The following is a 57,671-nucleotide window of genomic DNA, read 5'->3' on the forward strand; positions in this document are numbered from 1 at the left end:
CTGTTACCCCATACAACTCCATAATTTGTGATGAGCGCATATAAACAGCTTGCTCCGGCAGCAATTGAAGAAGCGAAGCATCATCGGCTTGTTCATCTCCATTAATAACAATCACATGAGCATCATCATGTGAAGTTTGAGGCTGCACATCAGACAAAATACTTTTACAAGTCATACAAGTAGAATTCACAAATAACAGCATCACAGCTCGCCCATTTTGCAAATACTCCTTCAAGATCACCTTTTCACCTACATGCGAATAACTGCGAAATAACGGAGCCGGGTCACCAATATCCGCTTCCTTCAATTCAATTCCATCAAGGGACTTTATTTTATTCATAAATCTCCCGATAAAACGTGCAAGCAAAAAAACGACAGCCAGCTGGGCAATGACAATTAATAACACAATGATTAATAAAATATCTGTCATTTCATTTTATCTCCTTCTATTATTGATCCATCTGCAATCTGGAATGAGTCGATCCACTTTCGCTTCAATAGTACAATTTCTTGGCTGACCGCTATGATCAAACAGACAGCCGCTGCAATGAGAAAACAAATCATTTTCAACCGCAATGAAATCATTTCAACACTAGGATGTACATAAAATAACCCAGCCACAAGAGTAAGCATCAGCAGATTACGAATCACAATCCCCCAATGCAGGCGATCGTTTTCCAGTAATCCTCCACAACCGCACGAAATATCACGATGCCCCCTCATTAAATTGAACGTAACCGCTCCAGTATAAATACATAACAGGGCTGTAAGGCCAATTGCAGGCAGGACAGACATGTTCCATATAAACAAATGAACCGTACAAACCAATTCAATCAACAAAAATAAATAAAACATAGGTGCCGCAAAAGAAGGCGGCAACAACCGATAAGCATTGATCTGCTGGACATGTGCCTTCTGTTTCCTTGCTTTATCGAGCCATGCACCCGCAAAAATGATCCCTAGTAAATAGACGCCTATGAAATAAAAGACACTCACCTTACACCATCTCCTTTTGTTGAAATAGTTGAGATTGTGCCTCGTAAAGCCTTCTGTACTCTCCGTGCAACGCCATCAGTTCATCATGGTTGCCCTCTTCTATGAAAGCACCATCTTTCATGACGATGATACGGTCTGCTAAGCGGGCCGCTCCCATACGATGTGTAATAAACAAAACCCCTTGATCCTGCGTATGATCGAATAACTTTCGAATGAGCGAGATCTCCGACAATGGATCGAGAGCAGAGGTCGGTTCATCTAAAATAATAAAATCACTTTCTCTAAAGAAGGTTCTCGCCATCGCAAGCTTTTGCCATTGTCCGCCAGACAATTCATGTCCCTCTTCAAAAAAGCGACCTAGCTGCGCATCATATGTGTCTTCCATTTGATTAATTCTTTTCTCTATACCTGCTTGGCGGGCGGCTGAAATCAACCGCTCTTCCTCTTCTATATCATCAATACGGCCAAACCCTATGTTTTCTCTCACAGTGAATTCGTACTTCATAAAATCTTGAAAAAGAACAGCCATTCTCGCATGATAGGTCTTTTTATGGATGGTGGAAATATCCTCTCCATTGACTTTGTGCATATTCTGTTGATCTGGATCGTATAAGCCGGTTAAACATTTGATTAAAGTGGTTTTACCGGATCCATTATCTCCTACTAATGCAATTCGCTCACCTTTATTCATATGAAAATGAATATGCTCAATCGCTGGTTTTTTCATATTCGGATAAGTAAAAGAGAGATTGTCTAATGTAATGGACTGGATATGCTCAATTCCCTCAAGCGACGCTGCCTCTTCCGTCTGTTCATGCATTTCCTCTTCTCTCTTTTGAAAAGCTCTCATTTCATCAACATATAGGCTTGTTTCATATAAACTAGAACATTCCCTTGTTAAATCTTGAAACCCACTTTGAATGTTTTGTACAGCTTGTAGCACTGCAACAAACGTACCCGCTGCTAATTTTTTTTGAAAAATAAGAAAGACAATCAATAAACCACAGCACACATAGGCCAATGTCATGAGCAACCCGCCTGCCATCTCCCAGCGCACTTGGCGTTTCAGCAAATTATATTTTTCATCTGCACTTTTAATGTAGTGACCTCTCCACTTTTGAAGAAGATAATTCCCTATTCCATATAAACGAACTTCCTTTAAAGAATCTCGCTGTGCGACGAGATCAGACACATACATTTCTCTTCGATCATTAGCCGTTAACAAACGATTTAATCGATAACGTGCGCCTCCAAAGAAAAGTTCAATCCATAATACAGGCAAGGTAAACAAGAACAATATGACCGCTAAGCCCCAATGAATACCGATCATATAGATAAGAAGTGATACAACAGTAATCAACGCGCTCATCATTGTAAAAATACTTCTCACCATACTGAGAACATGCTGATGACTGTTCATCACACGTTGACTTTCATTGTAAAAGGACGGGTGCTCAAACGTAATAAACGGTAGTCTTATCGCTTTTTGAAGCAATTCACCTTTCAAATGCAGACCAATCAGATTTGTCGCTTTCTGTTGACTAAGCTGAAGAATGAATTGAAGCCCATATCCTAAAATCACAATGACCATTTGCAGTCCAAATAACCACAAAACCTTTTGAATGTCACCTGAAGACGTCATAAATAAAATAATTTCATTAATCAAAGTTTGAATAATCCAGACACTAGCCAAAGGCATAAAACCAACGATCATTTGAATGAACAAAGTTAAAAGAAGATAAGAACGACTTTTTTTCCAAGTATAGGAGATTGCATATAAACAATGGTTCACTGTACTCATGAGATGCTCCACCTTACACCATTTAGTATAATTGACATATTTTTGATATTTATAATATGATAGCTTTGCTTAACTTCACTTTGAGAGGACGATATACGATGAATTCAATTTTTCTTTTACAGCTCGCTCTTATGATTTGCAGCCTTCTATTAACGGCTGGAATTATCATCTATTTAAAACAACAGATGCAGCTTATCATCTTACCTATAGAACACGTGGGGCAGAAACTTGCGCATCCACTTCTCGAACAGCCATCACCCATTCACATGAATGATCTGCTGCAAACAAATCGTACACAACAATTACTGATCTTCACTGACACAGCATGTCCGCACTGCATTCCATCACTCGAACAATTCCTAGAAACAAAAAAGCAGCGTAAACTAAACGTTTCATTGAGTATTTTGTTGAAAAACGGGCAAAAAAAGGACCAAGAATTATATCGTGATAACGAAACAAACTTGCGAATTATTCCGGTAGACGAACAATTGATAAACGCATTCCAAATTCAGGAGTTTCCGTTCTACATCATGGTAGAAGACAATGATACCATCTCATATGCAGCACCTTTTCCAGACGGTCTTTATTCAAGACTAGCTGCAAACTAAAGATAAATGAGGCATGTGAAGAGCATCAAACACATGCCTCATTTTTTATTATTGTGAATTTGGCTGAACATCCTTCCCTTTTTCCTCTGCAGCGATATCATTAGCTTCGCTTGAAGCGGATGTTTGTTCCTCAGCTTGTTCAAACTCACTGCGAGCTTCATTTGAAATGTCAACTTGATCACCGTGCTGATTCACAGTAACAGAAGAAGCCCCCTCTTTTTGAACCTCTTTCTCTAGTTCCTTTAATTTAGAAACATGAAGCTCTAAATCTTTTCCTTGCTGAACTAAAGTCAGTTGTTGAAATAACGCCTTTCTCTCTTCTGGAGAATGGTCGCCTTGAACAATTTGCGCTGCTTGGGTCAAAAAAGAATTTGATGTATGGCCAGCTTGACGCTTATTTGACGTCTGCATAGCATTTGTTACTAATGAAATTGGAGTTATGCTCATGCGTTCACACCCTAATAAATAAGATACTTAAATTTAGCAGCCACATTTAACGCGTTCTTGGCTAGTACAAATCTCACCTGTGTCACGATCCACATAGTAACGGAAAGTTCCAACGCCTTGAAGGAAACAAGTTGGTGCTGATTGGCAAGAGGTTACCAATCTTTGCAAAATACATCTAGCAGCTGCAGGTTGAACATTGGTCATTTTGTTTAAAATTCGATCTAACATATGAATTCCACCTTCCAATTTTTATGGTAATACAATACAATAATAACCAATTAATAGACAACTAACAACATATTTTGATAAATTTTCTAATTATTTCAAACTACTTTTCTTATTTATGACAAAATTTATCGATTAGAATTGTAGTAATTGCTACTTTTTTCTTATTCAAAAATAATTTATTTATCCATAAAAAGTAAATGAAAGATAGAAAAAAGGTCAATTCACTCTTCCTAAAGTACTACTTGCTCAAGTATGATATAGAGTGAATACATAAAGGAGTGAACACAATTGCAACAAACTGAGAAAATCATTCAATCTCTTCATTCAATAACAAAGTGGGGAAAGGTTGGGAGCATCTTTCTTTATATTTCAGGTGGTCTATCCATCCTCAGTGGGTTTTGGCTTGTTCTTCCTGCTGCCATTGGCGTTTTTCTGATTATGATGGGAATTCATGTCCAAAAATCCGTGAAAGCTGCTGAACAATTGATTCAAGCGCCTCATACTTCTTACGAAGAATTATTGGAACAATATGCTAAGATGATGAAAATGCAAACACTGTTTGCGATTTCAAGTATTGCCGCAGTTATTCTCTCATTCATCGCTATCGTTTTAATGTTTATACTAGGCGGGCTAGCCTTTCTCCAAGAGCTTCCTACCGATGTCCAACAGTACGAAGATTATTACGAAGAAGAACTTGGTGACTTTTATTAATGAAAAGGGGTATCAATGAAATACGATACCCCTTTTTTATTTGAGTTGGCATAGACTTGATACTAAACTTGACAATCAGCCTTTATCATTTTAAAATACAAATCGTAATCATTACGAAATAAAGGAGGATTATAGCAATTATGCGCGTGAAAATCACCTTAGCCTGTACTGAAACAGGTGACAGAAACTATATCACTACAAAAAATAAACGAACGAACCCAGACCGATTGGAGTTAAAAAAATATTCTCCACGATTAAAGAAATACACCCTTCATCGGGAAACAAAATAATTTTAAAATTTAAATCGTAATCATTACTATATAAGTGAGGCGGCATACAAAATGAGCATGTTCAAGAGGACTAAAACAAATGGATAAAAGAATACCTGTCACAGTTTTAAGCGGTTTTTTAGGAGCTGGAAAAACCACGATATTAAATCATGTTCTACAGAATCGTAAAGGGCTAAAAGTAGCTGTTATTGTCAATGACATGAGCGAAATAAATATTGATGCAGAATTAGTTAAGCAAGGCGGAGAACTCTCTCGATCAGATGAGAAACTGGTTGAACTATCTAATGGTTGTATTTGTTGCACATTGAGAGAAGATTTATTAATTGAAGTAGAACGCCTTTGTAAGGCTGGGAATATCGATTATATTGTCATTGAATCTACAGGTATTAGTGAACCAATTCCTGTCGCTCAAACTTTCTCTTACATTGATGAAGAAATGGGCATAGATTTGACACGTTTTTGCAGATTAGACACGATGGTAACGGTGGTAGATGCAAACCGTTTCTGGACAGATTTCCAGTCAGGAGAAAGTTTATTGGATCGTAAAGAAGCAGTTTCAGATGATGATGAACGAGAGATCTCCGATTTACTTATTGATCAAATTGAATTTTGTGATGTGCTCATTATCAATAAATGTGATCTTGTATCGGCATCAGAACTAGATCGGCTTGAGCACGTGCTAACCAAACTTCAACCAGAAGCAGCCATTATTAGAACCTCTAAAGGTAACGTACAGCCTAGTGATATTTTGAATACTGGTTTATTCGATTTTGAAAAATCTAGTGCTTCTGCGGGCTGGATCAAAGAAATCAATGCTGGACACTCTCAGCATACGCCTGAAACAGAAGAATACCAAATCTCATCTTTTGTTTATGAAAGAAGGCTTCCTTTTCATACTGGCAGACTGAATGCATGGTTAGATCAAATGCCAGAGCAGATTGTTCGAGCGAAAGGATTTACATGGCTAGCGACACATCATGATTTAACCATTTTAATTTCACAAGCCGGAAAATCTGTTGCAATTGAACCAATCGCATACTGGATTGCTGCCTTGCCTGAGCAAGAACGATCACGGATCTTAAATCAGGAACCAGACATTCTAGATGAGTGGGATGCAGAGTTTGGTGATCGACATACAAAACTTGTCTTTATCGGTGTAGATTTACCTAAAGCAGATATTATTCGTACACTAGATCAATGCTTACTCACACCTGAAGAATTTGATCAAGATTGGACAACGTTTGAAGACCCCTTTCAATGGAACATACACACTTAAACCAGGAGGGTTTTAAATGGCAAAGAAATCAAAAATAGCAAAAGAAAAAAAGCGGCAGCAGCTCGTTTTGAAATATGCACAATTAAGGAAAGAGCTAAAAGAAAAAGGTGACTATGAAGCTTTGCAAAAACTACCTAGAGACTCTTCACCCACTCGCTTAAAAAACCGCTGTGAATTAACTGGCCGTCCTAGAGGTTACTTGAGAAAATTTAAAATGTCTCGAATTGCTTTTCGTGAGCTTGCCTATAAAGGACAGATTCCAGGAGTGAAAAAATCGAGTTGGTAAAGATTGATTTGATCTTAGCATAGTTCCTGTCAATGTAAAGCAGGACAAAATGAATAAAAGTCTCTTTTTCATCCTTATTCCGTCAATTTTTGAGGTATAAAATAGCATTTTAAAAAACAGCAGAATCTCTGCTGTTTTTTTATGGGACCGAGCCTTATAGGAAAAATTGTCCTGATGTTAAAAGAAGATTTTCAACAGTGATTATAGCATTTTCTCTTCTTTTCAAAAATCGATGATCATGATACTTTGTTGTCATTACCCGCCGATGTAGGACATCTCAACTTTTTTCTGATCTTCCTTTTGCTCTCTCTCAGCTGAATATTGATCCTGTCTGTTTGACCAAAGTTCCTTCAATATGTTCACTAGATATTCATCATTTTCTGAATTACGGATGAATCGTCTCAGATCAAAGCCCGATGATGCAAAAAGACAGGTGAATAATTCGCCACGTGCAGATAGTCTAGCTCTATTACACGATCCACAAAAAGCATCTGAAACGGAAGAAATAATGCCAATCTCTCCTGACCCATCCTCATAAAAATAACGCTTGGCTACTTCACCTTGATATCGAGGGGGTTCTGGTTTGATAGGGTATTTTGAATGAATTAGCTCCATAATCTCTTTTTTCGTATATACATGCTTGAGATTCCATTTGTTCGTATTGCCAACATCCATGAATTCAATAAATCGTAGAATGTGTCCTTCTTTTTTAAAATAGGCTGCCATTGGTAAGATATCTTGATCATTCACACCTTTTTGGACAACCATATTGATCTTAATAGCAAGTCCGGCTTTTTTTGCAGCCTCTATCCCATCAAATACTTTTTGGATAGAAATTTGTCTTCCATTCATCTGTTTAAAACGATCTGGATTTAAAGAATCTAAACTAATGGTGACTCTATTCAGACCTGCTTTCTTTAGCTTATCTGCGTACAAAGGTAACAGCGTTCCATTGGTTGTCATCGCGATGTCTTCAATACCTGGAATTTTTGCGAGTTTTTCTATCAAAACGGGCAAATCTTTACGCATTAAAGGTTCACCGCCCGTAATACGTAATTTCACCACACCTAATTCCTTTGCAAAAAGCGCAGCAAGTTGTTCAATTTCCTCGAAGCTAAGCAGCTCTTCTTTATCTAAAAAAGGATAATCTGGTCCAAAGATTTCAGCAGGCATACAGTACGTACATCTAAAATTACAGCGATCTGTTACGGATATTCTTAAATCGCGCAATGGTCGATGTCTTTTATCCAAAATACTGACCATACTTAGCCTCCTATTCTGTAATACGCTGATGATGAGTATAGATATTAAAAGATTCTCCTCTTACGAACCCAACTGTTGTTATATTTAATTCTTCTGCCATTTTAAGTGCTAACTCAGTAGGAGCTGATTTTGATATGACGATTGATACTCCTAATTTTGCTGCCTTCAACAGAACTTCAGATGATATCCGGCCGCTAAATACAAGGATTTTATCTCTCAGTGGGATTTTATGAAGTAAACAATATCCATAGATTTTATCCAACGCATTATGCCGTCCTATATCCGTCCTAGTGATGAATAGCTTTTCTGTATCACACAGTCCAGCATTATGGACACCACCAGTATGTTGAAATAACTGACTTTCCTCCTGTAAACATTTCATTAAATGAATACAAGTTTCAGCAGAAATACTGATTCGGTCAATGGCTGTTTTTGCCGTCTTCACATCTTGGAGAAAATAAAAATGTCTTCCTTTCCCACAGCAAGATCCGATCACTCGTTTTGTAAAATCTGAGGATTGGAACTGAGTTGTGTGATGTAAGTCAACATATGCAAAACCCATACTTTCATCTATTGTAAACCTTTTAATCTCTTTTTCAAATCGAATGACTCCTTCTGAAGCTAAAAAACCGATCACCAATTCTTTCAAATGATCCGGTGAACAAACGAGTGTGACAAACTCTTCACCATTCACCAGCACGGTTAAAGGGAATTCTTCTACAACTTCATCTGTTTTACATGTCATTTGACCTTTGCGATATTGGTGTATGCGTCGTTTCGTTTTAACAGAAGGGTTCATGATCTGATCTTCCTTTCAACACAAATTTAGTTATATGAACCAGACGAATTGTGATATTATTTTAAAAAGTCATAAAAATGTAACATATTTCTATCTTATCAAACTTTTTGTTTGCTTTATATGGAGGGAACACAATGAATAAAACAAAAAATCGTTGGCTGATCGCTACAAGTGCTGTGGGGATTCATTTATCTATCGGATCTGTTTATGCGTGGAGTGTTTTTACGAATCCTTTACATCAAACCTTTCAATGGTCATTAACAGAAATAAGCCTGACATTTAGCATCGCTATTTTATTTTTAGGTTTATCAGCAGCCTTCATGGGGCATTTCGTTGAAAAGTATGGGCCGAGGGCATCAGGGCTCTTCTCAGCTATTTTCTTCGGCATTGGGATGACTGGATCAGGGTTTGCTGTCCATATGTCTTCATTACCTCTCCTCTATTTATTTTATGGTGTACTCGCTGGAATCGGATTAGGTGTAGGCTATATTGCTCCAGTATCCACATTAGTCAAATGGTTTCCAGATCGAAGAGGACTCGCAACGGGTTTAGCCATTATGGGCTTTGGGTTTGCTTCTCTGATTTGCAGTCCCATTATTCAATTTCTCATTGAAAAAGTTGATATTGCAAATACCTTCTATATTCTCGGAATCTCTTATTTTATCATCATGGTCGTTTCATCTCTTTATTTATCACCACCAACACCTGATGATGTCAAACAATTTAACGTGCTAAAAACAAACCAAAGGAAAATTCCTCAAGATTTATCACAGCTCACAGCAAATGAAGCCATTAAAACACGGCGGTTTTATTATTTGTGGGTCATGCTCTTTATTAATATCACATGCGGAATTGCCATTATTTCTGTAGCATCACCGCTTGCTCAAGAAAGTGTTGGTTTCACGGCCGGTGCAGCAGCTACTCTTGTTGGAATTTTAGGTGCTTTTAATGGGCTAGGACGGATCGGATGGGCATCCTTCTCTGATTATATCGGAAGGCCAAATACGTATACGATTTTCTTTACTATACAGCTCATTGCTTTTCCCTTACTTCCCTACTTAAAAGAACCGCTCATCTTTTCAATCGTGATGGCGATCATTTATACGTGCTACGGAGGAGGGTTTGCTTCAATTCCAGCCTATATCGGAGATTTATTTGGTACGAAGCAGCTAGGTGCCATACACGGTTATATTCTCACCGCTTGGGCCGCTGCTGGTTTAGCAGGACCTTTATTTTCCTCCTTTATTCGTGACATTACAGGCAATTACACACAAAGTCTCATGGTCTTCTCTGGCCTATTTTTCATTGCGTTTATCATATCTCTTCTCATTCGGAAGGATATTAAACAACTTCGTGAATCAAATCTTACTGCTCCTTCTTCTGTCACGGTCCGCTCTTAATATGAATTTGACAGAATGACAATCTACAGGTAATTTTTAGATATGAAAACGCTTTACAAAGTAATAGGAGGGTGACGATATCATGGGAAAAACAAAACACAAGGGGCCTATTAAACTCAACAAAAAACCCTCACCAAAGCTATGGGCCTCTTTTGCTCCTATGGGGCTTGGAAAAGTAAAACCGAAACACATTCGAGACACGATGAAAGTGGCATGGGAGAACAAAGATAATCTCCCCTATGCGTACCGTATATTGACTCAGGGCGTTTGTGACGGCTGTGCTCTTGGTGTATCAGGTTTATACGATCAAACACTAGCAGGGCCCCATATATGCACTACAAGACTGAATGTGCTACGGCTTAACACAATGCCAGCAATTGATCCAAAATGGTTCGAAGATATTGAGCGGCTCAGACAAATGGATAGCACGTCTCTTCGAAAACTTGGGCGTATTCCTTATCCCCTGATTCGAAAAAAAGGTGAGAATGCCTTTACACGCATTTCTTGGGATAGTGCATTAGGTCAAATCGCCGCTAAAATCAAATCGATTGATAAACGTCAGCTTGCTTTCTATTTAACGGCTAGAGGGATTACAAATGAAGTGTACTATACTGCGGCGAAAGCTGCGCGATTTATTGGAACAAATCATATCGATAATGCTTCTCGTATTTGCCATTCACCAAGCAAAACCGCTCTTAAACGCTCCCTTGGTATAGGTGCATCCAGCTGTAATTACAGTGATTGGATTGGAACAGATGTATTGATATTTTGGGGCTCTGTTGCAGCAAATAACCAGCCGGTTTCGACTAAATATATGTACGCCGCTAAAAAGAAAGGAACCAAAATCATTGTCATCAATCCATATAAAGAGCCTGCAATGGAAAAATATTGGGTCCCTTCTATCCCAGAAAGTGCTTTATTCGGCACAAAAATAGCGGATGATTTTTATCAAGTCAATATAGGCGGCGATATTGCGTTTATGAATGGTGTCATCAAACATTGGTTTGATATGGAGGAGCAAGCGCCCCATTCCGCTCTTGACCATGAATTTATCCAAGCGCATACAACCGGCATAAAAGATGTAAAGCAGCATGTCACTCAGTTAAAATGGTCGGATCTCGAAGCATCGTCAGGATTATCTAAAGAAAGAATGAAGGAATTCGCTGTACTGCTTGCCAATGCCAATTCAGGGGTGTTTATTTGGAGTATGGGTCTCACTCAGCATCGCTTTGCCACTGATAATATATCACAAGTCGCAAACCTTGCCATGTTACGCGGATTTATTGGCAGAAAACATTGTGGCGTTATGCCGATTCGTGGCCATAGCGGTGTCCAAGGTTCAGGCGAAATGGGTGCTGATCCATTCGTATTGCCCGGCAGTGATTTTGATGAAGAGAATATTAAAAGAATCGAGAAGATATGGGGATTTGATATTCCAAAATGGCATGGTGACACGATTGGGCAATCATTTGAAAAAATGGCTCTTCCAAAAGAACACCCGCAAAAGCTGAAGATGCTGTTTACTAGCGGTGGAAACTTTTTAGAAACAATGCCAAATCCTGAAGCGATTGAAAAAGCACTATCCGAGCTTGAACTCCGTGTCCATCAAGATATTATTTTGAACACCTCTACACTGGTAGAAGCAGAAGAGACTGTGATTGTTCTGCCTGCAATGACAAGATATGAACAGCCAGGCGGCGGTACATCAACCAGTACGGAACGCATGGTGTATTTCAGTCCGGAAATTGAAGGACCTCGCATTGAAGAAGCTAGAGCTGAATGGGACATTTATATTGACCTAGCAAAAAGAGTTCGCCCAGAAGACGCGAAGCTGATTCATTTTGACAATGCTGAAGACATTCGTCGCGAGATTGCCATCGCAAATCGGAACTATGATGGGATCCAGCATTTGCGTCATAAAGGGGATGTCTTTCAATGGGGTGGCGCATGGCTTTGCGAAGATGGGGTGTGTCCAACACCGGATGGAAAAGGACACCTGCTCCCAGCACAGCTGCCTCAATACCGAAAAACTGAGGGGCATTTCAATATCACGACAAGACGAGGCAAGCAATTCAACTCTATGATTTACAGTGAAAAGGATGCCTTTAATGGTGGAAAGCGGCATTCTATCTTGATGAATGAAGAAGATGCGAAAGAGCTTTACGTCCAAGAAGGCGATCCCGTTGTCCTTTTTAATCAATATGGATCCTACCAAGGAGTTGCTCAATTCGGAGAACTGAAACGTGGAAATATCGCAGTTTATTGGCCTGAAGGAAACGTGTTAATACCAAAAGGAGTTTACGAAAGCTATTCCCAGATTCCAGAATACAATACCACCGCAATATTAGAAAAAGCCGAAACCTTTCATGCAAGAAAAGATCAGCACTACGTGGAGAAACGGATTGATGAATTGGAAACGACTTTAAATTGATCCTTAATGAAAAAACAGCTGGGGGTTTCTCCCCAGCTGTCTATTCACATCCTATTGACCAAAAGAGTTCGCTTCTTTTTGAAGAATATGATTCAATTCTTCTGCATTTGCTGCTGGTTGATATTGTCCACCACCAGCTTCGGCAACAGATTTTAGACTTTTTGCTTCTTTTTCATTTACATCGAAGCCAATGATATTGACGATTGTGTCAATACCTTCTTCATGTAATTGCTTCGCTGCTTGTGATGGGCTTCCGCCACATGTTTCCTCACCATCGCTGACAACATATACAATATTTTTTCCTTTAGCTTGGTGATCTTCAAAATCTTGTTTCGTATCAGTTAATGCTTTGGCAAGTGGTGTCCAGCCTGTTGGACCATACACATTTAGCGCTTGTTGAAAGGTTGCTTGCTCATATGTTCCAAATCCATAAACTGCTTCGGAACTTGCACAAGAAACGGCTTTTCCTGCATTTTTATTCGTTCCTTCATGACCAAAAACACGAAGCAAGACTTGTGTATCTTCTGATAAAATACTTGCGAAACTTTGGATCGAGCGTTTTGCGATATCGATTTTCTTTTCGCCTTCAACCGATTGTGCCATGCTTCCGCTTAAATCAAGTAAAATCACCACATGAGCAGGCTCCTTTTTCGTTACAGCATGAGCTGGTGAAGAAAGAAGCAGAACAAGACTCGCTAAAATGGTTAATATAATATTTCTTTTCATTAAAAAATCTCCCTTTTTTTCATTTGTACAGAAAAAGAGAAACGAAAGCATCAATCAATCGTTTCCCTTTTCTTCAGCAAGTTATTCGTGTAGTTTTAATGATTCTGCTGTAAGGATAGAACCCATTTCTTTCCCAGTGCTTGCTTGGTAGTAATGACCTTTACCAGCTTTAGCTACTTGCTTCAATTGACCTTCATAGCCATCGTTAAAGTCTAATCCAATCACATTGACTACAGTAGATCCTTTTGAGTTATGAAGCTCTTTCGCTACTTTCACTGGATCTCCACCGCAAGTTTCTTCACCATCAGTAATTAAGTACACAATGTGTTTTGTTCCCTTATGAAGCTGCTTATCCGCTTGCTTTGCACTTTCAAGAGCACGTGCAATCGGTGTCCAGCCATTTGGTCCAAGACCGTTTAGAGAGTTTTCGAAACTATCCTTTTCATAAGGCTGAACGCCATAAACCCCTCTAATGACTTCACATGATTGAGCTTTACCTGAGTTTTTGTTGTTTCCTTCAGACCCAAACAAGCTCATACGGATTTTAGCATCTTTCGGAAGAGACTGAGCAAATTTAAATACCTCTTGTTTTGCTAAATCGAATTTGCGCTCTCCATCCACTTTTCTTGCCATACTTCCACTTGCATCAAGTAAGATGGTCACTCTTACATCTTTCTTATGTTTTTTGGCTGATGCTGCTTCTGCAAATACTGGTGAAGAGATTGACATTGATAATGTCAATACAGCTAAGGTTACGAGTGTAAATACTTTTTTCAACATGCTTTTCCTTCCTCCTTATGTATTTGATTGAAACATCTTAATCGTAAAATATTCTGTCTTGGAATGGTATAGGACTCGATCCCTTTTTCTCTTTTATCAAAATCACTAAAATTCTGTCAGATGTCTAGATATTTTCACCTAAAGACTCTTTTGTCACCCTCGTTTTCTCATTCTTTCGAGGGGCTTTGTATCGGCCATCGGTTCTTGTCGGGATGTAAATGTTTAAGATTTCCTTAGGTGCGTCTTAAGTCGCAATTTGTCACATTCTGTTCAAACCTCTTCACACATAAAAAAAAGATGCCCCCATTTTGAGGCACCTTTGCTTTTATTTCTTAGCCATATATGTGTTCAGAAAGCGATCAGCTGATTCAATTTTTATCCCTTGATAATAATGTTTCACGATCGCCTCTACTTTTTTACCTGACTGTGCCATATAATGTGCACCATACTGACTCATGCCCACACCATGGCCATACCCTTTTGTCGTAATTACGATTTGCTGACCCTTTCGTTCCCATGTAAAGTCCGCAGAGTGCAATCCTAGTGATTCGCGAATGTCTCTACCCGACAATGTTTTTCCGTTAATGACGGCTTTGGCTACTTGATTGCCTGGTGTACGTTCTACAATTTCTCCCACCTGCTGTTGGCCAAGGGTCACACCCAGTTTTTGCTGAAATTCGCTCACTGTGATGGTTTTCTTGTTTTGGAATTTGGGTGATTTTTCGTCCCATTTACTTGAAACGCTTTTCAAATAAGGGATTTCATTTTTCCAATAAGCTTCTGCATTTTCGGTTTTCCCATTACTTGTTGAAAAGAAGGAAGCATCAATTGGTTTTTCGTCATACGTCAGTACTTTCCCTTGTGTACTGGCGACAGCTTCTGTGACCTTTTTTAATTTCCAATTGTACGCTTTTCCCCAAATTTTCTTCAGTTCCTGTTTATTTTTGTACACTTGGAACATTTGAGTGTCATCTACAAGAGAACCTTGTGGAGATTTGACGGTTTTATCAATGATCATTTGTCTGACGATATACGTTCTAGCGGCGAGTGCCTGTGCCTTGAGCGCCTCAATTTCAAAATCGGCTGGCATTTCAGAAGCGACGACACCGATCACATACTCTTCTAAGGGGATGTTTTCTACCTGCTGATGCGCTGAACGGTAGACGGGAATGGAGACGGGTGATTGTTTCAATTTGACTGAACCTTTCACTTCTTTTTTAACTGATGGTTCTGCTGCTACGTGTTGGCTGGCCGCTGGTTTTCCTTGGAACGTCGGCAACACGAGTAAGGTTGGAATCATTAAAATGATGATGCAAATTCCTGCGATTGTCCATATCATTGGTTTCATTTGGCTGCCCCCATTTGTCATTGAATCTCTTTTATCCTATGGGCAAGGACAAGCTAATATGACAGCTTCTTTCATTCATTGGACAAGTCTTTTGGTGATACGCTCGCGCTCTTCATCATTTGATTGACTGTTCGTCTTTATGAATAAAATTTAAAATGATTGGATACACTAATGATAAGCTTTTGAAAATGCAACCAGTCTATGATTCTAAAAAAAATCAGCATGCCCAAATGGACACACTGATTTCTTTTATCATTACGCGTTCAGATCTGATACAACTTGTTCTTGTGTCACATCTGCTGATTCATCATTTACTCTTTCAATGTCTGCACCGATTGCTGCTAGTTTTTGGTGGAAGTTCACATATCCACGATCAATATGCTTCAATTCAGTGACACGTGTATGACCTTCTGCCACTAATCCAGCAAGTACAAGTGCTGCTCCTGCTCTTAAATCAGTCGCTGCCACTTCAGCACCTTGAAGTTGAACAGGTCCATTGATAATCACAGAGCGACCCTCAATTTTAATATCGCCATTCATGCGGCGGAATTCTTCAGCATGCATAAAACGATTTTCAAACACAGTTTCTGTGATCATGCTTGTTCCGTTCGCACGAAGCAATAGCGCCATCATCTGAGATTGCATATCCGTTGGGAACCCAGGATGCGGCATTGTTTTTAGATCGATTGGCTTGAGCTCAGATGGTCCAATGACTCTTAAACCTTCTTCTTCTTCAATGATCTGAATACCCATTTCTTCCATTTTTGCCACAAGTGAAGTCATGTGCTCAGGCACAGCGCCTTTTACAAGAACATTTCCTTCAGTAATGGCTGCTGCCACCATAAACGTACCAGCTTCAATTCGGTCAGGGATGATGTTGTGTTTTGCACCGTGAAGTGTTTCTACACCTTCGATTTTGATTGTACCAGTTCCAGCCCCGCGAACCTTACCGCCCATGGCATTAATGTAGTTTGCCAAGTCAACAATTTCAGGTTCTTTTGCTACGTTTTCTAAAATCGTCGTTCCTTCAGCCAATGCTGCTGCCATGATGATGTTTTCAGTTGCCCCTACACTTGGGAAATCCAAATAGATTTTTGCACCTTTTAAACGGCCATTTACTTCAGCCTCGATGAAACCATTACCTACTTGAATTTTAGCTCCCATTGCTTCAAAGCCTTTTAAATGCTGATCAATTGGTCTTGAACCAATCGCACAACCACCAGGTAATGCAACTCTTGCATGACCTGTTCTAGCTAAAAGTGGTCCCATGACGAGCACAGATGCTCTCATTTTACGGACGTACTCAAACGGAGCCTCAGTTTCTAGTGCATGAGATGCATCTACTGATACTTCGTTATTTTCAAAATGTACTTCTGCTCCTAAATGACGTAACACTTCATTGATTGTATATACATCGGAGAGCGTAGGTACATCACAAATTACGCTTTTTTCTGTACTTGCTAACAAAGATGCAGCGATAACTGGTAAAACGGCATTTTTTGCGCCTTCTACTTTAACTGTGCCGTTTAACTTTTGACCGCCGCGGACGATGATTTTTTCCAAGGTCTTCCCCTCCGCGTCCCAAATTCTCTATATTAATATTCAGTCGTTACGATTGGTGTGCCAACCGTAATCGTATGATTTTCGTTCATTTCCGAACTTCTGATGGCAATTTGAACATTCATTTTATCATTTGAAGTCATAATGAACTGTTCCCACTTCTCTGTGTAAGCGGAAAGCGACACAAAATTAGACTCAACGAGATACTCAACTGGTTTTGCTTGAAATTCATTTGCTATCATTTCAGCTTTTTTTTGCAAAACAACATCCATCATACCATTTACATGACCATCGAGACAAGTAAAAATCACAAATTTTTCTTGTAATATGCTTTTTGCATGACGTACGAACTGATCATATGTATGCTCCCAGGTATTCAGTGGGCGAGCACCTTTTTGCTCATATAATAAATACGACTTTTGGTTTGATTTTGTGTCGGTCTTCACGAGTAAAATTTTCGATAATGTATCATTTTTTTCATCTTTGTAAATTCCTGTGACTTTGGTGACATGTTTCTCTTTTTTTTCGGTCCACTCATACTGTCGTAGTTCGTCTTTCAAACGTTTCACTTTTTTTGAAAATTGTTCGGATGAAATGTCTATATTTGTTTTGGCATGAAGCGTCCATCCACTTACTTCGATTTGCTGGTTTTTCATACCTTCTGCTATTTGGGCGAGCGTGGATGTTTCTTCCGCCCGAACACCTTGAATCATCAGAACAAAAAAAAGAATAAATGCAAATAATGGCCAACCTTTTAAATACTTTCTCACTTGTCATTCCCCCTTGCTACAAGTGTTGCCGCAAGGAGATCAATGCATACGTGGAAAAGTCATCAAAGGCCATATTTTTGACACTTCTTTTTACGTTCCCGCAGAAGGCAGTGACCAAACCTTTTATGTTAAAACATATAAGGGATTTGTCTGGAGAAATTTAAATAATCAAGGAAGAAATTGCTGACTGCCGATGCAATAGCAATCGTGAGCAGCATCATGAGCAATCTAGCTTGAATAATTTTTCCTTTTTTAATCAGTGGATCAATATTCACCGCAAGCAATGCCCACCACGTAATGGCGATAAAAAATAGGTGGATCACAATACTGACAATTGCTTGTTGTCCTACGTCTTCCATACACTTGAATCCTCCTTTTATTGATTTCTGTAAAGGAAAACTCCCTTTCATTATATCCTCCAAAATCGGAAAGATGAATCATTTGGAAAAAAGAGCTACATTTAGAGTGAATCCCCTCTTATTCTGATGCGAAGGAGATGATATACTGCGGTGGAAGGAGCTGATCATATTTGAAAGATTCTTTTCCTGACTTTGTTGATTTGTACGGAGAACTGGTTCCCTCATTTGAACATGAATGGGAAGCCATTGCTTTCTACTTTGATTATAGACAGACACAGCTAGAAGAATTAGCACAATTGTGTCATTTTCATAACATTTCTTTGGATTACTCAGAGGAAAGCCTTTATCAGTTAGAGTCATTATACTTCGATGCCTTCCGTCAGCAGCTTTTTGCTGAGTGGAAAATGCCTATTGATGCATTGGAAGCGATGTTGAGTGTGTACATGGGAGAGGTTGTCATCAAGCATCATTCAGATGCTGATTGGGTCGTGCGGCCTTATATGGACTCTTCGCATCAATATACCCTTGGCTTACGCAGAAACAATAAAACATGGCATTGCAGTACGCAATTTTGCGAGCAGTTATATCTAGAAAAGCAAGCATCTCATCCGTATGTGTCGATGTATCAATCTCTCATGTCATCCTAAAAAAAATCCTTCTTATCACAGTGATAAGAAGGATTTTCTGTTTTATTTCCCTGCTACATTTAAACGGTTTAATGCCCGTTTTAATGCGAGTTCCGCCCTGCGTACATCACTTTCATTCGGGTGGTTCAAATGCTCTTCAGCACGCTGTTTCGCTGATTTTGCACGATCGACATCAACTTTGTCTGATGTTTCAGCAGCCTGAGCAAGAATGGTTACTTTTTCGGGGCGAACTTCAACAAATCCACCGCTTACTGCAACCAATTCAGTTGATCCACTATGTTTTAAGCGAACTGCACCGATTTTTAGCGGAGCAACCATTGGAACGTGGCCAGCTAAAATCCCAAGCTCACCGCTTTCTGCTCTTACACTGACCATTTCCACATCCGCTTCATACACTGGGCCGTCGGGAGTAACGATATTGACTTGAACGGTCTTCATGCTTTTACCCTCCTAAGGACCAGATTAGGCCTCTACACCCATCTCTTTGGCTTTTTCAACCACTTCTTCAATGCGGCCGACTAAGCGGAATGCATCTTCTGGAAGGTGATCGTATTTACCAGATAAGATTTCCTTGAAGCCTTTAACAGTTTCTTGCAATGGCACATAAGAACCTTTTTGACCAGTAAACTGTTCTGCTACGTGGAAGTTTTGAGATAGGAAGAATTGAACACGACGAGCTCTGTGTACCACAAGCTTATCGTCCTCAGATAATTCATCCATACCTAAAATGGCAATGATATCTTGCAATTCTTTATAACGCTGCAATGTTTGCTGAACTTCACGTGCGATCGCATAATGCTCTTCGCCAACAATCTCAGGTGCAAGGGCACGAGATGTTGAAGCAAGTGGATCTACCGCTGGGTAAATCCCCATCTCTGTCAGCTTACGCTCAAGGTTTGTCGTTGCATCAAGGTGAGCGAACGTTGTAGCTGGAGCTGGATCTGTATAGTCATCCGCAGGTACATAAATCGCTTGAATCGATGTAACCGATCCTACGTTTGTAGACGTGATACGCTCTTGAAGCTGACCCATTTCTGTTGCAAGAGTTGGCTGATAACCTACCGCTGAAGGCATACGTCCAAGAAGGGCTGATACTTCAGAACCTGCTTGTGTAAAACGATAGATGTTATCGATGAAGAACAATACGTCTTGACCTTGTTCATCACGGAAATGCTCTGCCATTGTCAAACCAGTTAGAGCTACACGCATACGTGCACCTGGCGGCTCGTTCATTTGGCCGAAGACCATCGCTGTTTTTTCGATAACGCCAGAATCTTTCATTTCGTAGTAAAGGTCATTTCCTTCACGTGTACGCTCTCCAACACCAGCGAATACAGAAATACCGCCGTGTTCTTGTGCGATGTTGTTGATCAATTCTTGAATCAGAACGGTTTTACCAACACCGGCTCCACCGAATAGACCGATCTTTCCACCTTTGATGTAAGGAGCAAGAAGGTCAACAACTTTGATACCTGTTTCAAGAATTTCAACTTCTGTAGAAAGTTGATCAAAAGAAGGCGCTTGTCTGTGGATTGGGTCTCTTTGCGCTTCCACACCAAGTGGCTCATCTAAATCAATGTTATCTCCCAGTACGTTGAATACACGTCCAAGTGTTACGTTACCAACTGGTACTGAAATTGGTTTTCCAAGGTCTACAGCTTCCATACCGCGCTTCACACCGTCTGTTGATGCCATTGCGATGGTTCTCACTGTATCATCACCTAAATGTAGTGCTACTTCTAAAGTTAAGTCGATATCAACTTCACTTTCGCTTTCCGCTTTATGCGAAACTTTGATCGCATTATAAATCTCAGGCAAGTGACCGTCTTCAAAACGAACGTCTACGACTGGTCCCATGATCTGACTGATGCGTCCTGTTTTCATTGCATTCCCTCCTGACAATTATTTCTATTCTAAGGCAGCTGCTCCGCCGACAATTTCTGTAATCTCTTGTGTAATCGCTGCTTGACGAGCACGGTTGTAAGAGAGTGTCAGGCTGTCGATCAATTCTTTTGCGTTGTCTGTTGCACTCTTCATTGCTGTCATCCTTGCAGCATGTTCACTTGCTTTGCTGTCAAGAAGCGCACCGAAAATCAAACTCTCTGCATATTGAGGAAGGAGAACTTCAAGAATTTCTTCTTCAGAAGGCTCAAACTCATAAGATGCGGAACGTTTATTTGGTGTCGCTGCGGCCGAAAGGTCCGTTAGCGGCAATAATTTTTTCTCTGTTACTTCTTGTGAAATGGCACTGACGAAATGGTTATAGAACATGTAAAGCTCATCAAACGCTTCATCAGAGAACATTTGCACTGTACTGCTTGCTAATTCTTTAATATCAGCAAACGCTACTTCGTCTCCAAGCCCTGTTACTTCAGAAATAACTGGAATACCACGCTTTTTGAAGAAGTCGCGTCCGATTTTACCAATCACAATCACCGCATATTCATCAGCAGATTGATGACGAGATTGAATGGCTTGGTAAGCGGCACGTAAAATCGAGCTGTTAAAAGGTCCTGCAAGTCCTCGATCAGATGTAATGACGAGATACCCTGTTTTCTTAACAGGTCTTGAAAGAAGCATTGGGTGCTTAGCACTTGTTCCAGTTGCGATTGCCGCAACGACTTCTTGGATTTTCTCCATGTAAGGAACAAAGGACTTCGCATTATTTTCAGCACGATTCAGTTTCGCAGCTGATACCATTTGCATCGCTTTTGTGATCTGACTCGATTTTTTTGTTGACGTGATCCTTGACTTAATATCGCGTAATGAGGCCAAAGATTTCACCACCTTTTTTCAGGAATCCGTGTTCATTTACGTGAAAAGAGAGAAAAAGAGAATCTTTTTCTCTCGGAAAGATTACTAATTAGTTGCTTGGTGCAAACGTACGTTTAAAGCCTTCGATCGCTGTTTTCCACTCTTCATCAGCAGGCATGTTTCCTGTTTGAGAGATTGTGTCAAACAAGTCTTTATGGTTTTCTTCAATGTACATGAATAACTCAGCTTCAAAGCGTTTGACATCAGCAATCGCTACATCATCTAAGTATCCTCTTGTCAGTGCATAAAGAATCGCTACTTGTTTTTCAACTTTCAGCGGTTTGTTCAAGTCTTGTTTTAAGACTTCAACTGTTCTAGCACCACGGTTTAATTTGGCTTGAGTCGCTTGGTCTAGATCAGATCCAAACTGAGCGAATGCTTCAAGCTCACGATAAGAAGCAAGATCCAGACGAAGTGTACCTGCTACCTTTTTCATCGCTTTGATTTGTGCAGAACCACCTACACGAGATACAGACAATCCTGCGTTTACCGCTGGACGTACGCCTGAGAAGAAGAGGTCAGATTGTAAGAAGATCTGTCCATCTGTGATTGAGATAACGTTTGTTGGGATATATGCAGAGATATCACCAGCTTGCGTTTCTACGAAAGGCAATGCTGTGATAGAACCGCCACCCTTTTCATCACTAAGCTTCGCTGCACGCTCTAATAAACGAGAGTGAAGATAGAAAACATCACCAGGGAATGCTTCACGACCTGGAGGACGACGAAGCAATAATGAAAGCTCACGGTAAGCTGCCGCTTGTTTAGAAAGGTCATCATACACAACAAGCACATGCTTGCCGTTATACATGAATTCCTCACCCATCGTTACACCTGCATAAGGAGCAAGGTAAAGAAGTGGAGCTGGCTGTGATGCAGAAGCTGTGACAACGATTGTGTAGTCAAGCGCACCATGCTTACGAAGTGTTTCAACAACACCACGAACAGTTGATTCTTTTTGTCCGATCGCTACATAGATACAGATCATGTCTTGATCTTTTTGGTTCAGGATCGTATCAATTGCAACAGATGTTTTACCTGTTTGACGGTCCCCAATGATCAATTCACGCTGTCCGCGTCCGATTGGAATCAAGGCATCAATTGCTTTAATTCCCGTTTGAAGCGGCTCATGTACCGATTTACGATCCATAACGCCTGGTGCTTCACTTTCGATTGGACGTGTTTTGCTTGTTAAAATTGGACCTAGTCCATCAACAGGCTGACCAAGTGGGTTCACAATACGTCCGATTAACTCTTCTCCTACTGGAACCTCCATGATACGACCTGTACGTTTTACGTCGTCACCTTCACGGATATCTTTGTAAGGTCCTAAGATTACGATACCTACGTTAGACTCCTCAAGGTTTTGAGCCATACCCATTACACCGTTAGAGAACTCAACAAGCTCTCCTGCCATAATGTTGTCAAGGCCATGTACACGCGCGATACCGTCCCCTACTTGAATGACTGTACCGACATCTTTTACTTCAATTTCAGATTGATAGTTTTGGATTTGCTGCTTTATCAGCGCGCTAATCTCTTCAGCTTTGATACTCACTAAGGTTTCACCCCTTCTAACGATTTTCGCCTGCAAGCTGACGTTCAATGCGGGAAAGCTTTCCGCTGACACTGCCGTCATAAATGCGGTTTCCGATACGGATTTTCACTCCGCCTATTAGATCCTTGTCAATCACGTTTTCAACACGTAGTGATGTGACTCCGGCTTTTTTGGCAAATACTTCAGATAAAGATTGAATTTCAGCTCCGCTGAGCGGTTTAACTGAATACACGATCGCATCGTCTATTTGTTTCGTACGGTTTGCAAGTTTCACAAACTCAGACGCCATTTCAGGAAAAATATTCGTGCGTCCGCGGTCAATCAGTAAATACATTGTGTGCAAAACATATGTCGAAACACCTTTGAAAGCTTCTGCAATCAGATGTTTCTTTTTGTCTGCCGTAATCTTCGGATGAACAAGAAAGTCATTTAATTCTTGGTCAGCCTTGAGAACTTTTTTGATCTCATTCAGCTCTTTTTCAGTTTCGTCTACTGCCGAAGAAGCAAGAACGATGTCAAAAAGAGCAGAAGCGTAACGCTTAGAGACAATAGTCACGCTCATCGGCTTTCGCCTGCCTCTTTAAGATACTCTTGGATCAATTTCTCTTGTGCTTGCTCATCAAGTTCTTTTTCAATCACTTTAGAAGCAATTAATACAGATAGTGATGCAACTTGCTCACGCAGTGCAGCCACAGCTTGTTCTTTTTCTTTCACGATTTCAGTTCTAGCAGACTCTTTCAAGCGCTCTGATTCTTGACGCGCTGCTTGAATGATATCTTCTTTTTGTTTCTCACCAATCTTTTTCGCATTTTCGATGAGTGTATGTGATTCTTCGCGTGCTTCTTTTAATAAGACACGTTGTTCTTCAAGAAGCTTTTCAGCTTGAACGTGCTTTTCTTCAGCACTTGAAATTTCATTTCCTATATAATCTTCACGCTGTTTCATAATCCCTAATAAAGGCTTAAGCGCAAATTTCTTTAAAAGTGCAAGCAGGATGAGCATAGCGATCAGCTGGAATATGATATCTCCGGTGTTTAGACCTGCTCCTAAAACTACTGGTAACTGAGACATTTAGTACGGCAACTCCCTTCTTTAAATAATATGTTAAGAAACAAAACATAAAGGAATGGCGAAGTTTCGAACTAATCTGATCTTCGCCATTAAAATTCATATTAGAACGCTTCTCACATATTAACCAAAGAATGCCAAGAATGCGATAACGACAGCGATAATTGGAAGTGCCTCAACTAAAGCTACCCCGATGAACATAAGTGTTCTTAGTTCTCTACCAGCCTCTGGCTGACGAGCGATTCCTTCAACTGTTTTAGATACGATTAGACCGTTACCAATACCTGCTCCTAGTGCTCCTAAACCGATTGCAATTGCTGCTGCTATTAAATTCATTAAAAAGCTCCTCCTTTAAAATAACGTCCATTTTGGACTCTCAATTTTTTAGTGTTCGTCGCTGACTTTATGGGAGATATACACCATTGTCAGCATGGTGAAGATAAATGCCTGGATGGTTCCGACAAACAAACTGAATGCCTGCCATACAATCATCGGCACGATGGCACCTAATGTACCAATGATACCTAGTGCAAGGTTTTGCGAATAGAAATTAGTCGCAAGTCCTGCAAGTAAACCAAGAAGAATCTCTCCAGCGAAAATATTTCCATAAAGACGCAAACCAAGTGTTAATGTGTTTGCAAATTCTTCAATAATTTTCAGCGGTACTAAGAGTGGGATTGGTCTAAAGTAGTCTTTTGTATATTCCTTGACTCCTTTTGCTTTAACACCATAGTAGTGTGTCAATCCCATGACCATAACCGCTAGTGTCATTGTGATTGCAGGATCAGCAGTTGGTGATTTCCACCATAAGTTGTGATCGACCGTAATCGAGAATGGCAGTCCAAGCATGTTTGAAACAAATATGTACATGAGTAATGTAACGCCAAGCGCTAGAAATGGGGCTCCTGTTTTCATGTCCATCGAACTACCTATGATATTTCGAACAAAATCAACAATCCATTCCATGAAGTTCTGCGCCTTTGTCGGACGAATAGCCAGAACACGAGTAGTCAGCACCGCTATGAGAAGAACGATGATACTAGCAATCGTAATCATGAGAACATTGGATAAGTTGAACGTTAACCCTAAAAATTCTGTAGTTTTTGAACTGTGACCCAAAGAGTATTCACCTCTCTTCCATAGTAGAACGTTTAAGTTGAATGAAGGAATCTATCATAATGACAGGATATATTGTCATTAATCCTATAACAACACCTGCCAGATGAACTTCGTTAGGGTAACGCCAAGCAATCGCTACTGCGAGAATTGCGTTGGCCCACCTGGCTGTACTTCCCATTGAACGAATAGATTTTCCTTTTTTAACTGCTCGATCAAAAGCATGCATTCTCCGAATAAGCAGGAATAAATTAAAGAAAGCAAAAATTGTGCCGATAATGAAACCAAGAAACAGTGGTTTAAAACCAGGCATGGCATAGCCAAACACAAAAATTGCCAATAAATAGAACATATATTTACTCTGTCTGCGGAAAATGACGTTTGGATCGTTCATTCATCTGACTCCCGATGAAAAATATTGTAAAAAAGGTGATAAATGGTGATGAAAACTGCGTAGAAGACGCTTATAATAAGCCGTCCTGTTTGAAAAAAATCAATCACCCATCGGTCTAATTGTGCAATCAGACTTGAAATCTTTAGATCTATGGGATTCTGCTTCATTCGCTGATACAAACCCTGATTATTAAAGGGTTCACAATGAGGATTAGTAGAGTGCTATAGGCTATGAAAACCTTACCATAATACCCTCGTTTAGCATACAATAGCGTCTATGATGTGTCAATCCGTTGAAAGTTAAAAAACTTTTCTATAATGAGAGAGCACACAAAATGTTCACAATTTCATCAAACTTTAGGAGAGTTGTGACATTCATTCAAAAAAACTGCTAATGTTCAGTATACATTGATTTTTCTAAGAACGATATCAACCGTTTGTCATATTTTTCAAAAAAGCCCACATGCACGTTTGCATGTGGGCTTTTCATGAATCATTCTTATTTTGTTCCATACATACGGTCACCAGCATCACCAAGACCTGGGATGATGTAACCTTTTTCGTTTAACTTCTCATCTAATGCCGCAATGTAGATATCAACATCTGGATGATGTTTTTGCATTTCTTCTACACCTTCTGGCGCAGCAATCAGACACATGAAGCGGATGTTTTTCGCACCGCGTTTTTTCAAGCTGTTTAATGCTTCTACTGCTGATCCGCCCGTTGCAAGCATTGGGTCTACTACGATAAATTCACGCTCTTCCACATCAGATGGAAGCTTCACATAATATTCAACAGGCTTTAATGTCTTCGGATCACGGTATAAACCGACATGTCCCACTTTGGCAGCTGGAATGAGTTTCAAAATCCCGTCTACCATTCCAAGACCTGCTCTTAAAATCGGCACAACTCCGAGTTTTTTACCTGAGATCACGTTTGATTTAGCGACTTGTACAGGTGTTTCTACATCTACCTCTTCTAGCGGTAAGTCTCTTGTGATTTCAAATGCCATTAATGTTGCGACTTCATCCACTAGCTCTCTAAATTCTTTTGTTCCTGTATGAACGTCACGAATATATGTAAGTTTGTGCTGAATAAGCGGGTGATCAAATACATAAACCTTTGCCATTGCTTGCTACAACTCCTTTTCTGTCATCTTCCGGTGAACTTTGCACACTTCCTACAATTCTACATAAAAAGACATCATCTTTCAATATGATTCGCAAATCCTACAAAAAAAACCCACATGCCAAAAATAGGCAAATGGGTCTACATCTTAATAATCTAATTCTTGATATAGAGGGAAACGAGCTGTCAGATCAGATACACGCTTTTTCGCCTCTTCTAATTTCGCTTCATCTTCATGATGTTTCAGCGCAAGCGCAATGATGGAACCGACTTCTTTCATCGCTTCTTGATCGAAGCCACGGCTTGTCACTGCTGCTGTACCTACACGTACACCACTTGTAACAAATGGTTTCTCTGGATCATATGGAATTGCATTTTTGTTCACCGTGATACCAATTTCATCAAGAACGTTTTCTGCAATTTTTCCTGTAATGCCAAGAGAGCGCAAGTCGATGAGAACAAGATGGTTATCTGTTCCACCAGATACAAGCTGAATATCCTCAGATAAAAGGGTTTCAGCTAGTTGTTTTGCGTTATCAATCACATTTTGTGCATATGTTTTGAAATCTCCGTTCAATACTTCACCGAAAGAAACAGCTTTTGCAGAGATCACATGCATGAGTGGTCCACCTTGAATACCAGGGAAGATCGATTTGTCGATCTTTTTACCAAACTCTTCACGGCATAGAATCATTCCGCCGCGAGGTCCGCGCAATGTTTTGTGAGTTGTCGTTGTCACAAAGTCAGCGTAAGGAACTGGATTTGGATGAAGACCTGCTGCAACAAGACCCGCGATGTGAGCCATGTCCACCATAAAGTAAGCACCGACTTCATCAGCAATCTCACGGAACTTTTTGAAATCAATTTGACGTGGGTAAGCACTTGCACCCGCTACGATTAGTTTCGGCTTATGCTCACGTGCTTTTTCAAGTACATCTTGGTAGTCGATATGTTGTGTTTCTTTATCTACACCGTATTCTACAAAGTTGTACTGTACGCCGCTAAAGTTTACAGGGCTTCCATGTGTTAAATGCCCGCCATGTGATAAGTTCATGCCTAGCACTGTATCGCCATGCTCAAGGATTGTAAAGTATACGGCCATATTCGCTTGAGCTCCTGAGTGAGGCTGTACGTTCACATACTCAGCGCCAAAAATTTCTTTTGCGCGGTCACGTGCGATATCTTCTACAACGTCTACATGTTCACAGCCGCCATAGTAGCGTTTACCAGGGTAACCTTCTGCATATTTGTTTGTTAAGACAGAGCCCTGCGCTTCCATGACTGCTTCGCTTACGAAGTTTTCTGATGCAATTAATTCGATTTTGTCCTGCTGGCGTTTCCGCTCTAGTTGAATTGCTTTGAATACTTGTGCGTCTTGCTCAGGTAAATGTTTCATCAGCGAAATCCTCTCCAATCTATTTCCATTCGATGTTTTCACCATCTCATTGTACACGGTTTTTGAGTAAAATGTAAAAGTTTTTTTTGGAAAATCGACTTCTTTTTTATGAAAACCCGAATATTCAAGGGGTGAAGCGTCTTCATCATTCAACATTATATTAGAAATATATCCGAACTATGATCTTGTATAAATGGCTCGTTCTCCGCCAATCAGCTTTGGACGAGTTTTTGCAAACGTCACATGTGCTTGTCCTAATTGATGACGGCTGAGACGGACCGGTACGGCTACCCGCTTTAAGTGCATGCCGATGAATGTATCACCGATATCAATACCTGCATGTGCTGAAATGGATTCAACCAGCACAGGGTGTTCCATTTGCTGATACGCATGCGCCGCCATAGAACCACCCGCCTGACGGACAGGTACAGCCGCTACAATTTCTAAGTTAAGCCGGTACGCCACCTCTTCTTCCACAACGAGGGCACGATTCAAATGCTCGCAGCATTGGAAGGCCAATTCAATTCCTATCTCGCGCCTCAGTTGATCGAGCTCTTGATAAATAGCTTCAGCAATTTGCTCACTTCCCGCTGTCCCAATGTGCTCGCCAGCCACTTCTGACGTACTGCAGCCAATCACTAAAATGTGGCCGGCTCGCAGTTCAACTGTTTGATGAAACTCTTTTAACATCTCAAGCCAATCTTGACCAATGTTCATGTTAAGCGCTCCTTACAGATGCTTTTCTTCGTAATCAGCGATTTTACCAATCCGCACAGCATGACGTCCTGCAGTAAATTCTGTTGTCAGCCAAATGTGAGCAATCTCTCTTGCCAATCCTGGTCCAATGACTCGTTCTCCCATCGCAAGAACATTTGTATCATTATGTTCTCTCGTCGCCTTTGCACTGAATGTATCATGCGCCAGTGCACAGCGGATGCCTTTCACTTTGTTTGCTGAAATGCTCATACCGATACCTGTCCCGCAAATCAAAATGCCGCGATCGACTTCCCCGTTTGCCACCATATTGGCTACAGGAAAAGCATAGTCAGGGTAGTCTACAGAACCTGATCCACATTCACAACCCATATCAATGTATTCAATCTTTAATTCATCCATTAGTTGTTTGATTTCTTCACGAATATTCGTTCCGCCGTGATCGGATGCAATGGCTACTTTCATCGGGCAATTCCTCCTAAGGGTGAGTTAATCTGTCATGTCTTACATTCATTTTTTATTTACAGTTATATTTTAACCTCTGCCTAGTCATTTGCAAACAAAAGCAGAAAAACCGTTTGCGCAACGGTTTTACAGGTTGTCCATTTATGAGGATTTGTGATCCTGTTTAAGCTTTTTAGCAAGTTGATACAATAGCGTTTCTAGTTCATCTCGTGTCTCCTGATAAATGGAGAGACTCCCTCCAAATGGATCCGACACGTCACCTTCTGATCCTGTCGCAAATTCTTTTAAAGTGAAGACCTTGTCTTTCACATGAGCATATTGCTCCACAATCAACTGTTTATGCTGAATCGTCATGGTGAAGACATAATCTGCTTCATGAAGAAGTTCTTCTGTTAGTTTAGACGACGAGTGATTCAGTGGAATGCTTTTCTCAAATAATGCTTCGACTGCTTGAGGAGAAGCCTTCCCTGAATCAGAGGCGAAGATGCCCGCTGATTTTACAGTGACCTGTAAGCCTTTTTCATCTGCAATGGAGGAAAAAAGGGCTTGAGCCATCGGACTTCTGCAAGTATTTCCCGTACAAACAAATAAGATATTCATCTTTCGACCTCCTTTTCTTCTATTATATAGCATTTCATTCTACATGTTATGTAAGGAGACTGGCTAGAGCGGAAATAATAATTTGATTCCAAAGGCTAGTAAAATCAATCCACCAAGCGCCCCGCTGTATGAACCTACCCATGACCGAACCTGTTTACCGAGTAATAATCCAAGCCATGTGAGCATCATACTAAAAAAACCAAACAATAAAATGGTCATCAACACCCGAGAACCGTAAATCCCCAGGCTTAAGCCAACGGAAAAACTATCTAAACTCACACTTGTTGCAAAAAGAACGAGACCGGCCCCAACAGGTGCGATAAATGGCTTATCTTCTTTTCGAATAGAAGCGATGATCATTTGCAGACCCAGCACCAAAAGCAGCGCCCCACCTATATAGGTTGCTAGGAGCCCAAGCCAGCCAGATAAAAGCTGACCTGTTAGCATGCCAAAAAGAGGCATAAACATATGAAATATCCCAATGACAAGTCCAATATAAAGGATCTGGCGGAGTCTCAGCTGAATCATCCCCATGCCGAGTCCAACCGAAAAGGCATCCATTCCAAGTGCAAAAGCCATGATACTGAGTGTCAGCAATTCGCCAGCTAGTTCATTCATGTAAATCCCCCTTGGACACGCATTCTCCTTTAACCTATGTTTGTCCAAGAGAGGTTAGAACTATTTGAACGAAGAGAGGGTACGCCCTCCTGCCGCTTTTTGCAGACGGTTCATGATCGCAGAACCAACTCCCTGCTCTGAGAAGGCTTCTGAAATGATCAAGTCTACGTCCGTTTCGTCAAATTGTCTTAGCACACGATATAAGTTTGCCGCAACCGTTTCAGGCTTTTCTCTCCATCCACAGCTAAAGATAACATCCGCCGCAAACCATTCCTTCTTTTCTTCTGTCGTCAGCACACCTACTTTTAGTCCTTCAGCTCGGTACTTCTGAATGTGCAGCTGCATGTCTTCATCACTTCCATGAAATATATACATTTGTGCTTCAGGTGCATAATGTGTATATTTCATTCCCGGCGATACTGGCGCCTCATCCTTTTTCGTCAACCCTGGATCCGTGTTGACCGTTCCTACGACCTCTTCTAATGCTTCTTTTGTAATACCGCCCGGCCTTAAGATCACTGGAATCTCGTCTACACAAGATACAACCGTTGACTCCACGCCAATACCTGTTGAACCACCATCGACAATGCCTGCAATTTTCCCATCAAGATCACTCGCGACATGATCCGCAAGTGTCGGCGACGGTTTTCCCGAACGGTTGGCACTAGGCGCGGCAATTGGCAGACCAGCTGCTCGGATGAGTTCAAGCGCAACAGGATGATCAGGCATTCTTACGCCTACTGTCGTTAAACCTGCCGTCACCTGCTTTGATAATGTGCCCGGCTTACAAGGTAGAACAATGGTGAGAGCGCCTGGCCAAAAGGCATCCATCAGCGCTGTTACTTTTTCATTTTCTATTTGCGCAAATTCATGAAGCTGTTGAACGTCCGCAATGTGAACAATCAACGGATTATCACTTGGGCGTCCTTTCGCTTCATAAATTTTCTTCACAGCCTCTGTCTCTTTTGCATTTGCCCCTAGTCCATAAACCGTTTCTGTCGGAAAAGCGACCACTTCATTCTGCCGCAACAACAGAGCTGCTTGTTCAATTTGTGGATAGTATGTGGATAAATCCTTTTTTAAATCCACAGACCACCTTTTTGTATTTAACATCATACAAACTCCTTTTAAAAAAGATAAAACTGTTGATATATCTCAATTATCCTTTTGAAAGTATAAAAGATGATGCTAAATAAAACAAGCGTTGTCCACAATTTGTGGATAACGCTTGTTTTACAGTGGATAAGTATGTGAATAAGTCCGGTGTTTTGTGATTAACTAGCTGTTTTTTGCAGCACAACCGCCTGCTCTTTTCCCAATGACTCTTTTGCATGCGCAGATACCCACACACTTTCTGGGATTTCCTCTATAGGCGTAAAGCCCATCAGCGCTAAAAAATCATGCGAAGAGGAGTGATTGGCTACAACATAAAAGGTGTCCACACCTTGTTTTTCCCCTAGCGTTTGAACACTTTGGAACAGAGAAACGATATGCCCCTGACCAAGTTTATCTGATATCACAAGTGATCTTAGCAATCCTTCTTGTTCATTTAGTCGTTCAAGACCTAAACAGCCTGCAAGCTCACCGTCTGCATCTTCCATGACCACAAATGACGTACGCTCTGCAATCGTCACCCCGCCTTTTGCTTGGCCTTTTTCAAGAAAAGCATTAATGGCCGGGGCATCTTCTTCTGTCGCTATTCTTAATTGATAATACATGCTTTCACCTCTTTTTGTTCTCTTACTTCAACTCTATGAGGCAAAAACAGATTTAGACCTTTTTTAAGAGAAAAGACTAGAGACCCATTCGAACAGAAAGAATTTCACTTCACCCGTCTCTTCTTCTTTTACCACTTCATTGACAGATTCATTTGATGGCTCTGCGGCTACCTGCTCTTTATCATCTCCTTCTGGTGAGGCGATCGCTTCTCCGTTTGAAAAATCGATAAAGCAGAGAGGTGGGAATAACACACACCACCAATTGGCTCCGTCTCCTTCCCCTAACGTAATCAAAATGGCTTCATATTTCCCAGCAGGATAAACAAAGTTGCCATATAGCTTTGTTGGGAATGAGGCTTTTTGAAAGCTGACCGATACGGATTGATCAATGTGTTGTTCCTTTAATTTTGCTTTGGCGATACGATTGATGTCTGGAAGCTTTGAACGAATCACACGTCTGGCTTCTTCAATGGATGTGAGGTCTTTCACCCACTCCGTTATATTGGCATTGACCTCATCTCGAATACTTCGTTTCACATCTTGATCTGCCGACCGGTCACTGTTGGCTAAAATGCGTAAACGAATGGCTTCATCTGGAATCACAACAGGCTGATTGGCAGAAGCAGCTGCCGTCTCCTCTTTTCCAAGGTTTGCAAAAGCACCACATAATAATAGAAACATATAAAGACAAATCATCATTTTACTTTTGAACATGATGTGTTCCCCCCACTTTTTCTCTTCGCTACAAACATTGTGTCCAGGAAACGCATCTCGTAAACAGCAAAAATGATTTTTTTAATAGATTATGAGTAAAAAACAACTACATGAGGTGAGCGAATCAATGTTTTTTCTGCATGCAAAAAAGCCATTCAACAACTTATGAACGGCTTTTTAGTGAGGATTGATAATCGGAAGGGTACAATCTCCCATCCCAATCTCGGCTGATTTTTAATCCCGCATCTGTTTTGATCACTGTCATTGCACCTTTTTTCTCGATTTCCTTTTTGACCTTTCCTTTATGGTCAATAAATTGAATGATCATTTCATAGTCAAATTCAATCCTGTCATCGCTTTCATCTGAAGGTGTAAACGTAATTTTTTTCAGTTTAATTTGACAATCTTGATCTTTTGCTGCTTCTAATACACTTGGAAACATGCTGTCTTGTGTATATTCTTGATATTCATGCTCGGTTAAATAATCCTTTAACTTCTCCTTCATGTCAGATAGGTCATCCGTCCGATTCACTGTGTATTGTGCTTTTTTATAGTTTTCCCCAAATGCTGCTGCTTCTTTTTTAAAGCTCGGTTTACCGCAAGCACTCACAATCAATAGTACACTGACGATGACCAACACCATCGCATACCTTCTGTTCACACCATTCGCTCCTTCAAAACAAATTTATGTAAAAAATCATGATCAGAATGTTCATTCTTCTATATATACGTTTCCCTTTTACCATAAGTTTCATCTTTACATAATAAAATAGTCCGACTTTATTCAGCCGGACTTCCGTTTTGAATGTGTGCGCAAACCGCTCGATCCTTTCCATTGATATCCTTGATGATATGAACATCAGCTGAAGGGAACGCCTGCAAAAGAAGCGCTTTTACATCTTGTGCTTGTGTATGTCCTATTTCAAAGACAACCACCGCTTGCTGATGAAGTACTTTGTGGAGATCACAGGCGATACGCTCATAAAACCACAGGCCATCACGCCCATCTGTCAGCGCATTGACAGGTTCATGCTTTGTGACAACCTCTGATAAACCATCCATTTCTTCTGCCGCAATATAAGGCGGATTGGAAATAAACACATCGACTTTGATGCCTTGAGCCATAATCGGTTCAAGTAAATCCCCTTGGACAAAATGAACGTCTGCACCAAGCGCTTCTTGATTTCGCTTTGCTACTTCAAGTGCTTCATGTGAAATATCCGTCGCTGTCACAGTGAGAGATTCTTTTTCAAGAGCTAACGTAATCGCAATTGCACCGCTACCTGTTCCTACATCAACCGCTTTAAGCGGCTGATCATCAGGAAACACACGATTCATCATATTCAATGCCGCCAGCACCACTTCCTCCGTTTCAGGACGAGGAATCAGAACGTGTTTGTTTACCTCAAAAGGACGCCCATAAAAAAATTCAACACCCGTTAAATGCTGCACAGGCACTCCACGCTTGTGTTGCGTAACGAACTTGCTGAATTGTGAATCTTGCTCCTCTGGCAGTGGATCATGAAAACGGGCAAGAAGTTCACTTCTGCTCCATCCAAGCACATGCATCAACATTAACTCTGCTGCGTTTTGGTCTCTGCCCGCTTCCGTTAACAAAGAAGAAGCCCATTTAAGGGCTTCAAAGATCGTTCGCTCTTTATTTTGCATTTTGAAGTTTTCTTGCTTGGTCTTCCATAATTAATGCATCAATGACCTCGTCAAGTTTTCCTTCTAAAATTTGATCAAGCTTTTGAATCGTCAATCCAATGCGGTGGTCCGTCACGCGGTTTTGCGGGAAATTGTACGTACGGATACGCTCTGAACGATCCCCTGTTCCAACAGCAGATTTACGGGTTTGGTCATATTCAGCTTGTGCTTCACGCTGGAATTTATCATAAATTCTCGCACGCAAAACTTTCATCGCTTTTTCTTTGTTTTTGATTTGTGATTTCTCATCCTGACAGGAAACCACTACACCGGTTGGAAGGTGGGTCAAACGAACAGCAGACATTGTGGTATTAACACTTTGTCCCCCTGGTCCGCTTGATGCAAATGTATCCACACGAATATCTTTTTCGTGGATATCAATTTCAACTTCCTCCGCTTCTGGTAATACAGCAACTGTCGCTGTTGATGTATGAATACGGCCGCCTGACTCAGTTTCAGGAACACGCTGCACGCGGTGTGCACCGTTTTCAAACTTTAGTTTAGAATATGCACCTTTACCGCTAATCATAAAGATGATCTCCTTATAACCGCCAGTTCCAGTGACACTCGCTTCCATGACTTCCGTTTTCCAGCCTTGCATTTCAGCATAACGGCTGTACATACGGTACAGGTTTCCTGCAAACAGCGCAGCCTCTTCTCCGCCCGCTGCACCACGAACCTCCACAATAACGTTCTTATCGTCATTCGGATCTTTCGGAATGAGTAAGATTTTCAGCTCGTCTTCTAAACGTTCTGTTTCCTCTGTGAGCTCTGAAATTTCTTCTTTGACCATGTCGCGCATATCGGCATCGAGCTTATCTTCCAGCATGGCTTTCGCATCACTTAGCTGATCATATGCCGCACGATATTGTCTATATACCTCAACAGTTTCTTGAATATCAGATTGTTCCTTCGAATATTCACGAAGCTTCTTAGGGTCGTTCACCACTTCAGGGTCACTTAAATATTCATTTAGCTTTTCATAGCGTTCTTCAATTGATTTTAAACGGTCTAACATGGTCTTCACCTCTGTTTTGTGCGTAACAGTCTAATTATAGTATAGCGGGGTATGACAGTCAAAAAAATTTCCAAAACAATTGATTTTCTGCAATTTTTCACTAGAAAACACGATCTTTGGCGATTGGTTACTTGTTTTGTCTAACGTGAAGGAACGGATGCTCACGAAAGAGAATGGTACTTGTAATTGAAAAAAGGGAGGGCATTTGGTTTGAATACAAATGAGGTTGCAAAGGAAATTGGTGTATCTTCAAAAACCATTCAGCGCTGGGTCAAACAGCTCAACATCCCTGTCGTCCGGAATGAACTAGGACATTATGAATTTCATGATGACATTGTCCAGCTGCTCAAAGAGGTCCAACACCAAATGAACGAAGGTGTGATTCTCCATGACATTAGACTGCCGATCCATGAAGAAACCGCCCAGCAATTATCACCTACTGTAGAAACTTCTGACTCATCAAAACGGATAGAAGCCTTAGAAAAACAAATGAAACAGCTCCTTCAAGAGCAATCACATGTCAGTCATATTGAAGCCCGTTTTCAAGAATTAGAACGGAAACTCGCTAAGAAAGCAGATGAAGGCGTTTCCTACCAGCTCCTCCAGCACAGAAGAGAAATTGAAGAATTAACTGCAAAATTAGAACGCCTCACAGCCACATTGACAAAACCAAAACCATCAAAAGAAGAAGAAAAGGAAAAGGCACACCCCGAAATGAAAAAAAAGCGTGCACTCTTCCCTCTGTTTCATTCATTTCGCTAAGAAAGGCTGCCTAACGAGGCAGCCTTTCTACTATATTATACGGTAAGTGCAATAATGATTGGTAATGTAATGAGTGACATGATCGCACTGATCACAAATGCGGATGCTGTTTCTGCTTCCTGTTTCTCAAATCGAGTGGCGATCATGGCCGCAACAGCTGAACCTGGGAAGGCAACAAGCAATACAGCTTTTGTAATTTCATCCGCCGAAAGACCCATAAGAATGGCGATGAAATACATAAGTAACGGTTGTACAGCTACTTTGAGCAATGCGATACTGAAAGCTGGTAAGCTCAGTTTAATCTTGCGGATACCGACTGTGACACCGACTGCAAAGAGCGCAACCCCTGATGTCACACTTCCAATTTCCTCTAGCATTTCATGTCCGATTTCAGGAAGTTTAAATCCTAAAAGAACAAGAATGATACTTGCTAACGGTGCAAGCGCAAGCGGCTCTGATAAACCGTGCAAAATCGCTTTCGTCGTCATTTTTAGGAAACTTTCGCCGTCTTTGGCTTTTCCTTTTGTTTTTTCACCGACAGTTGACACAATAATAGCAATTGGATCAAGCAATGCATTTACAACTATTCCGGTAATAGCAATCGGAATTGCAACTTCTTGAGCCCCAAATAAACTGCCCAAGACCGGAATCCCCATAAATGCAAAGGTCGGTTGTGCTGAGTTTAATGAGAAAACAGATGAATCTGTTAAATCATATTTAAAAGCAAATTTCGTAACTAAAAGGATAATGATATAAAAGCCTACGATTCCGAAAATCAATGCAACGAAAAATGGAATTTGACTATAGAATTTATCTTTTGGTGTTGACAGAATGCTGGCGATAAAGTGCGCTGGCAAAGCATACTTTGTAACAAGTGTACTTACACCTTTTGCAGATTTAGCGTCATAGCTGCCGAAGTTCCCTGCGAACCAACCCAGCGCGATAACGAAAAAAATCGGTGCTAGGAGGATCAAAATATTTAAAAAGTCCATCTTACTATTCCTCCTTGAATCCTTTACATGTTTCTTATTTTATAGCGGCATTGCTTACATTACCCGAAACAATGCCGCGTTACACATTTTATTATGCTCTTACAATTTTTTTATATTCAGGAATCCACATAGCATCTTTCACAGCTTGTTCGATGTTGTCAGGTGTTCTTCTTGCGACACCATCTTTAATTGCTGCTTTTGCTACTTCAACAGCTACCTTGATTGATACTTCTTGCAATTTATCAATGCTTGGAAGCAGTCCAGCGCCTGGTTTTTCATGATCAACCATTTCAGCGATCGCATTTGCAGAAGCAACGAACATGCCTTTTGTGATAATTTTTGATTCCGTTACGATTGAACCAAGACCAAGTCCAGGGAAAACGAACGCATTGTTTGATTGTCCGATTTCATGTTCAATTCCGTTATACTCGACATTTTCGAATGGGCTTCCAGTTGCAACAAGCGCACGACCGTCTGTCCATTTGAATAGATCTTCCGGTACTGCTTCAGCAAGTGGAGTTGGGTTAGACATCGGCATGATCACTGGACGCTCTGTATGAGCTGCGATTTCTTTAATAATTTCTTCAGTGAATGCGCCGCCTTGACCTGATGTACCAATAAGAATGGTTGGCTTCACCTTGCGAACAGCTTCAGCAAATGAGATTTGTCCTTTTTCATCACGAGCCCAGCCTTCTACTTCATCAGAAGAACGAAGGTATGGTTTTTGGAAATCAAGCACTTCATCTTCAAACTGATCTGTTAGCAATCCTCTGTAGTCTAACGTCCAGAATGCATTGTTTGCTTCTTCTTCACTTAGACCTTCAAGAACCATTGTGTCACGCATTTGATCGGCGATTCCGATTCCAGCTGATCCAGCTCCGAAAATCATCACACGGTGATCTTTCAATTGAGTACCAGTTTTCTTGACAGCTGCAAGAACACCCGCTAAAGTAATGGCACCAGTACCTTGGATATCATCATTAAATGTTAAGATGTTGTCGTTGTATTTTTTCATGATGTTACGCGCATTTTTGTTTCCAAGGTCTTCCCAGTGAAGCAATGCTTTCGGGAAGAATTTAAGTGCTGCTTTTACATACGCATCAATGAACTCTTCGTATTTTTCACCTTGTACACGTTTGTGATGGTTCCCAATGTACAATGGATCATTTAATAATTTTTCATTGTTAGTTCCAACATCTAATACAACTGGAATCACGCGGCTTGGATCAATTCCTGCTGCAGCCGTGTAAACAGCTAGTTTACCAATTGCGATGTTGATACCACCAACACCCCAGTCACCAATTCCAAGAATACTCTCAGAGTCAGTTGCTACGATGAGGTCGATGTCGCCTGCTGTTGCATGTAAGTTTTCAAATGCTTTCTCAATACCGTCAATGTTGTCGATTGAAAGGTAGACACCATGAGGTCTTCTGTATTCATGGCTGTATTCTTGAATCGCTTCACCAACAGTTGGTGTGTAAACAACAGGAAGCATTTCACGAAGCTTGTCCGTTAGAAGCTTATAGAATAATACTTCGTTACGGTTTTGCAAATCACTTAAGTATACGTTTTGACGAAGACGATCTGGCTGAGCTAGAAATTGCTTGTATGCTCTCTCTGCTTGCTGTTCTAAAGTCAGAACAGTTGGAGGAAGTAATCCTTCTAATCCAAGCTCTTGTCTTTCTTCTTCAGAGAAAGCAACGCCTTTGTTCAACGTTGGAATCGATAATACATCTTTACCTGTCAAAGTGGTTTCGAGGTACCCTTCTTTTGTTTTCTTCACGTTGTTCATCAAAAACTACCCTCTTTCTAAAATATAAATAAAGTGAACTATTAATACAAAGAACGATCAAGGAGAAAAATCCTTAATCAAAAAAATTATGACAAGAAATCGAACTTTTCGTTTAAATGCTTTACACTACAGTTAGTCATTTTATGCCTGCTTATACCAAAACGCAAGCGTTGAAAATTAGATAATTTTTTCGTAGCGTTATTTAATTTATTTAAGTACAAATGATGGGTGTTCAGCCAAAATCTCGAAAAACGAAACACAGCGGCATTTGCTATTTTTTTAATTGTCAAGTGTTGTACCAACATCTAATTTTGGTACTTCATGGTGATGTCTGCATCGTGCTTCGTATGATTCCTGCGCACCTACTAAAATAATGGGATCATCATAGGATGCGGGTTTACCGTCGATCAAGCGTTGTGTTCTACTCGCTGGGGAGCCGCATACCGAACAAACTGCTTGAAGTTTTGTTACAAGCTCTGCACATGCCATTAAATGCGGAACAACACCAAATGGCTCTCCTCTGAAGTCTTGATCAAGGCCTGCAACAATGACTCGGTAGCCTTTATCAGCCAATTGAGTGACAATATCAATGATTGTCTCATCAAAAAATTGCACCTCATCAATGCCAATGACATCGGTTCGTTCTGATATGTGCGTTATTATGTCTTTTGGTGAGGTTACTGCAATCCCATCGACCGATGAACCGTTATGTGACACAACTGAGCTTGTGCTATACCGGTTATCAATCGCTGGTTTGAATATTTTTACTTCTTGTTTGGCAAAGGTGGCTCTTTTGGCTCTCCGAATCAATTCTTCCGACTTTCCAGAAAACATACTTCCGCAGATGACTTCAAGCCAACCGCTTTGTTTCATCACATACATAAGGTCTTCTCCCCCGTTTTAAAGTTCCATCAATCCACGTAAAAAAACAGGCAAGAACGGATTCCTGCCTGTTTATTGTATCTATTATTACTTAAGACCGTATTTTTTGTTAAAGCGGTCAACACGTCCATCAGCAGAAGCGAATTTTTGACGGCCTGTATAGAAAGGATGGCACTCAGAGCAAATCTCGATGCGTACCTCTTCTTTTACTGATCCAGTTTCAAACTCATTTCCACAAGCGCATTTGACTGTAGCTTTTTTGTAGTTAGGATGAATTCCTGTTTTCATCTACTGTCATCTCCTTCCGCCCTGAATCCAATTCGGAAACAGAGTTAATATCTCAGAATAAATTCTGAAACGCACATGATAAAATTATAACAGTGTGAGTCTATGATTGCAAATGTATTTTTTCAGGAAGCTATCTTCTTGATGCAGACATATTTGCTTGTTTCCACTCTTGCGTTAAAATATCGAAAAATTCTTGGTTTGTCTTTGTTTTTCTCATTTTGCGCATGAATTTCTCAGCGAAATCAGGTGTATCTGACATTGATTTTCTCATCGCCCATAGACGATCAAGATGTTCTTTAGGCACAAGCAGTTCTTCTTTTCTTGTACCGGAACGACGAATGTCGATGGCTGGGAAAATTCTTCTTTCTGCAAGAGAACGATCTAAATGGAGCTCCATGTTTCCTGTTCCTTTAAACTCTTCATAAATCACATCATCCATACGCGACCCCGTATCAACAAGTGCAGTAGCTAAAATGGTCAAGCTCCCACCTTCTTCGATGTTACGCGCAGCACCAAAGAAGCGTTTTGGACGGTGGAAAGCCGCTGGATCAATACCGCCGGAAAGCGTTCGACCGCTTGGCGGGATGACAAGGTTGTATGCACGAGCAAGCCTTGTGATGCTGTCCATTAAGATGATGACATCTTTTTTATGTTCAACTAGACGCATCGCACGCTCTAATACAAGCTCTGCTACTTTAATGTGGTTTTCCGGTACTTCGTCAAAGGTTGAGCTAACGACATCCCCTGCAACAGAACGTTCGATATCTGTTACTTCCTCTGGACGTTCGTCAATAAGAAGAACAATCAGTTCTGCCTCTGGATGATTTTCAGAGATGCTGTTGGCAATTTCTTTGAGCAAAATGGTTTTCCCAGCCTTAGGCGGTGCAACAATTAAACCACGTTGCCCAAACCCAACTGGCGCCATCATATCCATAATTCTAGTAGACAGGTGATTAGGCTGTGTTTCAAGAATCATTTGACGATCAGGGAATAGCGGCGTGAGTGCAGGAAAGTGAACACGTTCCTTAGCTGATTCTGGGTCGTCCCCATTTACCGCTTCGACATGAAGGAGGCCATAGTAGCGTTCATTCTCTTTTGGAGGTCGTACCTTTCCAGACACCTTATCACCATTTCTTAAATCAAAGCGTCTGATTTGTGAAGCTGAAATATAAATGTCTTCAGAACTTGGGGAGTAGTTAATTGGTCTTAAGAAACCAAATCCCTCTGACTGAATAATTTCTAGAACCCCTTCCATAAATAAGAGATCCTCTTGCTCAGCATTCGCCTTTAAGATGGCAAAAATTAATTCTTTTTTTGTTAGTTTGCTGTAATAAGAGATTTTGTACTTTTTTGCTAACTCATACAGCTCTTTTAATTTCATATTTTCCAAAGATGAAATCGAAACATCTTTCAATATGGACACCACACTTTTCTAGTCAATGTATTTCATTACAAATGCATGACCATTGTATTTGATTAGCTTTTAATTCCGTTTTTTGTTGGAATGACCTTGCTCTCATGGTAACGCTCCCACTCGTTTTATCGTAAAGATAGGAACAATGTGAAATAGAGCTTTGTCAACATAGAGAAGGATAATGAGTATATCGTCATGATGCGGCAGTATTTAAACTTGTTGAAGCTTAAAAGAAGTAAATTCGCAGAAAATTTCGCAGCACTCTTTAGTTTTACCTCATTTGCAGGGAATATTCAACTTTAAAAAGAAAATGATATATATTTGACACCTATATGAAAAGCGGGTAAAGAATACCCGCTTTCAGATTACGGACGAATGACAAGATTCGGTTTTTTCTTTAAACTGTGTCTGCCATCGACGAATCGAACAGTACCTGATTTCGCACGCATGACAACACTATGTGTTGTTCCAACAGAGCCTTTAAATTGAACACCTTTTAATAACTCGCCATCTGTTACACCTGTCGCTGCAAAAATGGCGTCATCGCCTTTCACGAGGTCTTCCATTCTGAGGACTTTTCCAACATCCAGTCCCATTTTCTCACAGCGTCTCAGCTCTTCTTCACTTTGTGGAAGAAGCTTACCGTGGATTTCTCCACCAAGTGCTTTAAGCGCAACAGCAGAAAGGACACCTTCAGGCGCTCCACCTGAACCAAATAGAATATCAACACCTGTGTGATCAAATGCTGTATTAATGGCTCCTGCAACGTCACCATCATCGATCAACTTGATTCTTGCTCCAGCTTCTCTCAGCTCAGCAATGATCTTTTCATGTCGCTCTCTGTTTAAAATTGTCGCAACAACATCTTCAATATCTTTGTTTTTTGCTTTTGCAACAGCACGAAGATTGTCAATGACAGGCGCTTCAATGTCGATGCAGCCTACCGCTTCTGGACCTACTGCGATCTTATCCATGTACATATCAGGTGCATTCAGCAAGTTGCCATGATCAGCAACAGCGATAACAGCTAAAGCATTCCAGCCGCCACTTGCCACAATATTTGTTCCTTCCAATGGATCAACAGCGACATCCACGCGAGGTCCATATCCGTTTCCAAGCTTTTCCCCAATATAAAGCATTGGCGCTTCGTCCATTTCTCCCTCGCCGATGACCACAGTTCCCTTCATCGGAATCGTATCAAATACATCACGCATGGCACTTGTTGCAGCATCATCCGCTTCGTCTTTTAAACCTCTACCCATCCAACGAGCAGATTTTAATGCAGCTGCTTCTGTCACCCGTACTAGTTCCATCGATAAACTTCTTTCCATTTTTGTCCAAATCTCCTCTCACAGTCAAAGCCTTATGAATTTTGAAGTTCTTCTATTTCTTGGTCATTCAGCTTTTCACGCCAGATGGTTGCACCCAAGCCTTCAAGCTTCTCCTCAAGCATACTATATCCTCTGTCTATATGTTCAAGCCCTGTGATTTCGGTCACACCGTCTGCCATTAACCCTGCAACAACGAGACAAGCACCTGCTCGCAGATCACTTGCTTTGACCTTTGCACCTTGAAGCTGCGTTTGACCTGTAATAATGGCAGATCTTCCTTCCACCTTCATGTTAGCACCCATTCGACGCAATTCGTCAATGTGTTTAAAGCGGGCAGAGTAAATGGTATCTGTCACGACACTCGTGCCTTTCGCTTTTGTTAACAAAGCCGTCATCGGCTGTTGAAGATCAGTCGGAAAGCCCGGATACACAAGGGTTTTGATATCGACAGGCTTGAGTCCTTCATTTCTGCCAACGATCAGCATTTGATCGTTGCTTGTTTCAATTGTGAACCCCATCTCTCTAAGTTTCGCCGTAATTGATTCTAAATGAGTTGGGATCACATTATCAAGCACAACTTCATCCCCCATCGCTGCACCTGCAATTAAAAATGTACCTGCTTCTATGCGGTCAGGGATGATGGAATGCCTGCAGCCATGAAGAGATTCCACACCTTCGATCCGAATCACATCCGTCCCCGCACCTTTGATTTTAGCTCCCATGCTTGCAAGCAGTGTCGCTACATCAATAATTTCGGGTTCTTTTGCGGCATTTTCAATCACTGTTTTCCCTTCAGCAAGCACGGCTGCCAGCATGATGTTGATGGTCGCACCTACACTGACAACATCAAGATAAATACGGGCTCCGACTAATTTTTCAGCGCGCAAATAAATCGCACCCTGTTCGTTTGTCACCTCGGCTCCAAGTGCTTCAAAGCCTTTGATATGCTGATCGATCGGTCTAGGTCCTAAGTGACATCCCCCTGGTAATCCAATGACAGCCTGCTTGAATCTACCGAGCATGGCGCCCATTAAATAATAGGATGCTCGTAGTTTCTTCACTTTGCCATTAGGAAGCGGCATACTGATCATGGAGGCAGGATTGACAACCATCTCACCTTTTTCAAACGTGACCTTTCCGCCAATCTCTTCTAACAGATCTCGTAATGTGTCAATATCTGAAATATGCGGAAGGCCTTCAATGGTTACTGGAGAATCAGCGAGAATCGTGGCAGGAATCAGTGCCACAGCACTATTTTTCGCACCACTAATATGTACGGTCCCACGCAAGGGGTCACCGCCGGCAATGTTTAACTTTTCCATATTTGTCTCCCTTCTTAAAGAAGATCACTGTTGGAGTTATACTGTTTGTGGATGTCGCGCTTTAAAAGGTCTTGTCCAAAATTTAGCCAATATCAAGAGAAAGAATACAGGTTAAACGAAATTTGTCGGAAGAAAAATAATCGAAGCTTTGCGAGGCTGTGATGTTCTCTTCTTTGCACAAAACATTTCTTAGCGTATTTAAGGTAAACTGCGGCAAACGGATGGATATCCGTCTGCCACAATCACTTATTTATTCCAGTCTGCTAAAAATTGCTCAATGCCTGCATCCGTTAATGGGTGTTTTGTCAGCTGCTTGATGACTTTCAGCGGCATTGTGCCGATATGAGCACCTCTAAGCGCAGCTTCTGTCACATGCTGCGGGTGACGAATGGATGCAGCAATGATTTGTGTATCTAATCCATGAACATCAAAAATGGTTTTCACTTCACTAATGAGATCAAGACCATTTTGGCCAATGTCATCTAAGCGGCCGAGGAATGGAGAGACATACGTCGCACCAGCTCTAGCTGCAAGAAGTGCCTGGTTTGCACTAAAAATCAACGTGACATTTGTTTTAATCCCAAGGTCTGTTAACGCTTTGACCGCTTTAAGACCGTCTGTTGTCATTGGGATTTTAACTGTAATATTTGGTGCAATAGCAGCAAGCTCTTTTCCTTCTTCGATCATTTCTTCTGCTTTGAGGGAAATGACTTCCGCACTAACTGAACCTGATACCACGTCAGTGATTTCACGAAGGCGGTCGTGGAACGATACGTCCTTTTCTTTCGCTACTAAACTAGGGTTTGTTGTCACGCCTGCTAAAATGCCAAGCTCGTGTGCCTCTTTGATGTCTGCGATATTCGCTGTGTCTACGAAAAATAACATAACTGTGCCACTCTCCTATCAATAAATTGTCTGAAATGTAAATTTGATTGCGCTTTCTCAAGATATGGAGAAAACCGCCTGTGACTCAGGCGGCTTTCGGTTCTCATCAAATTATGCTTGGTTAGAAGAACCAAATTCACGCATTTTGCCGATAACAGTCGCTTTAATTGCGTCACGAGCTGGTCCAAGATATTTACGTGGATCATACTCTTCTGTTTTTGCAGCAAGTGTTTCGCGAACTGCTTTCGCAGAAGCAATTTGGTTTTCAGTGTTTACATTGATTTTTGCTGTACCAAGTGAAATCGCACGCTTGATGTCAGCAGTTGGGATACCTGTTCCGCCGTGAAGAACAAGTGGAAGTCCAGTTGTTTTACCGATTTCTTCCATTTCAGCGAAACCAAGGTTTGGTTCACCTTTGTATGGACCATGAACTGAACCTAGTGCAGGCGCAAGGCAGTCAATACCAGTACGTTCTACAAGCTCTTGGCACTCTTTTGGATCAGCATAAATAACGCCCTCAGCGATGACGTCGTCTTCTTGTCCACCAACAGTTCCAAGCTCAGCTTCTACAGATACACCATGGAAATGTGCAAGCTCAACCACTTTTGCAGTTGTCGCTACGTTCTCATCAAATGGATGGTGAGAAGCATCAATCATCACAGAAGTAAATCCTGCATGAATGGCTTTTGCACAAGATTCAAAGCTTGAACCGTGATCTAAATGAATCGCAACAGGAACTGTTACATTATATTCTTCGATTAACGCTTTTACCATTGCGACAACTGTTTTGAAGCCGCCCATGTAGCGTCCTGCTCCTTCAGATACTCCTAAGATAACTGGAGATTTCTCTTCTTCAGCAGCTTGTAAAATCGCTTGCGTGAATTCTAAGTTATTTAAGTTAAACTGTCCAACAGCGTAACCTTTTTCCTTTGCGTCTTTCAACATTTCTGTCATTGAAACTAAAGGCATGATGAAAAATCCTCCCTATGTAGCTAATTTGCTTACTAAAAAAAGCTCTCCACCCTAGCATGACCAGAATTTCTCGCCATATGTAAACTTTCAAAGTCAGATCGCTTTCTTCTTCTTATCTAGAATACCAATTATTCGACAAATCGGCAACAGAATGACTTGATTCAATCATTTCCATCTAGCCATTTGTTTCGAGCGGCAAGTATTCTTTGACCGCATCACGGATTTCATCAATATCAAATGGTTTAGCAAAATGCGTTAATGCACCGAGCTCTTTAGACTCTTGAATCATATCTAGTTCGCCATAAGCTGTCATAATGATCACGCGAATGTCTTCATCAATTAATTTCATGCGTTTTAAAATCTCAATGCCATCCATTCCGGGAATTTTCATATCAAGCAGGACAAGGTTTGGTCTATGGTTTTTCACAATATCTAATGCCTGTAGTCCATTAGCGGCTTGAAAGGTTTGATAGCCTTCTTTATGAAACACTTCATTCAGCAATATTCTAATACCGTACTGATCATCGACAATTAAAATTTTCTCATTCATCTGTTACACCCCATTGCTTTCATTTTTCGCCATAAAAAGAGCTGTTGTTAAATAATTCTGTTTGATTTTCACATTTCCTTTAATTATAATAGTTTACTTTACGACATTTTCTGAGCATTTTTCCTAATATTCTCTTTATATTCTATTATAAAATGATCTGACAGAAGGAGGAAATGAGTCTTGTTAAAAATTTTCACTACCCAATTATCAGGTATTTTTTCACGTATTGGAGATAAGCAGGCCGAAGCGATCGAAGACGGTGCACGCCTTCTTGCTCAGGCCGTTGTCAGTGGACATGCCGTGTATTTTCATGGCAAGAATGAACTGGCGGCTGTAGCCTTAGAGGCATCTGAGAGCAAGGAACCGTTTCCGGGTGCGAAGGTTCTGCCGCTGGATCAAAAGGAGCGCAGCTTACTTCATCCAAGTGACAGGGTGCTTTTATTTTATTCAGATCCAGAAGATCAAGAGATTCAATCCCTTGTCAAAGAGCTGCACGAACAAGGTACACCTATTGTCGGGGTCGGTCCTGCACAAAAGGAGACATCATTTATTGAAGAGCATTGTGATGTCCACATTGATTTTCAGCTCAAAAAACCACTTGTGCCTGCAGAAGATGGAACAAGGTTCGGCTATCCTGCACTGATGACCTGCTTATATGTCTACCATGCTCTATCGTTTACTGTGAAAGAAATCGTTGAGGAATATGAATAAAAAAACTGCCGAGAAGATGATATTCTCGGCAGTTTTTTGTTTTATTTTGATTCAGATGCCTGTAGTGAAGCACCAACGAAATCTCTAAATAACGGCTGTGGTCTTGTCGGTCTTGAAATGAATTCTGGGTGGAACTGAGAAGCAAGGAACCATGGGTGATCCTTCAGTTCAATGATTTCAACAAGGCGTCCGTCTGGGCTTGTACCAGAGAAGACAAAACCTGCTGCTTCCATTTGCTGTCTGAATTCGTTATTAAACTCATAGCGATGACGGTGGCGTTCGTACACGACTTCGTCATTGTATGCAGCAAATGCTTTTGAGTCTTCGTTTAATTTACAAGGGTATAGGCCGAGGCGAAGTGTTCCACCTAAGTCATCAACATCCTTCTGTTCTGGAAGAAGGTCGATGATTGGGAATGCTGTTTCTGGATCAATTTCAGCGGAATGTGCTCCCTCTAAACCTAGTACGTTTCTCGCATATTCGATAGATGCGACTTGCATACCTAAGCAGATTCCGAAGAATGGCACTTTGTTTTCGCGCGCATATTGTGTTGCAATGATTTTCCCTTCTACTCCGCGGTCTCCGAAGCCTCCAGGAACAATAATGCCGTCTACATCTTGAGCGAAATCAGCCATATTTTCTGCTGTGACTTCTTCTGCGTTGATCCATTTGATTTGAACATCCGCATCAAATGCATAGCCCGCATGACGAAGTGATTCAACGACAGAAATGTATGCATCTTGCAGCTCAACATATTTCCCTACTAGACCAATCGTAACTTGTTTTGAAAGGTTTTGCACTTTATCAACAAGCGCCGTCCACTCCGTCATGTCCGCATCTTGACAGTCAAGCTTCATGTGCTCACATACAAGCTTGTCTAATCCTTGTTTTTGTAAATCAAGCGGAATCGAATAAAGGGTATCTGCATCCTGACATTCGATGACTGCTTTCGTATCAATATCACAGAATAGCGCAATTTTGTCCTTCATGTCTTGTGCCAATGGCATTTCAGTTCTGACCACAATGACGTTTGGCTGAATACCAAGACTGCGAAGTTCTTTTACACTATGCTGTGTTGGTTTTGTTTTCAGTTCGCCTGCTGCACGGATGTAAGGAACAAGGGTACAATGAATGTACATCACGTTTTCACGGCCGATGTCACTCTTCATTTGACGAATCGCTTCAAGGAATGGAAGGGATTCGATGTCTCCTACTGTTCCACCGATTTCTGTAATGACCACATCTGCACCCGTTTCTTTTCCGGCACGGTACACACGGTCTTTGATTTCATTTGTAATGTGGGGAATAACCTGTACTGTTCCACCTAAGTAGTCGCCGCGACGCTCTTTCTTCAAAACAGTAGAGTAGATTTTACCTGTTGTAACGTTGCTGTACTTATTTAAGTTAATGTCAATGAAACGCTCGTAGTGACCTAAGTCAAGGTCTGTTTCAGCACCGTCGTCTGTAACAAATACCTCACCGTGCTGGTATGGACTCATTGTCCCTGGGTCTACGTTGATATATGGATCAAATTTTTGAATGGTGACATCCATCCCTCTATTTTTCAGAAGGCGGCCTAACGATGCAGCCGTGATCCCTTTTCCAAGTGAGGAAACAACTCCTCCTGTTACAAAAATATACTTTGTCATTTCGTATGCTCCTCTCTTTTTTACCCTTGCATGACTAGACATGCACAGCTTCATCCTTTTAGAGTGTATCCCTAAATCTCTTGAAAAATAAGAAAGCTCCCTTTCAAATAAATGAAAGGGAGCGTAAATGAACGTATCTTTACGTACTCTTTTTTAGAGAGCCCAAAATACATACTACATAGTTCGCTCTGGAAAGTCAAGACGGTTTTGTCCTGTTTTCAGGACCGGTTTGTGAGGGTTATTTGTCTTCCTCATCATCGTCTAAATCGTCTTCATCAATTTCCGTTAAGCCGTCATCATCTTCATCATCATCTTCGTCGAAGTCTTCTATCTCTTCATCGATTTCTTCATCATCTAGGTCAAGGTCCTCGTCGTCTTCAACAAGATCAAGATCTTCTTCAAGCTCGTCGATTTCTTCTTCCTCTTCAATATCATCGAAGTCTTCTTCAACGACAGCAGCTTTTGTTTTTTTCTTTTTCGCTTTTGTTTTCACAGCTGGCTGAACTTCTTCTTCGATTTGATCAACTGGATACCAGCTGCGAAGTCCCCATCTCTGATCACCTAACGAAATAAAGCGGCCATCTATATTTAAGTCTGTATAAAATTGAGCAAGTCGATCATCAAGATCAGATTTTTGTATCCCTTGCAAACGGACCATTTCATCTATTAACTCGGAAAACGTAATCGGCGTTTTGCTGTCTCTGAAAATTTCATAAGCAAGTTCAACTAAAGACATTTGTTTGAGCTGTTCCTGTGAGTATTCTTTCAAACTCAAGGTCAGACACTCCCTTTCTATTACATGTATGTATCCATTTATCAGTGAAATAATAAGTATTTATACCTTATTCTTACGACAAACCATACCTCTCATTATAAACAAATTAGGGGAGTTTATGCCACCTTTATTGATGTTAATTTTTGATTTTTTCACAAGAGGAGTCTCTAGCGGTCAATCATTTGTGCCGAATTGGCACAATTCATGTGTGAAGCACACGTTTTGCATGCTTTTTTGTCTTCTCTTTTGATGAATACAAAGTCATTTACTCTTCTTAAAAAAGGGGAATTATTCCTTCACAAAATGTTCACTTACGACGAATTGAAACAGAAATCTATAATAAATAGACTAATTTTGAGAGGTTGATCGAATTGCCAATGACAAAAAAAGAAGATATACAATTTGGTGTCTTGATGTGTTTTTGTATGTTTTCAGTGATGTTCTTTTATAACCTATTTCTAAATGGACGGCTTGGACATATGACATGGTTAGAAGGTGTACTCACCTATGTGATCGGTTTTGCCATCACGTTGTTGATTGAGATGTGTATTGTTGGGCCTTCAGCAAAAAAAGCAGCCATCCGTTTTGCACCAAAAGGCAAGAAAATCTATTTTATTCTCACTCTTTCTATCTTTATCGTGTTTGGGATGGTGTGTCTCATGTCTTTATGCGGATATGTCGTTCAAAGCATCAGCACAGGATTTCAAACACAATCGATTCTATCTGATTACTTAACGATTTTTGGTCATAATGTCATGTTGGCGTTCCCTTTGCAGATGTTGATTATGGGACCACTTGTCCGTTTAGTTTTTTTCAAATGGGTGAAATTAAAACAGACAGCAGCGGTTTAGTCGAATGGATAGGTTACAGCTGGATATTCTGAATGAGTGAAAAAACCAAAGGTACGGTGAATAAAGTGCCCGCAGACACGAGTACAATGAGTTTTCTGTGGCTGTTTTCTTTTTCTTCCTTCTTTTTTGGAGACTTTGAAAGCTCTGTGGAGACCATAATCCATATGATCATCGTGACGATTCCTAAAATGCCAATAAATGTTGTGTTCATCATGATAACCTCCATTTTGGTTCTTTTCCCAATTTTACCATAGTGATCAAGTGATATGAGATCACATTGGAGAGGATTTCACATTTGAGACAAAAACAGACCACCTCACATCAGGTGGTCTTTGCTTCGTTTCTACATATCTAGCAGTTTCCGTGAGATGACCAGCCGCTGGATTTCTTGTGTACCTTCATAGATTTGAGTGATTTTCGCATCACGCATGTAGCGTTCGACTGGGTAATCCTTTGTATAGCCGTATCCGCCGAAGATTTGTACAGCTTCTGTCGTCACCTTCATGGCTGTATCACCGGCAAAGAGCTTGGACATAGCTGATTCTTTCCCATACGGAAGCCCTTTCGTTTCAAGCCATGCTGCCTGATAGGTGAGCAGTCTTGAGGCCTCAATTGCCGTTGCCATATCCGCTAACTTAAAAGCAATGCCTTGCTGCTGAATGATTGGTTTACCAAATTGTTTGCGCTCCTTTGCGTAATTGACTGCTGCATTTAGAGCACCTTGAGCAATACCAACAGCTTGTGCGGCAATACCGTTTCTGCCGCCGTCAAGTGTCATCATCGCTATCTTAAAACCTTCGCCTTCTTGACCAAGCCGGTTCCTTTCGGGTATACGACAGTCTTCAAAGATGATTTCTGTCGTTGGCGATGAGCGGATGCCCAGTTTGCTTTCTTTTTTGCCTATTGAAAAGCCTTGCGTCTCTTTTTCTACAATAAAAGCGGTTGTATTGCGCGATGAAGCATTCTGGTCAGTAACAGCAAACACAATATAATAATCCGCAATGCCACCATTTGTAATAAAAATCTTTGCCCCGTTCAAAACGTATTCATTCCCTGCTTTTACTGCTGTTGTTTTCATTCCGCCGGCATCTGAGCCCGAGCCGCTCTCGGTCAGTGCGTATGCGCCGATCTTCTGTCCCTCTGCAAGCGGCTTTAAATATGTCTCCTTTTGCTCATCTGTTCCGAATGTATAGATCGGCCATGAGGCGAGTGATGTGTGAGCAGATAGGGTGACGCCTGTTGAGGCGCACACTCGTGAGAGCTCTTCAACCGCTATGACATAGGCCAAATAATCACTACCAATCCCCCCATTTTCTTCTGGCCAAGGGATTCCCGTTAAACCAAGCTCTGCCATTTGACGAAAAATAGCGGGATCATACGATTCTGTTTCATCTCGCTCTGCTGCTGTTGGCTCCACTTCATTTTTCGCAAAATCTCTCACCATTTTTTGTATCATTTCGTGTTCGTCACTTAATTGGAACTGCATCATGAGTCACCTCACTTCATATTAGCTGTTTACAAATAACCAGCCTTTGTATTTCACTTGTTCCTTCATAAATCTCACAAATTTTCGCATCACGAAAGTACCGCTCTGCTCGGTATTGCTTCGTGTAACCGGCTAGACCAAGCAAATGGATGACTTCTGTACTAATATCAACCGCTGTTTTAGATGCAAATAACTTCGCCATCGACGCTTCCTTCGTGACAGGGCGATTGGCTTCTTTATAAGAGGCGGCTTGATAGACAAGAAGTTTTGCCGCTTCCAGCTTGGTGCCCAGATCGCCCAACCGAATGGTCGTTTCAAGGCCAGCTGGATGCTGCTTTAAATACGTGACCGCCTCAGCTAAAGCGGCTTCTGCAATACCAAGGCTTTGAGCCGCAATGCCAATTCTCCCCGCATTTAAGCTAGACATGGCAATCCTAAAGCCTTCTCCTTCTGCACCGAGCAGCTGTTTTTTTGGAATTCGAACACCGTCAAAATGAAGTGTGACTGTTTTTGATCCATGCAGGCCCATCTTCTTCTCATCTTTTCCGATCGTAAATCCTGGTGTCCCTTTCTCCACAATAAACGCTGATATATTTTTCTTAGCAGAAGTAGGGTCTGTCACGGCAAATACAAGATAGACTTCCGCTTCACCGCCGCTTGTGATAAAAATTTTCGTTCCATTTAACACATAGTGATCGTCTGAGCGCTCTGCTTTCAACTGAATACTAGAGGCATCTGATCCTGCCTTCGGTTCAGTTAGACAAAAGGCGCCCAGCTTCTGCCCGGACGCAAGCTTGGGAACGTAGGATTCTTTTTGTTCAGTCGTTCCAAACGCCAAAATCGGCATCGTCACAACAGATGTATGAACGGATACAATGACACCGATGGTTGCACTTACTTTGGATAATTCATGAATCGCCAAGATATAGGTTGTGAAATCTGCCCCTAATCCATGATACTTATCTGGGATTGGAATGCCTAAAAAGCCTTGCCGACCCATTTCAGCTAAAAGCGTTTTCGGGAACACGCCCTGTTCCATCGCTTCTATTTCAGGGAATACATGCTGGCGTGCAAATTCTGCTACTCGTTTTCTCCAAAGACGTTGTTTTTCTGTCAGCAACACATCCATCTTGACTCCCCCTATGAGTGGTCGTGGTAAGTGTAAAAACCTCTCTTTGTCTTTTTGCCCAGCCAGCCTGCGTTCACGTATTTTTTCAAAAGAGGACAAGGTCGATATTTGCTATCTCCAAGACCCTCGTGAAGGGTATTCATAATAAATAAACAAGTATCGAGCCCGATGAGGTCGGCGAGACGAAGAGGGCCCATTGGATGGTTCATTCCAAGCGTCATGATGCCGTCAATACTTTCTACATCTGCCACGCCTTCATAAAGGGTATAAATGGCTTCATTGATCATCGGCATCAAAATGCGATTTGACACAAACCCAGGGAAGTCTTCCACTTCAATTGGGGTTTTGTCTAATGTCTTTGCGGTGTCAAAAACAAATTGGTACGTGGCATCATCCGTTTGTAGCGCACGGATTACTTCCACAAGTTTCATCACGGGAACTGGATTCATAAAATGCATGCCAATCACTTTCTCAGGCCGTTTCGTCACGGCTGCTAATTCTGTGATCGACAAGGAAGACGTATTTGTCGCAAATATCGTGTCATCAGGTGCAAATTGATCGAGGGTTTCAAAGATTTGTTTTTTGATCTTCATTTGTTCAGATGCGGCTTCAATCACTAAATGCGTCTGCTGTACATCCTTTAAATCTGTTGAAACAGCCAGTCGCTGTGTAATATCACGGACTGCCTGATGTGCCAGCTTTCCTTTTTCTGCTCGTTTCGTCAGTTGTTTGGTCATAGAGGAAATGGCTCGATGAATCTGCTCCTCTTCCGTATCATGGAGCAGGACGGTATAACCTGACTGTGCAAATACTTGGGCAATACCCGAGCCCATTTGACCAGCCCCAACGACCATGACGGTCTCTTCTATACTCATGACAATGAACGCCTCCCTTTTAATCCACCTTGATCATGATCGCATCACCTTGACCCCCGCCGCTGCAAATCGCCGCAATGCCGATCCCGCCGCCTCTTTGTCTGAGTGCATGGATCAAGGTCAATATAATACGTGTTCCGCTTGCTCCAATCGGGTGACCAATCGCGACTGCCCCTCCGTTCACATTCATTTTCCGCCGATCCAGTCCAAGCATTTTTTCGCATGCCAATGCAACCGCTGAAAAAGCCTCATTGATTTCAAACAAATCAATATCCTCTACTCGCTTCCCTGTTTTCTTTAACACTTTTTCGATGGCATAGGCTGGTGTTTTCGGAAAGTCCTTTGCCTCTACTGCTACTTGCGCATGCCCAAGCACAACTGCCAGAGGTTTTTCACCTTGCTGCATGGCGTATGTGTCTTTCATTAATAGAAGCGCACTTGCACCATCATTGACACCCGGTGCATTGCCAGCGGTAATCGTACCTGCCTGATCGAAAACGGGCATCAGTTTTGACAAACGTTCATATGACGTATCACGCCGCGGGGCTTCATCTTCTGAAATCAGCTGATCACCTTTTTTATTCTTGACGGTAACGGGGATGATCTCATTTTTAAAAAAGCCGCTTTTTTGCGCCTCAATGGCTCGTTCATGACTTCTTAACGCCCAAAGGTCTTGTTCTTCTCGTGTAATGTCAAGCTCTTTCGCCGCCATGCTTCCATACTCACCCATATGAACACCTGTAAACGAACAGGTTAATCCATCTAAAATCATGGCATCTTGTACAGCACCATCTCCCATTTTGTAACCCCATCGTGCTTTTTTCAGAAGATAAGGAGCATGAGACATGGATTCCATGCCACCTGCCACGATCACATTGGCATCTCCCGCTCGAATGATTTGATCGGCTGTCGTGACACTGCGCATTCCTGAAGCACAGACTTTGTTGATGGTTTGCGTCGGAACCGACCAAGGAAGATCTGCATGTCTAGCTGCCTGTCTTGAAGGAATTTGACCTTGTCCTCCTTGAAGGACACTGCCCATGATGACTTCATCCACTTCATGGACATTTGAGGCTCTTTCCAGCGCAGCTTTTATCGTCATCCCGCCTAATTCTGCAGCAGTCAAACGACTTAAAGTTCCACCTAGTTTTCCAAATGGTGTTCTCGCTCCAGATACAATGACCGTCGTGCTCATTTCTTTCCCCTCCTTTTTGTTACCGCTTACATAAATGCTAGACAGTTCATAAAATATCGGTGTCCACTGGCCGATGAACAGTCGATCCATCGGCCTGACACCTTTATGAAGCCTGCGTTCTCGTTTCGCCAAACACTGATTTTTCAAGAAGTTCTGCGACATCAAATGTGCCGACCTGCTCTTCTACTTCCTTCGCTTTCGTCCCATCCCCAAGCATGGTTAAACAATATGGGCATCCTGAGCTGATGATGGACGGCTGTACCTGTAAGGCCTGCTCCGTTCTCGCTGTGTTAATCCGAGTACCTGTCTCTTCTTCCATCCACATTAAACCGCCGCCGGCACCGCAGCACATCCCGGATTCACGATTCCGTTCCATTTCTTTCAGTGTCACACCCGGAATGGATTTTAATATATCTCTTGGCGGATCATAGACCTCGTTATATCTGCCTAGATAGCAAGAATCGTGGAAAGTAATGACTTCGTTCACTTCATGAATAGGCGTTAATTTCCCCTCTTTTACTAGCTCTGCCAGTAATTCTGTATGATGGTACACCTCTGCCTCGAGCCCAAAGTCTGGGTATTCATTTTTAAATAAATTGTAAGCATGCGGATCGATCGTGACGATTTTGGTTACGTCATTTTTTTGAAATTCTTCGATGTTCTTTGCAGCAAGTTCTTGGAACAAAAATTCATTCCCAAGTCTTCTCGGTGTATCGCCTGAGTTTTTCTCTTTATTGCCTAGGATGGCAAAAGAAACCCCTGCTTCATTGAGCAGTTTTGCGAAGGCAAGAGCAATCTTTTGGCTTCTATTGTCATATGCACCCATCGATCCAACCCAGAATAAATAGTCGAAGGTCTGATCTGCTTTTTTCAGCTCTTTCACCGTCGGTACGTGCACATCTTCTCTTAGTTCACGCCAGTTTTCTCTTTCTTTTCGGTTCAATCCCCATGGGTTCCCTTGTCGCTCGATGCTTGTCATCGCACGCTGTGCATCTGCATCCATTTTTCCTTCTGTCAGCACTAAGTATCTGCGCATATCAATGATTTTGTCGACGTGTTCGTTCATGACAGGACACTGATCTTCACAGTTTCGGCATGTCGTGCATGCCCAGATTTCTTCTTCTGTAATGACCTCACCAATGAGAGAAGGATGATACATTGCGCTCGCCGCAGATTCTTCCGCTCCAGCTCCTCTTGCCTGCATCGCCAGCTGATTTCCTGTCGTCTGCTTGAAAGCAAGCTGCGGAACCCACGGTGTCTTTGAAGTAATGGCAGCCCCTTTATTTGTTAAATGATCTCTTAATCGTAAAATCAAATCCATTGGAGACAGCATTTTCCCCGTCCCTGTCGCCGGGCACATATTCGTACAGCGCCCGCACTCCACACAAGCGTAAAGATCGATCAGCTGAGATTGACGGAAATCTTCAATTTTCCCAACGCCGAACGTTTCTTGTGTCTCATCTTCAAAATCAATTTTTTGCAGTTTGCCTGGCGGGTCCAATCTGCTGACAAATACGTTGACCGGGCCAGCGATGAGATGGGCGTGCTTAGACTGCGGGACGTACACTAAGAACGTCAGTAAAATAAGAAGATGCACCCACCATGCGACATAGAACACAATTGTTGCTGCAAGTGGTGAAAGCCAGCCCAGCAAGAAAGCAATGCCGGAAGCCATTGGCTCAGTTGCTGATAGTGAGTGCCCATGCCAAATGATGTTCATTCCGTTTCCCAGTAATACGGTCAGCATCAATCCGCCAATAAACAAAAGGACAAGCCCTGATTTAAAGCCCCTTTTTAAACGGACTAACTTCTCGACATATCTTCTATGGAACGCCCAAACCACCGCCACTAAAATGAGAAGTGTGACTACCTCTTGGAAGAACGTAAAGACACCGTAAAGCGGACCTAATGGTAGCCCGCTGTCTGGAACAAGTCCCTTCATAATAAAATCAAGGGCTCCGAACTGCACTAAAATAAATCCATAGAAAAACAGCACATGAATGATGCCGCTCTTCTTGTCCTTCAGCAGTTTCTTTTGCCCAAACACATTCACCCAA

At 41.4% G+C, this 57,671-nt stretch carries 62 protein-coding genes (2 of these 62 only partly in view); 11 read left to right on the forward strand and 51 right to left on the reverse strand.

Translation table 11 applies throughout. The annotated features are described in order from the left end of the window. The 3 genes in view from ACSBQP_RS11515 to ACSBQP_RS11525 are tightly spaced (at most 1 nt apart) and all read right to left on the reverse strand, a layout consistent with a single transcriptional unit that may run on beyond the window. Positions 1–430 carry the 5' portion of a TlpA family protein disulfide reductase gene (locus ACSBQP_RS11515; protein ID WP_007497592.1) on the reverse strand. The gene continues 101 nt to the left of window position 1, outside the view, so the window shows 430 of its 531 coding nt (coding positions 1–430); it begins with the start codon at positions 428–430; its stop codon lies off the left edge, out of view. Further along, positions 427–996, reverse strand: coding sequence for a MauE/DoxX family redox-associated membrane protein (locus ACSBQP_RS11520; protein ID WP_039962976.1), 570 nt, complete (start codon positions 994–996; stop codon positions 427–429). The genes ACSBQP_RS11515 and ACSBQP_RS11520 overlap by 4 nt, the downstream gene beginning before the upstream one ends. Position 997: 1 nt before the next feature. Next, positions 998–2,797, reverse strand: a complete 1,800-nt coding sequence (locus ACSBQP_RS11525) for an ABC transporter ATP-binding protein (RefSeq protein ID WP_435028428.1) — start codon at positions 2,795–2,797, stop codon at positions 998–1,000. Between the two features lie 98 nt (positions 2,798–2,895). On the opposite strand from ACSBQP_RS11525, the gene ACSBQP_RS11530 reads away from it, so the two are divergent. Continuing rightward, the gene (locus ACSBQP_RS11530; RefSeq protein ID WP_017368198.1) at positions 2,896–3,405 is read left to right on the forward strand and encodes a hypothetical protein; all 510 of its coding nucleotides are present in this window, start codon (positions 2,896–2,898) and stop codon (positions 3,403–3,405) included. A gap of 48 nt (positions 3,406–3,453) precedes the next feature. On the opposite strand, the gene ACSBQP_RS11535 is transcribed toward ACSBQP_RS11530, so the two are convergent. After that, complete coding sequence (locus ACSBQP_RS11535) at positions 3,454–3,852, reverse strand: hypothetical protein (RefSeq protein ID WP_435028429.1); 399 nt, start codon at positions 3,850–3,852, stop codon at positions 3,454–3,456. 516 nt (positions 3,853–4,368) lie between these two features. On the opposite strand from ACSBQP_RS11535, the gene ACSBQP_RS11540 reads away from it, so the two are divergent. The 4 genes from ACSBQP_RS11540 (at position 4,369) to rpsN (ending at position 6,643) form a co-directional block, all read left to right on the forward strand. Continuing rightward, entirely contained in the window at positions 4,369–4,791 is a 423-nt protein-coding gene (locus ACSBQP_RS11540; RefSeq protein ID WP_393920059.1) for a DUF5362 family protein, read from the forward strand. A gap of 140 nt (positions 4,792–4,931) precedes the next feature. Next, positions 4,932–5,081, forward strand: a complete 150-nt coding sequence (gene rpmG / locus ACSBQP_RS11545; RefSeq protein ID WP_003214771.1) for a 50S ribosomal protein L33 — start codon at positions 4,932–4,934, stop codon at positions 5,079–5,081. A gap of 79 nt (positions 5,082–5,160) precedes the next feature. Beyond that, on the forward strand, positions 5,161–6,357 hold the full coding sequence (locus ACSBQP_RS11550) for a GTP-binding protein (RefSeq protein ID WP_041091417.1): 1,197 nt from the start codon (positions 5,161–5,163) through the stop codon (positions 6,355–6,357). A 16-nt stretch (positions 6,358–6,373) separates the two neighbouring features. Further along, a complete protein-coding gene (gene rpsN, locus ACSBQP_RS11555) occupies positions 6,374–6,643 on the forward strand; it encodes a 30S ribosomal protein S14 (protein WP_008343369.1) in 270 nt (89 codons plus the stop codon). 255 nt (positions 6,644–6,898) lie between these two features. Here rpsN and moaA read toward each other — a convergent pair whose 3' ends face one another. Both moaA and fdhD read right to left on the reverse strand, forming a co-directional pair. Then, positions 6,899–7,906, reverse strand: coding sequence for a GTP 3',8-cyclase MoaA (gene moaA, locus ACSBQP_RS11560; RefSeq protein ID WP_435028430.1), 1,008 nt, complete (start codon positions 7,904–7,906; stop codon positions 6,899–6,901). Positions 7,907–7,916: 10 nt separating this feature from the next. Next, positions 7,917–8,705, reverse strand: a complete 789-nt coding sequence (gene fdhD / locus ACSBQP_RS11565) for a formate dehydrogenase accessory sulfurtransferase FdhD (RefSeq protein WP_024718748.1) — start codon at positions 8,703–8,705, stop codon at positions 7,917–7,919. A 134-nt stretch (positions 8,706–8,839) separates the two neighbouring features. Between fdhD and ACSBQP_RS11570 the strand changes: the two genes are divergently transcribed. After that, positions 8,840–10,105: an L-lactate MFS transporter gene (locus ACSBQP_RS11570; protein ID WP_171465859.1), complete on the forward strand. Its 1,266-nt coding sequence runs from the start codon at positions 8,840–8,842 to the stop codon at positions 10,103–10,105. An 82-nt stretch (positions 10,106–10,187) separates the two neighbouring features. Then, positions 10,188–12,536, forward strand: a complete 2,349-nt coding sequence (locus tag ACSBQP_RS11575) for an FdhF/YdeP family oxidoreductase (protein ID WP_435028431.1) — start codon at positions 10,188–10,190, stop codon at positions 12,534–12,536. A 51-nt stretch (positions 12,537–12,587) separates the two neighbouring features. On the opposite strand, the gene ACSBQP_RS11580 is transcribed toward ACSBQP_RS11575, so the two are convergent. The 6 genes from ACSBQP_RS11580 to ACSBQP_RS11605 all read right to left on the reverse strand — a co-directional run bounded on the left by ACSBQP_RS11580 (position 12,588) and on the right by ACSBQP_RS11605 (position 18,079). Next, entirely contained in the window at positions 12,588–13,262 is a 675-nt protein-coding gene (locus ACSBQP_RS11580) for a VWA domain-containing protein (protein WP_435028432.1), read from the reverse strand. 81 nt (positions 13,263–13,343) lie between these two features. After that, a complete protein-coding gene (locus ACSBQP_RS11585; RefSeq protein WP_008343379.1) occupies positions 13,344–14,042 on the reverse strand; it encodes a VWA domain-containing protein in 699 nt (232 codons plus the stop codon). A 325-nt stretch (positions 14,043–14,367) separates the two neighbouring features. Then, a complete protein-coding gene (gene spoIID, locus ACSBQP_RS11590) occupies positions 14,368–15,390 on the reverse strand; it encodes a stage II sporulation protein D (RefSeq protein ID WP_008343381.1) in 1,023 nt (340 codons plus the stop codon). Between the two features lie 255 nt (positions 15,391–15,645). Next, positions 15,646–16,953 carry a UDP-N-acetylglucosamine 1-carboxyvinyltransferase gene (murA, locus tag ACSBQP_RS11595; RefSeq protein WP_007497616.1) on the reverse strand — a complete coding sequence of 436 codons (1,308 nt, stop codon included), beginning with the start codon at positions 16,951–16,953 and terminating at the stop codon, positions 15,646–15,648. 32 nt (positions 16,954–16,985) lie between these two features. Further along, complete coding sequence (locus ACSBQP_RS11600) at positions 16,986–17,720, reverse strand: YwmB family TATA-box binding protein (RefSeq protein WP_008343385.1); 735 nt, start codon at positions 17,718–17,720, stop codon at positions 16,986–16,988. 128 nt (positions 17,721–17,848) lie between these two features. Then, positions 17,849–18,079, reverse strand: coding sequence for a DUF1146 family protein (locus tag ACSBQP_RS11605; protein ID WP_008343389.1), 231 nt, complete (start codon positions 18,077–18,079; stop codon positions 17,849–17,851). A 170-nt stretch (positions 18,080–18,249) separates the two neighbouring features. Here ACSBQP_RS11605 and ACSBQP_RS11610 point away from each other — a divergent pair, with 170 nt between their 5' ends. Further along, entirely contained in the window at positions 18,250–18,726 is a 477-nt protein-coding gene (locus ACSBQP_RS11610) for a hypothetical protein (RefSeq protein WP_017360036.1), read from the forward strand. A 42-nt stretch (positions 18,727–18,768) separates the two neighbouring features. Here the strand turns inward: ACSBQP_RS11610 and ACSBQP_RS11615 are convergent, their stop codons facing one another. The 21 genes from ACSBQP_RS11615 to prfA form a co-directional block, all read right to left on the reverse strand. Further along, complete coding sequence (locus ACSBQP_RS11615) at positions 18,769–19,164, reverse strand: F0F1 ATP synthase subunit epsilon (RefSeq protein ID WP_008343393.1); 396 nt, start codon at positions 19,162–19,164, stop codon at positions 18,769–18,771. 24 nt (positions 19,165–19,188) lie between these two features. After that, positions 19,189–20,610: a F0F1 ATP synthase subunit beta gene (gene atpD, locus ACSBQP_RS11620; RefSeq protein WP_008343395.1), complete on the reverse strand. Its 1,422-nt coding sequence runs from the start codon at positions 20,608–20,610 to the stop codon at positions 19,189–19,191. 24 nt (positions 20,611–20,634) lie between these two features. Further along, positions 20,635–21,501, reverse strand: coding sequence for a F0F1 ATP synthase subunit gamma (locus tag ACSBQP_RS11625; RefSeq protein ID WP_007497628.1), 867 nt, complete (start codon positions 21,499–21,501; stop codon positions 20,635–20,637). 88 nt (positions 21,502–21,589) lie between these two features. After that, positions 21,590–23,098 carry a F0F1 ATP synthase subunit alpha gene (gene atpA / locus ACSBQP_RS11630; protein WP_035389793.1) on the reverse strand — a complete coding sequence of 503 codons (1,509 nt, stop codon included), beginning with the start codon at positions 23,096–23,098 and terminating at the stop codon, positions 21,590–21,592. Between the two features lie 16 nt (positions 23,099–23,114). Beyond that, positions 23,115–23,660 (reverse strand): F0F1 ATP synthase subunit delta, encoded by a 546-nt coding sequence (locus tag ACSBQP_RS11635; RefSeq protein WP_007497632.1) that lies wholly within the window; start codon positions 23,658–23,660, stop codon positions 23,115–23,117. After that, positions 23,657–24,169 (reverse strand): F0F1 ATP synthase subunit B, encoded by a 513-nt coding sequence (atpF, locus tag ACSBQP_RS11640; protein ID WP_007497634.1) that lies wholly within the window; start codon positions 24,167–24,169, stop codon positions 23,657–23,659. The genes ACSBQP_RS11635 and atpF overlap by 4 nt, the downstream gene beginning before the upstream one ends. A 120-nt stretch (positions 24,170–24,289) precedes the next feature. Further along, positions 24,290–24,502, reverse strand: coding sequence for a F0F1 ATP synthase subunit C (atpE, locus tag ACSBQP_RS11645; RefSeq protein ID WP_003214968.1), 213 nt, complete (start codon positions 24,500–24,502; stop codon positions 24,290–24,292). A gap of 48 nt (positions 24,503–24,550) precedes the next feature. Then, positions 24,551–25,285 carry a F0F1 ATP synthase subunit A gene (gene atpB / locus ACSBQP_RS11650; RefSeq protein WP_007497637.1) on the reverse strand — a complete coding sequence of 245 codons (735 nt, stop codon included), beginning with the start codon at positions 25,283–25,285 and terminating at the stop codon, positions 24,551–24,553. A gap of 7 nt (positions 25,286–25,292) precedes the next feature. Next, complete coding sequence (locus tag ACSBQP_RS11655; RefSeq protein ID WP_007497639.1) at positions 25,293–25,676, reverse strand: ATP synthase subunit I; 384 nt, start codon at positions 25,674–25,676, stop codon at positions 25,293–25,295. Between the two features lie 498 nt (positions 25,677–26,174). Then, the gene (gene upp / locus ACSBQP_RS11660) at positions 26,175–26,804 is read right to left on the reverse strand and encodes a uracil phosphoribosyltransferase (RefSeq protein ID WP_003214553.1); all 630 of its coding nucleotides are present in this window, start codon (positions 26,802–26,804) and stop codon (positions 26,175–26,177) included. A gap of 147 nt (positions 26,805–26,951) precedes the next feature. After that, positions 26,952–28,199 (reverse strand): serine hydroxymethyltransferase, encoded by a 1,248-nt coding sequence (gene glyA, locus ACSBQP_RS11665; protein WP_024718755.1) that lies wholly within the window; start codon positions 28,197–28,199, stop codon positions 26,952–26,954. Positions 28,200–28,376: 177 nt separating this feature from the next. Then, a complete protein-coding gene (locus ACSBQP_RS11670) occupies positions 28,377–28,916 on the reverse strand; it encodes a TIGR01440 family protein (protein ID WP_435028433.1) in 540 nt (179 codons plus the stop codon). A 12-nt stretch (positions 28,917–28,928) separates the two neighbouring features. Next, a complete protein-coding gene (rpiB, locus tag ACSBQP_RS11675) occupies positions 28,929–29,378 on the reverse strand; it encodes a ribose 5-phosphate isomerase B (RefSeq protein WP_003214714.1) in 450 nt (149 codons plus the stop codon). 141 nt (positions 29,379–29,519) lie between these two features. Beyond that, complete coding sequence (locus tag ACSBQP_RS11680) at positions 29,520–29,978, reverse strand: low molecular weight protein arginine phosphatase (protein WP_098680538.1); 459 nt, start codon at positions 29,976–29,978, stop codon at positions 29,520–29,522. A 63-nt stretch (positions 29,979–30,041) separates the two neighbouring features. Next, positions 30,042–30,596, reverse strand: a complete 555-nt coding sequence (locus tag ACSBQP_RS11685; protein WP_076821259.1) for a manganese efflux pump MntP — start codon at positions 30,594–30,596, stop codon at positions 30,042–30,044. A gap of 60 nt (positions 30,597–30,656) precedes the next feature. Beyond that, on the reverse strand, positions 30,657–31,709 hold the full coding sequence (locus ACSBQP_RS11690) for an L-threonylcarbamoyladenylate synthase (protein ID WP_024718758.1): 1,053 nt from the start codon (positions 31,707–31,709) through the stop codon (positions 30,657–30,659). 161 nt (positions 31,710–31,870) lie between these two features. Further along, a complete protein-coding gene (locus ACSBQP_RS11695; protein ID WP_007497650.1) occupies positions 31,871–32,314 on the reverse strand; it encodes a GNAT family N-acetyltransferase in 444 nt (147 codons plus the stop codon). 63 nt (positions 32,315–32,377) lie between these two features. Further along, entirely contained in the window at positions 32,378–33,028 is a 651-nt protein-coding gene (gene spoIIR, locus ACSBQP_RS11700; RefSeq protein WP_007497652.1) for a stage II sporulation protein R, read from the reverse strand. Between the two features lie 163 nt (positions 33,029–33,191). Beyond that, positions 33,192–33,671 (reverse strand): hypothetical protein, encoded by a 480-nt coding sequence (locus tag ACSBQP_RS11705; protein ID WP_048001105.1) that lies wholly within the window; start codon positions 33,669–33,671, stop codon positions 33,192–33,194. 137 nt (positions 33,672–33,808) lie between these two features. Beyond that, complete coding sequence (gene prmC, locus ACSBQP_RS11710; RefSeq protein ID WP_282833326.1) at positions 33,809–34,696, reverse strand: peptide chain release factor N(5)-glutamine methyltransferase; 888 nt, start codon at positions 34,694–34,696, stop codon at positions 33,809–33,811. Further along, positions 34,686–35,753 (reverse strand): peptide chain release factor 1, encoded by a 1,068-nt coding sequence (gene prfA, locus ACSBQP_RS11715; RefSeq protein ID WP_008343422.1) that lies wholly within the window; start codon positions 35,751–35,753, stop codon positions 34,686–34,688. Before prfA ends, prmC begins: the two co-directional genes overlap by 11 nt. 210 nt (positions 35,754–35,963) lie before the next feature. Here prfA and racA point away from each other — a divergent pair, with 210 nt between their 5' ends. Beyond that, positions 35,964–36,515 carry a chromosome-anchoring protein RacA gene (gene racA, locus ACSBQP_RS11720; RefSeq protein WP_435028434.1) on the forward strand — a complete coding sequence of 184 codons (552 nt, stop codon included), beginning with the start codon at positions 35,964–35,966 and terminating at the stop codon, positions 36,513–36,515. A gap of 35 nt (positions 36,516–36,550) precedes the next feature. On the opposite strand, the gene ACSBQP_RS11725 is transcribed toward racA, so the two are convergent. The 10 genes from ACSBQP_RS11725 to ACSBQP_RS11770 all read right to left on the reverse strand — a co-directional run bounded on the left by ACSBQP_RS11725 (position 36,551) and on the right by ACSBQP_RS11770 (position 46,943). Continuing rightward, positions 36,551–37,507, reverse strand: a complete 957-nt coding sequence (locus ACSBQP_RS11725) for an AEC family transporter (RefSeq protein WP_017368214.1) — start codon at positions 37,505–37,507, stop codon at positions 36,551–36,553. A 91-nt stretch (positions 37,508–37,598) separates the two neighbouring features. Next, positions 37,599–39,299, reverse strand: a complete 1,701-nt coding sequence (gene malS / locus ACSBQP_RS11730) for an oxaloacetate-decarboxylating malate dehydrogenase (RefSeq protein ID WP_024718762.1) — start codon at positions 39,297–39,299, stop codon at positions 37,599–37,601. 279 nt (positions 39,300–39,578) lie between these two features. Then, positions 39,579–40,181, reverse strand: coding sequence for a thymidine kinase (locus tag ACSBQP_RS11735; RefSeq protein WP_007497666.1), 603 nt, complete (start codon positions 40,179–40,181; stop codon positions 39,579–39,581). A gap of 87 nt (positions 40,182–40,268) precedes the next feature. Further along, a complete protein-coding gene (gene rpmE, locus ACSBQP_RS11740; protein WP_003215407.1) occupies positions 40,269–40,469 on the reverse strand; it encodes a 50S ribosomal protein L31 in 201 nt (66 codons plus the stop codon). A 130-nt stretch (positions 40,470–40,599) separates the two neighbouring features. After that, entirely contained in the window at positions 40,600–41,883 is a 1,284-nt protein-coding gene (rho, locus tag ACSBQP_RS11745; protein WP_007497667.1) for a transcription termination factor Rho, read from the reverse strand. A 365-nt stretch (positions 41,884–42,248) separates the two neighbouring features. Continuing rightward, positions 42,249–43,214, reverse strand: coding sequence for a class II fructose-bisphosphatase (glpX, locus tag ACSBQP_RS11750; protein ID WP_007497670.1), 966 nt, complete (start codon positions 43,212–43,214; stop codon positions 42,249–42,251). Positions 43,215–43,246: 32 nt separating this feature from the next. Beyond that, entirely contained in the window at positions 43,247–44,536 is a 1,290-nt protein-coding gene (locus ACSBQP_RS11755; protein ID WP_007497673.1) for a UDP-N-acetylglucosamine 1-carboxyvinyltransferase, read from the reverse strand. A gap of 246 nt (positions 44,537–44,782) precedes the next feature. Further along, positions 44,783–45,421, reverse strand: a complete 639-nt coding sequence (gene fsa / locus ACSBQP_RS11760; RefSeq protein ID WP_003215343.1) for a fructose-6-phosphate aldolase — start codon at positions 45,419–45,421, stop codon at positions 44,783–44,785. Positions 45,422–45,532: 111 nt separating this feature from the next. Continuing rightward, entirely contained in the window at positions 45,533–46,390 is an 858-nt protein-coding gene (locus ACSBQP_RS11765) for a class II fructose-bisphosphate aldolase (RefSeq protein ID WP_007497678.1), read from the reverse strand. Between the two features lie 178 nt (positions 46,391–46,568). Next, the gene (locus ACSBQP_RS11770) at positions 46,569–46,943 is read right to left on the reverse strand and encodes a response regulator (RefSeq protein ID WP_003214681.1); all 375 of its coding nucleotides are present in this window, start codon (positions 46,941–46,943) and stop codon (positions 46,569–46,571) included. A gap of 180 nt (positions 46,944–47,123) precedes the next feature. Here ACSBQP_RS11770 and ACSBQP_RS11775 point away from each other — a divergent pair, with 180 nt between their 5' ends. Continuing rightward, positions 47,124–47,654 carry a DUF2529 domain-containing protein gene (locus tag ACSBQP_RS11775; protein ID WP_008343445.1) on the forward strand — a complete coding sequence of 177 codons (531 nt, stop codon included), beginning with the start codon at positions 47,124–47,126 and terminating at the stop codon, positions 47,652–47,654. A gap of 41 nt (positions 47,655–47,695) precedes the next feature. On the opposite strand, the gene pyrG is transcribed toward ACSBQP_RS11775, so the two are convergent. Both pyrG and rpoE read right to left on the reverse strand, forming a co-directional pair. Beyond that, positions 47,696–49,303 carry a glutamine hydrolyzing CTP synthase gene (gene pyrG / locus ACSBQP_RS11780; RefSeq protein WP_017360053.1) on the reverse strand — a complete coding sequence of 536 codons (1,608 nt, stop codon included), beginning with the start codon at positions 49,301–49,303 and terminating at the stop codon, positions 47,696–47,698. A gap of 238 nt (positions 49,304–49,541) precedes the next feature. After that, a complete protein-coding gene (rpoE, locus tag ACSBQP_RS11785) occupies positions 49,542–50,078 on the reverse strand; it encodes a DNA-directed RNA polymerase subunit delta (RefSeq protein ID WP_035389808.1) in 537 nt (178 codons plus the stop codon). A 377-nt stretch (positions 50,079–50,455) separates the two neighbouring features. Here rpoE and ACSBQP_RS11790 point away from each other — a divergent pair, with 377 nt between their 5' ends. Continuing rightward, on the forward strand, positions 50,456–50,929 hold the full coding sequence (locus ACSBQP_RS11790; protein WP_227820614.1) for a DUF2798 domain-containing protein: 474 nt from the start codon (positions 50,456–50,458) through the stop codon (positions 50,927–50,929). A 13-nt stretch (positions 50,930–50,942) separates the two neighbouring features. Here ACSBQP_RS11790 and ACSBQP_RS11795 read toward each other — a convergent pair whose 3' ends face one another. The 6 genes from ACSBQP_RS11795 to ACSBQP_RS11820 all read right to left on the reverse strand — a co-directional run. After that, positions 50,943–51,140, reverse strand: a complete 198-nt coding sequence (locus ACSBQP_RS11795) for a hypothetical protein (protein ID WP_165379184.1) — start codon at positions 51,138–51,140, stop codon at positions 50,943–50,945. Positions 51,141–51,272: 132 nt separating this feature from the next. Beyond that, positions 51,273–52,415, reverse strand: a complete 1,143-nt coding sequence (locus ACSBQP_RS11800; protein ID WP_435028436.1) for an acyl-CoA dehydrogenase — start codon at positions 52,413–52,415, stop codon at positions 51,273–51,275. 16 nt (positions 52,416–52,431) lie between these two features. Next, positions 52,432–53,544 (reverse strand): acyl-CoA dehydrogenase family protein, encoded by a 1,113-nt coding sequence (locus ACSBQP_RS11805; protein ID WP_165379186.1) that lies wholly within the window; start codon positions 53,542–53,544, stop codon positions 52,432–52,434. An 11-nt stretch (positions 53,545–53,555) separates the two neighbouring features. Then, positions 53,556–54,419 carry a 3-hydroxybutyryl-CoA dehydrogenase gene (locus ACSBQP_RS11810; protein ID WP_007497692.1) on the reverse strand — a complete coding sequence of 288 codons (864 nt, stop codon included), beginning with the start codon at positions 54,417–54,419 and terminating at the stop codon, positions 53,556–53,558. A gap of 19 nt (positions 54,420–54,438) precedes the next feature. Continuing rightward, positions 54,439–55,614 carry an acetyl-CoA C-acetyltransferase gene (locus ACSBQP_RS11815; RefSeq protein WP_243824634.1) on the reverse strand — a complete coding sequence of 392 codons (1,176 nt, stop codon included), beginning with the start codon at positions 55,612–55,614 and terminating at the stop codon, positions 54,439–54,441. Between the two features lie 103 nt (positions 55,615–55,717). Next, positions 55,718–57,671: the 3' portion of a (Fe-S)-binding protein gene (locus ACSBQP_RS11820; protein WP_435028437.1), read on the reverse strand. 158 nt of this gene lie beyond the right edge of the window; 1,954 of the gene's 2,112 nt are visible here — the last part of the coding sequence; its start codon lies off the right edge, out of view — the gene reads right to left on this strand; the stop codon is at positions 55,718–55,720.

It is taken from the genome of Bacillus sp. G402, assembly GCF_051172515.1.
Classification (GTDB): Bacteria; Bacillota; Bacilli; order Bacillales; family Bacillaceae; genus Bacillus; species Bacillus altitudinis.

What these genes read in the sequence shown, in the direction of transcription:
- ACSBQP_RS11605 (WP_008343389.1), bottom strand. Translation starts at nt 18,079, where the DNA reads ATGGAAGACGTAGGACAACAAGCAATTGTCAGTATTGTGATCCACCTA.
- ACSBQP_RS11800 (WP_435028436.1), bottom strand. Translation starts at nt 52,415, where the DNA reads ATGCAGTTCCAATTAAGTGACGAACACGAAATGATACAAAAAATGGTG.
- ACSBQP_RS11770 (WP_003214681.1), bottom strand. Translation starts at nt 46,943, where the DNA reads ATGAATGAGAAAATTTTAATTGTCGATGATCAGTACGGTATTAGAATA.
- rpiB (WP_003214714.1), bottom strand. Translation starts at nt 29,378, where the DNA reads ATGAAAGTAGCCATTGCATCCGATCACGGCGGAACGAATATTCGTGAA.
- ACSBQP_RS11580 (WP_435028432.1), bottom strand. Translation starts at nt 13,262, where the DNA reads ATGAAAAGAAATATTATATTAACCATTTTAGCGAGTCTTGTTCTGCTT.
- ACSBQP_RS11525 (WP_435028428.1), bottom strand. Translation starts at nt 2,797, where the DNA reads ATGAGTACAGTGAACCATTGTTTATATGCAATCTCCTATACTTGGAAA.
- spoIID (WP_008343381.1), bottom strand. Translation starts at nt 15,390, where the DNA reads ATGAAACCAATGATATGGACAATCGCAGGAATTTGCATCATCATTTTA.
- upp (WP_003214553.1), bottom strand. Translation starts at nt 26,804, where the DNA reads ATGGCAAAGGTTTATGTATTTGATCACCCGCTTATTCAGCACAAACTT.
- fdhD (WP_024718748.1), bottom strand. Translation starts at nt 8,705, where the DNA reads ATGAACCCTTCTGTTAAAACGAAACGACGCATACACCAATATCGCAAA.
- ACSBQP_RS11815 (WP_243824634.1), bottom strand. Translation starts at nt 55,614, where the DNA reads ATGAGCACGACGGTCATTGTATCTGGAGCGAGAACACCATTTGGAAAA.
- prmC (WP_282833326.1), bottom strand. Translation starts at nt 34,696, where the DNA reads ATGCAAAATAAAGAGCGAACGATCTTTGAAGCCCTTAAATGGGCTTCT.
- atpE (WP_003214968.1), bottom strand. Translation starts at nt 24,502, where the DNA reads ATGAATTTAATAGCAGCAGCAATTGCAATCGGTTTAGGAGCACTAGGA.
- rpmE (WP_003215407.1), bottom strand. Translation starts at nt 40,469, where the DNA reads ATGAAAACAGGAATTCATCCTAACTACAAAAAAGCTACAGTCAAATGC.
- rpmG (WP_003214771.1), top strand. Translation starts at nt 4,932, where the DNA reads ATGCGCGTGAAAATCACCTTAGCCTGTACTGAAACAGGTGACAGAAAC.
- ACSBQP_RS11615 (WP_008343393.1), bottom strand. Translation starts at nt 19,164, where the DNA reads ATGAAGACCGTTCAAGTCAATATCGTTACTCCCGACGGCCCAGTGTAT.
- fsa (WP_003215343.1), bottom strand. Translation starts at nt 45,421, where the DNA reads ATGTTATTTTTCGTAGACACAGCGAATATCGCAGACATCAAAGAGGCA.
- ACSBQP_RS11790 (WP_227820614.1), top strand. Translation starts at nt 50,456, where the DNA reads ATGACAAAAAAAGAAGATATACAATTTGGTGTCTTGATGTGTTTTTGT.
- ACSBQP_RS11690 (WP_024718758.1), bottom strand. Translation starts at nt 31,709, where the DNA reads ATGTTAAATACAAAAAGGTGGTCTGTGGATTTAAAAAAGGATTTATCC.
- ACSBQP_RS11585 (WP_008343379.1), bottom strand. Translation starts at nt 14,042, where the DNA reads ATGTTGAAAAAAGTATTTACACTCGTAACCTTAGCTGTATTGACATTA.
- ACSBQP_RS11725 (WP_017368214.1), bottom strand. Translation starts at nt 37,507, where the DNA reads ATGGACTTTTTAAATATTTTGATCCTCCTAGCACCGATTTTTTTCGTT.
- malS (WP_024718762.1), bottom strand. Translation starts at nt 39,299, where the DNA reads ATGAACAACGTGAAGAAAACAAAAGAAGGGTACCTCGAAACCACTTTG.
- ACSBQP_RS11680 (WP_098680538.1), bottom strand. Translation starts at nt 29,978, where the DNA reads ATGAATATCTTATTTGTTTGTACGGGAAATACTTGCAGAAGTCCGATG.
- ACSBQP_RS11705 (WP_048001105.1), bottom strand. Translation starts at nt 33,671, where the DNA reads ATGGTGTTGGTCATCGTCAGTGTACTATTGATTGTGAGTGCTTGCGGT.
- ACSBQP_RS11655 (WP_007497639.1), bottom strand. Translation starts at nt 25,676, where the DNA reads ATGAACGATCCAAACGTCATTTTCCGCAGACAGAGTAAATATATGTTC.
- ACSBQP_RS11795 (WP_165379184.1), bottom strand. Translation starts at nt 51,140, where the DNA reads ATGAACACAACATTTATTGGCATTTTAGGAATCGTCACGATGATCATA.
- atpF (WP_007497634.1), bottom strand. Translation starts at nt 24,169, where the DNA reads ATGTCTCAGTTACCAGTAGTTTTAGGAGCAGGTCTAAACACCGGAGAT.
- rpsN (WP_008343369.1), top strand. Translation starts at nt 6,374, where the DNA reads ATGGCAAAGAAATCAAAAATAGCAAAAGAAAAAAAGCGGCAGCAGCTC.
- ACSBQP_RS11765 (WP_007497678.1), bottom strand. Translation starts at nt 46,390, where the DNA reads ATGCCTTTAGTTTCAATGACAGAAATGTTGAAAGACGCAAAGGAAAAA.
- ACSBQP_RS11530 (WP_017368198.1), top strand. Translation starts at nt 2,896, where the DNA reads ATGAATTCAATTTTTCTTTTACAGCTCGCTCTTATGATTTGCAGCCTT.
- ACSBQP_RS11695 (WP_007497650.1), bottom strand. Translation starts at nt 32,314, where the DNA reads ATGTATTATCAATTAAGAATAGCGACAGAAGAAGATGCCCCGGCCATT.
- ACSBQP_RS11810 (WP_007497692.1), bottom strand. Translation starts at nt 54,419, where the DNA reads ATGAGTATAGAAGAGACCGTCATGGTCGTTGGGGCTGGTCAAATGGGC.
- prfA (WP_008343422.1), bottom strand. Translation starts at nt 35,753, where the DNA reads ATGTTAGACCGTTTAAAATCAATTGAAGAACGCTATGAAAAGCTAAAT.
- glyA (WP_024718755.1), bottom strand. Translation starts at nt 28,199, where the DNA reads ATGAAACATTTACCTGAGCAAGACGCACAAGTATTCAAAGCAATTCAA.
- ACSBQP_RS11550 (WP_041091417.1), top strand. Translation starts at nt 5,161, where the DNA reads ATGGATAAAAGAATACCTGTCACAGTTTTAAGCGGTTTTTTAGGAGCT.
- pyrG (WP_017360053.1), bottom strand. Translation starts at nt 49,303, where the DNA reads ATGACAAAGTATATTTTTGTAACAGGAGGAGTTGTTTCCTCACTTGGA.
- ACSBQP_RS11575 (WP_435028431.1), top strand. Translation starts at nt 10,188, where the DNA reads ATGGGAAAAACAAAACACAAGGGGCCTATTAAACTCAACAAAAAACCC.
- ACSBQP_RS11755 (WP_007497673.1), bottom strand. Translation starts at nt 44,536, where the DNA reads ATGGAAAAGTTAAACATTGCCGGCGGTGACCCCTTGCGTGGGACCGTA.
- ACSBQP_RS11735 (WP_007497666.1), bottom strand. Translation starts at nt 40,181, where the DNA reads ATGTATGTGATGAAACAAAGCGGTTGGCTTGAAGTCATCTGCGGAAGT.
- glpX (WP_007497670.1), bottom strand. Translation starts at nt 43,214, where the DNA reads ATGGAAAGAAGTTTATCGATGGAACTAGTACGGGTGACAGAAGCAGCT.
- ACSBQP_RS11570 (WP_171465859.1), top strand. Translation starts at nt 8,840, where the DNA reads ATGAATAAAACAAAAAATCGTTGGCTGATCGCTACAAGTGCTGTGGGG.
- ACSBQP_RS11670 (WP_435028433.1), bottom strand. Translation starts at nt 28,916, where the DNA reads ATGAACATTGGTCAAGATTGGCTTGAGATGTTAAAAGAGTTTCATCAA.
- moaA (WP_435028430.1), bottom strand. Translation starts at nt 7,906, where the DNA reads ATGGTCAGTATTTTGGATAAAAGACATCGACCATTGCGCGATTTAAGA.
- atpD (WP_008343395.1), bottom strand. Translation starts at nt 20,610, where the DNA reads ATGAAAACAGGACGCATCAGTCAGATCATGGGACCAGTCGTAGACGTT.
- ACSBQP_RS11805 (WP_165379186.1), bottom strand. Translation starts at nt 53,544, where the DNA reads ATGGATGTGTTGCTGACAGAAAAACAACGTCTTTGGAGAAAACGAGTA.
- ACSBQP_RS11685 (WP_076821259.1), bottom strand. Translation starts at nt 30,596, where the DNA reads ATGAATGAACTAGCTGGCGAATTGCTGACACTCAGTATCATGGCTTTT.
- spoIIR (WP_007497652.1), bottom strand. Translation starts at nt 33,028, where the DNA reads ATGTTCAAAAGTAAAATGATGATTTGTCTTTATATGTTTCTATTATTA.
- ACSBQP_RS11635 (WP_007497632.1), bottom strand. Translation starts at nt 23,660, where the DNA reads ATGAGCGTGACTATTGTCTCTAAGCGTTACGCTTCTGCTCTTTTTGAC.
- ACSBQP_RS11535 (WP_435028429.1), bottom strand. Translation starts at nt 3,852, where the DNA reads ATGAGCATAACTCCAATTTCATTAGTAACAAATGCTATGCAGACGTCA.